This window comes from Hyphobacterium sp., from assembly GCF_965228115.1.
Taxonomy (GTDB): domain Bacteria; phylum Pseudomonadota; class Alphaproteobacteria; order Caulobacterales; family Maricaulaceae; genus Hyphobacterium.
Window position 1 is genome coordinate 684045 of the sequence record NZ_OZ245794.1, and the last position, 56068, is coordinate 740112.

Below are 56068 nucleotides of genomic sequence, written 5' to 3' on the forward strand. Positions count from 1 at the left end.
CGCGGGTCACGTCTCTTTCTAGCCAGGCGGCTGCCACCGAAAGCGAAGCGGCTGCCCGCTATGGTCTTCACGTCGAGCCGGCCATGTCCGAACGGATCGCGATTGACCGCGATGTAGCCATTGCAGAGCTGACCGGCGGTCGGCTCATGATTGATCGGGTTTCAACCCGTGAAGGGCTGGAAGCGGTATCTCGAGCCAAGAAGCGCGGTCTCGAAGTCTGCGCGACCGTCAGCATCGCAAATCTCGCTCTGAATGCCGTTGATGCCGACGGGCTGGATCCGGCCTTCCGACTGTCTCCGCCGCTGCGCAGCGAGGAAGACCGGCGTGCGTTGTTATCGGCTATTGAGAGCGGGCTGATTGATGCTGTGGTATCCGATCACACCCCAATGAGTGCGGACGCCAAGGCCCAACCGTTTGCGGAAGCTGCACCCGGCTCGATTTCTATCGAAACCTTGTTGGCAAACATGTTGCGCCTGGTGCACGAAGATGAGTTGGACCTGATCTCGGCGCTTCGCCCTTTGACAAGTGGCCCGGCGGATCTGCTGAACTTGCCTCAAGGGCGGATTGATATCGGCGCACCGGCTGATCTGATGCTCGTTGATGGTGACAAACCGTGGGTGTTCGACACCGAAAGCAGCCGGTCTTTGCGGCAGAATGCCGCCTGGAAAGGCCGGCGCTTTCAGGGGCAGGTCTTGATGACCCTCATTGATGGGGGCATTGTCTACAACCAGAAGGGGTAGCTTATGTCCGGTTGGGAATTAATCGCGATCTCAATGGCCGCCATTGGCGGCTATCTCCTCGGCTCGGTGCCGTTTGGGCTCGTCCTGACGCGCCTCGCCGGGCTCGGCGACATAAGAGACATCGGATCAAAGAATATCGGCGCTACAAATGTGCTGCGCACTGGCCGCAAAGATCTCGCCGCCGCCACGCTCATTCTGGATGCGGGAAAAGCCGGCATAGCGGCGCTTATCTTCACCGCCCTGTTTGGCACCACCGAAGGCCTCGTCGCCGGCGGTGCAGCATTCCTGGGGCACTGTTTCCCGGTATGGCTCGGCTTCAAAGGCGGCAAGGGCGTCGCCACCTTCTATGGAACGTTGTTCGCAGTGGCCTGGCCCGTTGGCATTCTCGCCGCTTTGACCTGGATTGGGATGGCGCTCATGCTGCGCATTTCTTCATTAAGCGCGCTAGTCGCTGCAGCCGCTGCGCCGATCATCGCTTACGCGTTTGATCGCCCCGATGTTGCTGTTCTGTGCGTCTTTTTGGCCGCACTGATTTATTGGCGGCATCGCGCCAACATCTCCCGGATACTCGCCGGCGGCGAACCGCTCATTGGCGCGAAGTCGGCGTGATCCGGCGGGAATTATCTGCCGCTGAACGCATTGACTGGCTGCGGCTGGCCCGCACGCCCCAGGTTGGTCCGGTTACATTTTCCAAGCTGATAGCCCGCTTCGGCAACGCGGCGAACGCCCTCGAGGCTTTGCCTGATCTGGCCGCGCGTGGCGGTCGCCAAAAACCGCTTAAAATCCTGGCTCCAGAGGCCGCTGAGGCGGAACTGGAAGCAACAGAAACTCAAGGCGCGCGACTATTGATGGCCTGCGAACCCGATTATCCGGATCTGCTTGCGGCTCTCGATCCCCCACCGCCGGTGATCACCGTGATGGGGCGTCTGGATCCTGATGCCGCGCCCTGCTGTGCGATTGTCGGATCCAGAAACGCGTCTGCAATTGGAATCCGCTTCGCGCGCGATCTGGCAAATGAATTGGGCCGCACCGGAATCACGATTGTCTCGGGCCTGGCGCGAGGAATAGATGGGGCCGCACACAGCGGGTCGCTGACCACCGGAACGATTGCGGTTCTCGCTGGCGGGATCGATCATATCTATCCACCTGAACATGCTGAATTGCATCGGGATATCGCCCGCGACGGTCTGCTCGTCACGGAATCGCGCCTCGGTGGCACACCGACAGCCCGCGACTTTCCGCGTCGGAACCGTCTGATTTCGGGGCTGTCGCTTGGCACCGTCGTAATTGAAGCGGCCATGCGCTCCGGCTCACTGATTACAGCCCGATTGGCGGCCGAACAGGGCCGTGAAGTTATGGCCACGCCCGGTTCACCGCTGGACCCGCGCGCCAAAGGGACGAACAAGCTCATTCGGGATGGAGCTGCACTTATCGAAAACGCTGATGACGTGCTCGAGATCTTGCAGCAGGCCAAACGCCCGGTAGCAGCGGAATCTGATACGGAAGACTACCGGGTCGATAATGACGTCGAAACGAATTCGACCGTAAGAGAGCGGATCGCAGATTTGCTTTCCCCCTCACCTGTCAGCATCGACGAGGTCGTCCGGCAGTCTGATCTGCCCGCAGGTTTGGTCCATAGTGTATTGGTTGAGCTCGAACTGGCTGGCCGCGCGAATATCTTACCCGGAGGCTCCGTCCAGGCAGATTATTCTGACGGCCGTCGATAGTCAGATCGGTTTTCCAACTCTACGAGCGGGATCGCAGCCGAAATCAACGCACTTGATTGCGCAAGACCGGCGCGATCTGACAGCGCGGCAAGCTCATTCAACATTTCCATCACGAACTCGGCCGTGTGATCGGGTGGCAATCCATCCTGTTGTGGTGTCAGCGATACTGTCATCATTCCCCCGCCCTCTCCGACCGATCCTTTATTACTATTTATAATTGTATACGCAAGAGGCGAGTTGACAGGCCAGAGAGGCTCGCTCAGTTTCCGCCGCCAATTTCCGGCCTATCTGAGAAGGCCAAAACACCCCGGAAGTTATTGAATGAACGTAATTGTCGTCGAATCACCGGCCAAGGCAAAAACCATCGGCAAGTATCTCGGTAAGGATTATGAGGTCCTTGCCAGCTATGGCCATGTCCGCGATTTGCCGCCCAAGGATGGCTCGGTAAATCCCGATGATGACTTCGCCATGAAGTGGGAAGTCGACGGCAAGTCGCTGAAACGCGTAAAAGATATTGCCGATGCGGTTCGCGGCGCTGACCGGTTGGTGCTGGCCACCGACCCGGATCGTGAAGGCGAAGCGATCTCCTGGCACCTGCTGGAAGCGCTGACCAAGCGCCGCGTTCTAAAGGACGTTGAAGTCCAGCGTGTCGCGTTCAACGCCATCACAAAAAGCGCGGTGCAGGAAGCGATGCGCCACCCGCGCGCGATCGACATGGAATTGGTCGAAGCCTATCTGGCACGCCGTGCGCTCGATTATCTGGTGGGCTTCACGCTCTCTCCGGTGCTCTGGCGGAAACTGCCGGGCGCGCGCTCAGCGGGCCGCGTGCAATCGGTGGCTTTGCGGATCATTTGTGACCGCGAATTGGAAATCGAAAAGTTCAAAGACGAAGAATACTGGACGGTCGATGCGGACATTGTCTCCGGCTCGTCGTCGCCTTTCCGCGCCAAGCTGACGAAATTCGACGGTAAGAAGCTCCAGAAGCTGTCCATCAAGGACCGCGCTATGGCGACTGCTGCGGCGTCTGCGGTCGAGTCCGCCAGCCTGACGATCGCTTCCGTGGAAGCGAAACCAGCACGGCGAAACCCGCCTGCCCCGTTCACCACCTCAACGCTGCAACAGGAAGCCGCCCGCAAGCTGGGCTTTAACGCCCAGCGCACCATGCGGACCGCGCAGAAGCTTTATGAGGGCGTCAATATCGGCGGCGAGACGGTCGGTCTCATCACCTATATGCGGACCGATGGCGTCGAGATGGCGCCTGAAGCCATTAACCAGGTTCGAGATGTGATCAGCGACCGGTATGGTTCGCTCTATTCCCCATCGGCACCGCGCAAATACTCGTCCAAACAACGCAATGCGCAGGAAGCCCACGAGGCGATCCGCCCGACCAGCTTTACCCGCGCACCGGAAGATCTGCACCTCGATGATGATCAGGCCCGGCTCTATGAACTGATCTGGAAGCGTGCTGTTGCCAGCCAGATGGAGAGCGCACGTTTTGAGCGCACCAGCATCGATATTGAAAGCGCGGATAAGTCGCTTGCTTTGCGGGCAACCGGCTCCGTCTTGCTCTTCGACGGCTTCCTGACGCTCTATCAGGAAGGCCGTGACGACGAGGATGAGGAAGGCGAAAACCGCCTGCCGAAAGTCGAGAGCGGTGCAAACGCCGAGTCTAAAAAGACTTATTCGGACCAGCACTTCACCCAACCGCCACCACGCTTTACCGAAGCCTCGCTGGTGAAACGCCTGGAGGAACTCGGCATTGGCCGGCCGTCCACCTATGCGTCCACACTGACCGTGCTTCGCGACCGCGAATATGTGCGCATGGAGAAGAACCGGTTCATCCCGGAGGATAAGGGCCGGGTTGTCACCGCCTTTCTTGAGAACTTCTTCGAACGCTATGTCGAATACGACTTCACAGCGGGCCTGGAAGACCAGCTCGATAAAGTCTCGCGCGGTGATCTCGACTGGAAAGCGCTGCTGCGGGATTTCTGGGCGAACTTCTCCGGCGATGTTGAAAAGATCGGCGAACTCCGCATTGGCGAGGTGCTCGAAGCGCTGAACGAAGCGCTCGCGCCGCACATCTTCCCGGAAAAGGAAGACGGATCCGACCCACGTCTTTGCCCATCCTGTAATGAAGGCCGGCTGTCCATCCGATTGGGTAAGTTCGGGGCGTTCCTGGGATGCAGCAATTATCCCGATTGCAAATACACCCGCCCGCTCAGCGCGACCGATGATGAGCCCGTGGCTGAAGGTGATGGCGCGCTGGGTGTCGATCCGGAAAGCGGCGAGACCGTCTATCTGAAAGATGGGCGCTTTGGAGCCTATGTCGAAGTTGCGATCCCCGGCGAAGAAAAGCCGAAGCGTTCCTCCATTCCAAAAGGGTGGAGCAAGGACGAACTGGATCTCGCAAAAGCGCTCAAACTGCTGTCGCTGCCGCGTCTGGTTGGTTCACACCCGGAAGACAATGAACCGATTGAGGCCGGGCTGGGCCGGTATGGTCCTTTCGTGAAACATGGCCGCCTTTATGCGAACCTGCCGAATATCGAGGAAGTCTTCGAAATCGGGCTGAACCGCGCAGTGACCGTGCTGGCCGAGAAGAAAGCCACAAGAGGCGCGCCGCAAGCGCTTAAAGAGCTTGGCGATCATGAAGGCGAACCCGTTCGCGTGATGAGCGGTCGTTATGGCCCCTACATCAAATACAAGAAGATCAATGCCACCCTGCCCAAGGATGCCGATCCGGAAACGATTGATCTGGAAACGGCAATGAAACTGGTGGCTGAAAAAGAGGCCAAGGGCAGCAAAAAGCCAGCCCGGCGGAAAACTGCGGCAAAGAAAAAGGCCCCGGCCAAGAAGAAAGCGCCTGCGAAGAAGAAGGCGTGACCGGCAAGTCCAAACCCGCCTTTCAAGCCCTGACCCGCGACGCGGTGATTGAAGCCATTCGCTTGGGACAAGGCGAGTTTGGCAAGCGCGAGATCGCCCGTGCGCTCAAGCTTAAAGGCGATGATCGTAAGGTCCTGAAGGACCTTCTGCGCGAGCTTCAAGCCGACGGCACCATCCGCAAGGAAGGCCGTAATGCTTTCACGCTAAAGGGCGCTTTGCCGAGCGTGATGGTTGTCGTGATCCATGATCGCGATACCGATGGCGAGCTGCTCGCGCGCCCTGAGCGCGGCCATGATGATCCGCCGATCATACGCATGGCCCCTGGCGAAGGCGACGGGCGCGGCCGCGGTCCGGCGCTGGGTGTCGGGGATCGCGCGCTCGTGCGCCTCGAACCGGAAGATGACGGCTGCTATGAGGCGCGTCTCATCCGCAAGCTTGGCCAGAGCGCGCACCGCATCCTTTGCATGATGGATAAATCCGGCAGCCATCCGCGCCTGAAGCCGGTTGATCGCCGTTCTCGCAAGGAATTGCTGCCTGCCAAAGGCGAAGCGGAGAAAGCCAAGGATGGCGAGCTGGTGCTTTGCCGCCTCGGCAAGGAGCAACGCTACGGTCTGAAGACCGCCATCATCGAGGAAGTTGTCGGCGATGCAAACTCGCCCAAGGCCGGCAGTCTGATCGCTTTGCACTCGCACGGTATCCCGACCGGTTTTGGCGAAAAAGAACTCGAATTCGTTGAGAGGCTGAAGCCGGCCTCCATCGGGAACCGCACGGATCTCCGCGACATCCCGCTAATCACCATCGATCCGGAAGATGCCCGTGATCACGATGATGCAGTCTGGGCCGCGCCTGACACAGACACGAACAACCCAGGTGGTTGGGAAGTTATTGTCGCAATCGCCGATGTCGCCGCCTATGTGACGCCGGGATCAGATCTCGACAAAGGCGCACTCAAGCGTGGCAATTCAGTTTACCTGCCTGACCGCGTTGTGCCGATGCTGCCGGAACGGCTTTCCAATGACCTTTGCTCCCTGCGCGAGAAAGAAGAACGACCCTGCATGGCGGTTCGGATGGTGTTTGCCGCTGACGGCCAGAAAAAGCGTCATGAATTCATACGCGGCTGGATGCGCTCAGCGGCCAAGCTGTCCTACATGGATGCGCAGCGCGCCATTGATGGCGCGCCAAACGAAAAAGCCGAACCTCTCCTCGATCTGGTATTGAAGCCCTTGTGGGGCGCTTACGCTGCGCTCTCGAAAGCCCGGCAAAACCGCGGGCCGCTGGAGATTGATGCGCCAGAACGCCGCGTTCGCGTTGGCGAGGACGGCAAAATCTCCTCGATTGAAACGCGCGAGCGCTTTGATGCGCACAAGCTGATCGAAGAGTTTATGATCCAGGCCAATGTGGCGGCTGCAGAAACGCTGGAGCAAAAGGGCCGAAAGCTGATTTATCGTGTCCATGAGCCGCCGAGCTTAGAGAAGATGGACGCGCTGGCCGATTTCCTCGCCTCATTGGATATGAGCTGGTCACGCGGGGAACCCCCTCGCCCGGATCGCTTCAACCGGTTGCTTAGCAGCGCTAAAGGCAGCGAACATTATGAGACGGTGAACGAGGTCGTCCTGCGATCACAATCGCAAGCCGTTTATTCGAATGAAAATCTGGGCCATTACGGGCTTAATCTGCGCCGCTATGCGCATTTCACCTCGCCGATCCGCCGCTATGCGGATTTGACGGTTCACCGGGCTCTGATCAGCGCCTGCAAGCTGGGCAAGGACGGTCAGACCGAGGCCGAAGCCAGCCAGCTGGAGGCCATCGCCGAGGACATTACCGCGCTGGAACGCCGGGCCATGGCCGCAGAACGTGATGCGACAGACCGGTACATTGCGCTCTACCTGGCTGAACAGGTCGGCAGCGAATTTGAAGGCCGGATTTCCGGCGTGACGCGTTTTGGGGCCTTTGTGAAACTGAATGGGACGGGCGCGGATGGCCTGGTTCCGATCAGCCGGATTGGTCATGAGCGTTTCGAGCACGACGAGACGCTTCACGCGCTGATCGGACTGCAAAGCGGCGGTATTTATCGCCTAGGCATGCCGGTCACCGTCCGGCTCGATGAAGCCACGCCTGTTACAGGTGGTCTATTGTTCGATCTGCTGACGCCACCAGCGAAAGGTCCCAAGCGGCGCGCAGGCCCAAAACGCAAAGGTCCTCAACGGAATACGAACCGTCCGCATTACGCCAGGCATCGCGGCAAATCCAAAAAGAGCCGCCGGCGATGAGCAAGAAACCCGCCCCTGCGCTGCGCCCCAAGCTGGCGGGCACGTTGATTGTGACCCGCGAAAGCCAGCGCGGCCGCGAAATCCTGATGGGTAAGCGATCCTCGCGCCATGCCTTCATGCCAGAGCTTTACGTGTTTCCCGGCGGCCGCGTCGATAAAGCCGACCATTACGCCCCCCTGGCTGGGACCATGCCGGATGAAGATTTGGCTTCCATGTGCCGCGTGACCAATGAACGCCGCGCGCATGCAGCCGCAGCTGCAGCGATAAGGGAGACAGCGGAGGAGGCCGGGCTGTTGGTTGGCCGACGAGGCCTGATTCGCTCCCGACATGCCAACTGGCGTCCTTTCAAACAGGCCGGGCTGCAACCTGATGCCAGCGGTTTAAAACTGATCGCCCGAGCAATCACCCCGCCGGGGCGGGTCAGGCGATTTGACGCGTGGTTCTTCCATGCTGACGCCGATCAATGCGTGGCGGCGGAATTCGATCAAGACAGCGATGAATTACTGGATATCCGCTGGGTGACGCGCGAAGAGGCAGAAACCCTCAAACTGCCTCCTATCACGCGTTTCGTGCTGGGTGAGCTTGAACGACGGCTGGGCGACCCCAGCGCACCGCCCCGTCATGTGCGTGAACTGGCAAGACGGATGCAGGTTGATCCGCTATAGCGGCGCGCATGTCGCTTGCCTTTTTCACATCTGAACTGCATGGCCGCGCCCGATCGCTGATCGCGGCAATCATCTGTGCCGCGCTGGTCGGATGCGGCTTTACCCTGCTGATGCCCGTCATGGCGCTCAACCTCGAAGCCATGACCGGCTCGGGTATGATCGTTGGCTTGAACGGCGCCGCCGCCGCGCTCTCGACGATTATCGCTACACCTTTTGTTCCTCGGCTCATGTCGGTCCTGCCAGGCCGACAGCTGATAGTTGCCTGCCTATTGATTACGGCAGCAACCGTTCCCTTTTTTCCGTTATTTCCGAATGTCGCTTTCTGGTTCGCCATGCGGTTTGCAATGGGAATGACCATGACCGTAGTCTTTGTGGCGTCGGAGACCTGGATCAACCAGATCGCACCAAAAGAACGCCGCGCCACGATCCTCGGCCTTTATGCCACGGCACTCGCGGGCGGGTTTGGCGCAGGCGGGCTAATGCTGGCGGCTTTCGGGTCGACCGGCTGGGGCCCCTGGATCGCCGCTTTTTGTTTGTTTGCTGGCGGATCCATTCCCATCATGTTGTTGCGCGGTCCCGGCATTCAAAAACCGGACGCTGAATCGGCTGGATTTTCGGCAATGATCAAGGCGGCAGGATATGCGCCCGCCGCGATTGGCGCAGGCCTACTGTTCGGCGCGACCGAAACAATCTTCTTCTCGCTCTTTCCAGTATATGGCGAGCGAATTGGCCTGATCGATACATCGATCGGATTCATGATGGCAGCCGGGGCGTTGGGCGGCATCTTCCTGCAAGCCCCGCTTGGTCGCTTGGCCGATCAAGTGGGACGCCTCCGGGTCGCAGTGGTGGCGACATGTATGTGCGTGATTGGTCCGGCATTGATCTTCCACGTCGGCGCAACACCGGCGGCACTTTATGCGGTCATGTTTATCTATGTAGGGACAGCTACGGGTCTTTATACGCTCGGCCTTGCCTTGATCGGCGAGCGCTTTGATGGCGGCTCCATGGCCGCGGCCAATGCCGCTTTTGTGATGGCCTATGGGGTTGGCTCCTTATTTGGTCCGGCGATAGGCGGTCCGACTATGGATGTGATCAATCCGCATGGCCTTTTGATCGTCACCAGCGGCATGGCCATGGCCTATCTGGCCTTTCTGACCTTGCGTCATTTCACACGCAAAGCCCGTTGACACGCGGCGCGCCATAAGTATGTTCCGCGCCTCCGCTGACGGGATAGAGCCCGCCAGCCCGTTTCGCATTAGGGAATAAGGTCATGGCCAAGCCGACAACCATCAAAATCCGTCTGAACTCCACGGCGGGGACCGGCTATTTCTATGTGACCAAGAAAAACGCCCGCACGATGACCGAGAAAATGGTCGTGCGGAAATACGACCCGGTTGCGAAAAAGCACGTCGAATTCAAAGAAGGCAAAATCAAGTAATTACTTGATTTATCAGGCAGCCTTCGTCTGAACTTTTTCCAGCTTAACACAGTTCCGCCCAGCCGCTTTCGCGCGGTAAAGCGCTTCATCTGCGCGTCTTAGCGCGCTGTCAACGGTATCGCCGGCATGGATCTCGGCAAGGCCGATTGAAACCGTCACAGCCAGCACACTATCGGTGCCGGGAAGCCGGAAAGACAATTTATTGACCGTAGCTCTCAAGCGTTCAGCGCCAATCGCCGCCTCATTCAAGGTCACGCTCGGCATCAATACAACGAATTCCTCGCCGCCAAATCGCGCAACCAGATCAACGGCCCGAGCTCGGTGGCGCAGGCATTCCGCGAATTGCTGCAGCACGGCGTCGCCGGCATCATGCCCGTAAGAGTCGTTGACGCGTTTGAAATAATCGAGGTCTGCGATCATCACGCAGGCGGTTTCTTCACCGTGTGCAACACGTTGAACCGCTTGTTCCAGCCGGGATGACAGATAGCGGCGGTTCGAAAGCCCGGTCAGCGGATCGGTCACCGCCATCTCCAGGCTATCGTCCAAGCGCTCCCGCAACATATCGGCATAGCGCTTGCGACGAAGTTGCGTGCGGATGCGAGCATTCAACTCACCGCGATCAACAGGACGATTGACAATATCGTTCACACCCAGATCCAGCGCCCGAACTGAGCGGGCCATTTCATCCGGATCTACAATCGCCAGAATCGGCACATGCCGCGTTTCGGAATTTGATCGAATGCGCGCGCATACCCGAAGGGCGTCGAACACTTTCGTCGTTAAATCCACAATTATGAGGTCGAACCCATCAGCAGCACGGCTTACGGCTTTCGCTGGGTCGATTTCCTTTTCCGCAACGGCCTCATCGGGCAATCGTTCCGCCAGATGTTCCGCAATCCGTTCTTCACCGGTAATGATCAACTGGCGTGATCCCGATATATCCGTTTCATTGGCCTCAACCGGCGAAAGTCCACGCGCTTCCACCTTGTCCTCGCGAACCCTCAACTCATCCAGCAAGACTTTCAAGCGAAGTAAGGAACGGATCCGCGCAAAGAGCGGGAGATTATCAACCGGCTTGGTCAGGAAATCATCTGCACCGGCTTCCAGACCGCGTACGCGATCTTCGGGCTGGTCGAGCGCAGTCACCATCACGATCGGGATATGACGGGTCCGCCGGTCCGCCTTTAGCTTCCGGCACACTTCAAATCCGTCCATGCCCGGCATCATAATGTCGAGCAAAATGACGTCAGGCTGGTGATCATTAGTTTTGGAAATGGCGTCGAGACCATTGAACGCCGTCACGACCTCGAAATACTCGGCTTTCAGCTTGGCTTCGAGCAGTCGGACATTGGGTTCCTGGTCGTCCACGACAAGGACCCTTGCGCTCATGCGGCCTCCTCGCCGAGGAAGCCCCGCACGGTCTCGATAAAGACCGAAACGCTGATCGGTTTCGCCATATAGGCTTCGCAACCGCCTTCGCGGATACGCTCTTCATCGCCTTTCATGGCAAACGCCGTCACCGCAATGACCGGGATCGATGACAATTCGTCGTCATCCTTGAGCCATTTCGTGACTTCCAGACCGGACACTTCTGGAAGCTGGATATCCATTAAAATGAGGTCGGGCGAGTGCTCGCGGGCCAAATCCAGCGCGTTCAGACCATTATTCGTGCCGACGGTCTCGTAGCCATGAGCTTCGAGCAAATCGGTAAAGAGCTTCATATTGAGCTCATTGTCCTCGACGATGAGAACCTTTTTGGGCATGACCTGAAGCATAACGCCGCTGCATCCCGAATTGTGGATGCGTCATTGCGCATCCCGTTTAACACCCCGCATGCATTAAGCCAGATGTTCCTTAATCAAGAATGAGTCGGCGCTAAATCTTTCCTCCCGCGCTGGAACAAGATAAGAACTTGAAGCTAATCACAAGCGGAGCGTTGGCGGAAGCATGTTTCGAATCGGCGTGGATCTCGGTGGCACCAAAACAGAGATCGCACTGGTAGATTCTGACGGTGTGACGCGGTTTTCCAAGCGAAAACCCACGCCGCGTCCTTACGCGGAAAAAATCGCTGTCATAGCTGAACTGGTGGACGAGGTACGCGAAGTCGCCAAAAGTGATTCGGTTCCTGTTGGTATTGGCCACCCCGGTTCGATCAGTCCAGTCACCGGCCTTGTGAGAAATTCCAACTCGGCCGAATTAAATGGCCATCCGCTCGACAAAGATATTGAAACCGCCATCGGCCAAATGGTGCGGTGCGCCAACGATGCCAACTGCTTTGCGCTATCCGAAGCGGTCGATGGCGCAGGAAAGGACGCGAATACCGTGTTTGGCGTCATCCTCGGAACCGGGGTGGGCGGCGGGATTGTCATTAAGGGCCAGCTGATCTCCGGCCATGGCCTGCTTGGTGGAGAATGGGGACACACCGGACTGCCCTGGGCTCGCGCGGATGAAGTTCCTGGGCCAGACTGCAAATGCGGGCTCAAAGGATGCATCGAAACCTGGCTTTCCGGACCTGCGCTGACGGACGATCACCTGCGCGCCTCAAAAGCCTTTCTTTCCCCGGCGCAGATTGTCGCCGCTGCCGTAGAGGGCAATGCTCAAGCCGCGGCCACAATTGAGCGTTTTCATGACCGCCTGGCGCGCGGACTTTCCACCCTGATCAATATTCTTGATCCGGAGATCATCGTTCTGGGTGGCGGGCTATCCAACATTCCGGGTCTTTGCGATGCGGTCGAAGAGCGTCTCCCGCAATTTGTGTTCAGTGATCAAGTCACGACAAAAATCCGCAAACACAAGCATGGCGACAGTTCCGGTGTGCGCGGGGCCGCCTGGCTCTGGCCGCTGGAATGAGCGCCGCGTCTGGATATTGCCGGGCCTGCCTGTCGCAGGTGGACGAAAGCAACACCTGCGTCGCGTGCGGATCACACCGTCTGTTGCGCCATCCCGAAATCAATGAACTGGCTATTGCCCATATCGATTGCGATGCGTTCTATGCCGCCATCGAAAAGCGCGACGATCCCTCGCTTGAGGACAAGCCAGTTATCATTGGCGGTGGTAAACGCGGCGTTGTTTCAACGGCTTGCTATGTCGCGCGGTTATATGGCGTTAAGTCTGCCATGCCAATGTTCAAGGCGCTTAAAGCCTGCCCTGACGCCGTGGTGATTAAACCCCGGATGGGCCTTTATGCGGAAGAAGGCAAACGTATCCGCGAGATGATGAAAGCGGTCACACCATCTGTCGAACCGCTCTCAATCGACGAAGCGTTTCTGGATCTGACCGGCACGGAACGCCTGCATCATGCCCCGCCTGCCCTGACCTTGTTGCGCTTGCAGCGCAAGATTCGCGCAGAGGTCGGTATCACCGTCTCGGTCGGCCTCGCCCATAACAAGTTTCTAGCCAAACTGGCCTCCGATCAGGACAAACCGGACGGCTTTTTCATTCTCGGCAAAGCCGACGCACCCGGCTTTCTTTTGCAACAACCCACCCGTGCTGTTTTCGGCGTTGGGCCGGTGTTTGCGGCCAAGCTTGAAAAAGACGGTATCAAAACGCTCGCCGATGTCGTGAAGCTGGGTGAGAAAACCATGGCTGAACGCTATGGCGATGGCGGATACCGCCTGGCCAAGCTGGCGCGCGGAGAGGATTATCGTGTGGTCTCTCCAGGGCGGGAACGAAAGAGCGTTTCTTCGGAAACGACATTTTTCGACGACATTTCTGACTACGCAGAGCTCGAAAAGCGGCTTTGGCGTCAATGCGTTCGCGTGGCTGATATGGCTAAAAGCAAGGACGTGTCCGGTTATGTCGTCACACTGAAGCTGCGTACCCAGGCTTTCAAAATCATAACGCGCAGGCGCACGCTGTCCGACCCGACCCAGTTGGCGGATACGCTCTTCCGTGTGGGCCGCGAGCTTCTTAAAGCCGAGGTTGATGGCCGCAAATTCCGCCTGATAGGGATCGGAATTTCCAACCTTGTACATGGCAGCACCGACATTATGGACCTGCTCGACCCGGACGCCCCGAAACGCGCTGCGGCCGAACGCGCGATGGACAAGGCCCGCGCCAAGTTTGGCGACACGGCAATCATGAAGGGCCGCTCTCTACGCTCTAGATGAGCGCATCGAACCAGTCATACACCTCGTCCCAGAACGCGGCACATCGACGGCTCATCAAGCCCTGATGGCCAATGGACTTTTGTCCCAGATCCGCAGGATCGATCCAGATGTTCTCTTTCGGAGCCGCCGTATAGAGCTTCAGAATGTCTTCGGTCGTTCGAGGGTTGGCGATGGGATCGTCTTTGGCGCCCCACGCCCGGATGGGTGCGGTCACATCCGAAAACCAATGAGGCGTGAGCTCATCCAATAGGTCGCCATAATAGCCGGGCTGAAAGCACCAGTGCCGCCACAGGGTATAAGCATCGCGTGGCAGTGCCGTTCCGCCCCACAAACCGCCAGCCGGGATATAGCCTTTGGTGGCCAGGCACGCGGGACCGTAGACCAACCAGAAAAACAGCGCTATCGGCCTATAGTGCCAGGCGGAGCCGCCCCAAAAACCCGAGCCGACATTGAGAAAGGCATGGCCTTGCGCCTGAGGCCCGATCGGAGAAAACCCGATCAGATGCCCCCCAACGCTGTGGCCCAGCGTAAAGAAGGGCTTGCCGGGGGCCAATGACCGCGCATGCGCCCCCGCTGCGGTCATATCCAGCCGCCCCCAATCGAGCATATCGGCTTTGAAACCCTTTAAACCGCCCTCGGGCGTAGAGCCCGCGATGCCTCGATAATCGTAGAGAAGAACAGCAAATCCGCGTTTAGCTCCGGCCTCACCCAGACGCTTGTAAAACTCCTTGGGAAAGCCGGTACCAGACGACAGCAATACGCTGGCCTTTGGCGCGTCAGGCACCAAGACCGTCGCGGATAACTCATATCCATCCTCTGCCATAAGGCGCAGATTGGTCTCGAAATACTCTGCCATGGCTCGCAATCCATCCGGCGGTTTCACCCACTCTGCTGGATAACCACCGCGTCAAGTCAAGCCGCTTGTTTCGCTACCGCAGCGGTGTAGAACCGGGCCAGCTACAGGAGACCGCCATGTCGACGCCCGAACAACGCCTTGCAGAACTTGGGCTGACCCTGCCAGAAGCCGCTGCACCGGTCGCCAACTACGTGCCCTTCGTCCGCAGCGGCGATCAGGTGTTTGTGTCAGGCCAGATATCCCTTGGGCCGGAGGGTCTCGTGAAGGGCCGTCTGGGCGAAAGCATGAATGTTGAACAAGGACAGGCGGCAGCCCGCTTGTGCGCGCTCAACCTTATTGCCCAGCTGAGCGCCGCGCTGGACGGCGATCTTTCGCGTCTGGTGCGCGTTGTGAAGCTTGGCGGTTTCGTGTGCGCCACACCGGAATTTGAAGCCATTCCAAAAGTGATTAATGGCGCTTCAGACGTGATGGTGGACGTGTTTAGCGAAGCCGGCCGCCACGCCCGGTCCGCCGTTTCCTGCCCGGTTCTGCCGCTGGGCGCAGCCGTCGAGATCGACGCTATATTTCGAGTGCGCTAGCGCATTAATCTGGCCTGCAAGCGTCCGATTGCGACGAGGATGAGCCCCATCACAACAAAGCCAATCACCTGGCCGACCAATTCTTGTGCGACCCCAAGATATCCCAGCGTATTCACGTCCAGGAAGGGGTAGGGATAAAAGCCCGTCACCGCCCCCTTGATCAGCGTGTAGATGGTGTAGAGCACCGGATAGACCTGCCAGGAAATGACTTGGACAAATCGGGTATCCCGGGTTCCTGAATTAAAGAGCCATTCCAGGAAAACAATGGCGGGAACAATAGTATGCAGGAAGTGATTCAGTACCGCTGAAATGCCGACCGGATCATGATCTGCTGCTAACAATAAATGATAGACGATGCCGACCACGACGATAAACGCCGTGACCGCAGTTCTGATATGATCCTGGCCGAAAAACTTGCCCATTGCAGTGTTGGGGAAAAAAGCATTCGCGCCCAGCCCCATCGCCACGAGCAGGTTTGTCCAGATCGTGAAAAAGCTGAAATACCTTACCGTTGCCGTAACGAAATCCAGCTCCGTTTCAACAGCAAATACAGCGTACTGCACCAGGACTGCGGCCAGCGCGATACCTGCAATTACGCCCCGCAAAATCACCGTCATGCAGTCATCCCGCCGCACACCTTTAACGTGGTGCCATTGACGTAGGAGCCGTCATCACTGGCCAGGAACGCAACAGCCGCAGCCACCTCCTCGCTGTGGCCATAGCGGCCCAGCGGCACCATCATTTTCTGCAATTCCGCATTCTGACCATCGGCAGGATTCATGTCCGTATCAATCGGGCCCGGTTGCACGATGTTCGCCCGGATTCCCTTGCGGCCAAACTCGCGACCGGCCGCGCGGGTAATAAGCTCAACTCCGGCTTTCGACGAAGAATAGACGCCAACGCCAGGCATTTGCGCCGCATCGCCTGCGACCGAGCCGATGGTAATGATCGATCCGCCCTGCCCCATCACCTGATAGGCAGCGCGCAGCCCCTCGAAAACCGCCGTCAAATTCACCGCCAGCATGTGATCCCAGGTTTCATCCGGACATTTGGCCAAAGACGTCAGAGGGTAAACGCCGGCATTATTGACCAGCACGTCCAGCTGACCATAGCGGGCGGCAACATCACTGATCACGGCAGACGTCGCGCCGCGTTGTGCGGCATCGCAATGAATGGCCTCGGATTTCCGTCCCATGGCGCGGATTTCCTCGGCGACAGCCTCGGCTTTTTCCTGAGATCCGCCATAGGTCAGGACGACATCCGCCCCTTCACTGGCCAGTCGTTTCGCAATGGCCGCGCCGATGCCGCGCGATCCACCTGTAACCAGCGCGACCTTACCTTCAAACCGTGATGTCATGATGTGTCCCCTATTGTTGAATCAAGACATATTCCAGTCGCCTGCTTTTCCCAACCCCGATAAGCGCCTATTTCCTTACGTAATGACCGGGATCACAATCCGCACGGCGTCCAGCCTGTCCGATGTTGCGAAATCTGACTGGGATCGCGTCGCGAATCCGGACGGTGTGGCGTATGATCCCTTCCTCTCCTGGAATTTTCTGGAGGCCCTGGAATTCAGCGGCAGCGCCACGACCGAAACCGGCTGGCAACCGGTGCATTTGCTCGCGGAGACCGAAACAGGTGAGCTGGTCGGCGCCCTGCCCGCCTACGCCAAGGGCCATTCTTATGGCGAATACGTGTTTGATCACGCCTGGGCGGATGCTTATGAGCGCGCAGGTGGTCGATACTATCCCAAGCTGTTGAGCGCCATACCTTTCACGCCAGCCACCGGGCGCCGCCTGTTGTCGCCCGACCGAGACGTCCGCAAGGGCCTGGCCGAAGCGGCGATGCGGGTGGCTGAACAGAACCAGCTCCCCGTCTGGTCGATGAATTTCCCGTCTGGAACAGATCGCCAGATCGCCGGTGAGCTGGATTTGATGTTGCGCGTCGACCGGCAATATATCTGGGAAAATGACGGATATGACAGCTATGAGGGCTTCCTGGACGCCCTCGCCTCCCGCAAGCGAAAAGCTCTCAAGAAGGAACGCGCCGCCGCTCAAGCAGATATCCAGATCGAGCGACTGACCGGCGCAGATCTCCGGCCCGAGCATTGGGATGTGTTTTTTGCCTGTTATCAGGATACGGGCAACCGCAAATGGGGGGCACCTTACCTCAACCGCAAATTCTTCGATCTCATTCATCAGCGAATGGCAGATAAAATTCTGCTGGTCATGGCGAAGCAGGACGGGCGCTATATCGCCGCCGCGCTGAACTTCATCGGGTCAGAAGCCGTGTTTGGCCGTTATTGGGGTCGGCTGGCCGACACGCCGTTTCTTCATTTCGAGCTCTGCTATCATCAGGCGATTGATTTTGCGATAGAAACCGGCCTTTCGCGCGTAGAAGCCGGCGCTCAGGGTGAACACAAGCTGGCGCGCGGATACAAGCCCAAGCCGGTCTATTCCACGCATTATTTTCCCGATGAAAATTTCCGCCGGGCGGTCGGCGACTATCTCGATCATGAACGCCGGGTCGTGCTGGCGGACATTGACGCCCAGCAATCGGAATTACCTTTCAACCGCGCTGGATGACGGTTAGACCTCTTGCCAGAATTTAAGGAGCGCCCTCATGAGCCTGACCGGCCAGTATGACGACACGAATATCTTCGCGAAGATCATTGCCGGTGACGCCCCGGCGATCAAATTGTTCGATGATGAGCACGCCGTCGCGATCATGGATATCTTTCCGCAATCGCCTGGCCATTGCCTGGTCATTCCAAAGGAGCCAGCGCGCAACCTGCTGGATTTATCTGATGGCGCGGCCGCTCAGGCCATCTCACGCGTGAAAGCATTGGCTAAGGCGGTGGAAACCGGGCTGGATCCCGACGGCATTGTCGTGACCCAATTTAATGGCGCGCCCGCCGGGCAGACCGTGTTTCACATCCATTTTCACATTATCCCGCGCTGGGACGCCATTCCGCTTGGCCGCCATGGTGGCGGACAAGCGGATATGGAGGAATTGAACGCCCAAGCGGAAAAAATCCGAGCCGCTCTGGGTTAGATGTGGGGGCTCCACATCATATTCCAGGCTCCGAATGTGCCCAGGGCCGTAAACCCTGCTGCGGCGAACATCACGGCGGACATGCCCAACTTCGCGGCACTTGAACGGTATTGCGATGCCCAGAAGTAAAGCTCCAGTATCGCCAAAGGTACCAGATAACTGCCAAAGGCGATAAACATATCGAAGGGGCCATCAAGCGAGCGGCCCATTCCTGCTCCGCCAGTAAGTATCGCCCACCCCATATATCCAATACGCGTGAACCAGACGCCGCTAAGCAGGATAAAAGTGCGCATGGCCCATCTGCGGTGCCGGTCGATGTCACGCTTACGCGCAAACCAGAACGCGACCGCGATGGTCACCAGCGCCATCAGCCCATTAATCGTCGTGCCCCACCCGCCAAGATCAGTCAGTCGGGTTTCGCGGCCCCAGATCATCCAGATGCCGCCAATCGCCATGAACGCACCGATCAGTAAATACGTTCGACCTGTCCAACGATGCAGGGCTGGAAACCGGTTCCGGATCGGTGGCATTAGCTGCATCGTGCCGCCAACGCAGATGATGAACGTCAGAAGGGTGTGGGAGATGAAGGCCAGATTTCCAATGACGTCCGCCTGTGTAAACCCCTGAATGAGACCTGTTTCATCCCAACGCGCCCAATCGCCGCTGAGTGTCTCGGGCGCGTAGGCCGCAATCACATAGTACGCAAACAACCATTGGCCGATCACGGCAACAAGGAACCAGGACAGGCCTGAAAATTTGAGAAAGCGATGTGGAGAAAGCCCGCCGGCGCGGGAAAGTGTGGCATCGACCATGATGTATCCTTTTCTTCATGCCCGCCTTTCACGGCAGGTCTGGCTCTGAAAATCACACACATGTCCGATGCGAGGCTCGCCGATTTGGAAATCGGCGCGCTTTTGCGGCCCTTGCATGACAGGGGGGATCGGGCGCATCATGACGGTCTGAACAGGAGTGGCGCGTGCTAGCCCTTGGAGCGGGATTGAAACTGTTGAGCGTTGGTGGCGCACTGGCCTGGCTGGGCTGGATCGCGCTGCGCCGGGCGTTTTCGCCGCTTTATCTTTACTGGGCGGCGTTCTGCGTAGGTATGGCCGCTATCATGATCATTGAGGTCGCAGGTCGCCCTGCCCTCGGTGTGACTTACCCGGTCATCGCAATTGCCTCCTGTGCATCGTGTTCCTTCTTCTGGCTCGCCACGAGAGCCTTGTTCCGGCACAACGCGAAGATCGGTTGGCCGGAAAGCGTCGTGGTCGCAGGTATTTTCCTTCCGACCCTATTTGATCAGATCGCCTTGTCGGTGGGATTCGGAGCAGTGATAGGCGAAGCCGCGCTTTCAAACTGGATGACCCGTCTGGATACAATGCAGACCCTGTTTAGTTCCGCGGCTTTGGTACTGGCCTTCGGAGAAGGCTTGAACGGGTGGTCAGGTATCTCTGATGGCGAAAAACGAATACGCTACACCTTCCTGTCCAGTTTCGGCGCAGCAGTAGGGATATGCGTCATCCTGTTTGATCGCGGCGATCTCCTAATTTTCTCCCCGGGCCTGACCATGCTCATCCAGGGCATTTGTGCGATCATAATCATGACCTGCACCAGCATCGCGATCTTTTACCGGCAAACCAATCCACTCCCGGACGGATCTGCACGAAAAGCGCCGCCCGCAAATGAGGACGAGCGCGCCTTGGCTCGTCGAGCCCAGCAGCTTGTTTCCAAAGGTGCCTATCTCGACCCGGATCTGAAAGTGGCCACGCTGGCGGCTCGGCTGAACGAGAAAGACTACAAAGTCACCCGCGCCATCGTCGCGGGCCTTGGTCAACCCAATTTCAATCGCTTCATTAACCAGTTCAGAATCGAACACGCCAAGCACTTGTTATCAGATCCAGACAAGAGCGATCGCGGCATTCTGAATGTGGCGCTCGACAGCGGTTTTGCCTCGCTGGGGCCATTCAATCGGGCCTTCAAGCAGGCCACCGGACAGACACCACGGGAATATCGCGAGCAGCAAAAAACCGCCGCCCGGACGGACGGCGGTTTGTCGCCAAACGAAGTGTTTGCTGAATAGCGCTGGCTAGCGCACCGGCTCTTTCGTCTTTTTCTTGCCGCTGCCTTTCGGCTTCTTCGGCTTGATGCGGTCACCTGGGGTGATTTCGAAGTCGAGGCGTTCCTTATCCGCCGCATCGACATCGACCTTCACCAGACCGCCCTTCTTCAGTTGGCCAAACAGGATCTCATCCGCCAGCGGTTTTTTGATGTGCTCCTGAATCACCCGAGCCAGCGGCCGGGCGCCAAATTTGTCATCATAGCCGCGCGTGGACAGCCATTCGGTTGCCTCATCGGTCAGCTCGAAGGTCACGCCGCGATCGGCCAGCTGGGCTTCCAGCTGAAGCACGAATTTCTGGACGACCTTGTTAACGATGGGCTGCGACAAACCCGCGAACGGAATGATGGCATCGAGACGATTACGGAATTCCGGCGTGAACAAACGCTCGATCGCTGCCTGGTCCTCGCCTTCGCGCTTGTCGCGTCCAAATCCAATGGCCTCTTTCGCGGCATCGGAAGCCCCAGCATTCGTCGTCATGATCACAACGACATTGCGGAAATCAACCGTCTTGCCATTGGCATCCGTCAGGCTGCCATGATCCATTACCTGCAGGAGGATGTTGAACAGGTCCGGATGCGCCTTCTCGATCTCATCCAGCAACAGCACGGCATGGCGATGCTGATCCACGGCATCGGTCAATAGCCCGCCCTGATCATGCCCGACATATCCCGGAGGAGCGCCGATCAGACGTGAAACCGTGTGGCGTTCCATGTATTCGGACATATCGAAACGCAATAGCTCTACACCCAAAATCGAGGCCAGCTGTTTGGCCACCTCCGTCTTGCCGACGCCAGTCGGACCAGAGAAGAGATAATTGCCGATCGGCTTTTCAGGCTCACGCAAGCCGGCACGGGCGAGCTTTATCGCCGAGGAAAGCTTGTCGATCGCTTCGTCCTGTCCAAACACCACATGGCGCAAATCAGAGCCCAGCGTTTTGAGTGCAATCTCGTCATCCTTGGAGACGGATTTCTCAGGAATACGGGCCATTTTGGCGACCACTGTTTCCACCTGCTTGGCGCTGATGGTTTTCTTGCGCTTCGACACCGGCAGGAGCCGCATGCGCGCACCGGCCTCATCGATCACATCAATCGCCTTGTCCGGCAATTTGCGGTCCGTGATATAGCGATCCGACAGATCCACAGCCGTTTTCACCGCATCATTGGTGAAGCGGACATCGTGGAATTTTTCAAAATAAGGCTTCAGGCCCTGCAGGATTTTGACCGTATCGTCCTTGGTCGGTTCCACCACATCAATCTTCTGGAAGCGCCGCGCCAGCGCGCGGTCCTTCTCGAAGTGCTGGCGAAACTCCTTATAGGTCGTCGAGCCCATGCAGCGCAGGCCGCCAGACTGCAAGGCTGGCTTCAACAGGTTGGACGCATCCATCGCGCCGCCAGACGTGGCACCCGCCCCGATGACGGTATGAATTTCGTCAATGAAGAGGATCGCGCCTTCGCGCGCTTCCAGTTCCTGGACGACCTGTTTCACGCGTTCTTCGAAATCACCGCGATAGCGGGTACCCGCCAGCAGCGAGCCCATATCGAGCGAGTAAATCGTGGCGTCTAGCAGGACTTCTGGCACATCGTGTTCAACAATCTTACGCGCCAGGCCTTCTGCTATCGCGGTTTTACCGACGCCGGGGTCGCCCACGAGAAGCGGATTATTCTTGCGGCGGCGGCAAAGCACCTGCACGCAACGCTCCACCTCAGGGCCGCGTCCAATCAGCGGATCGACATCGCCGGCTGCAGCCTTGGCATTCAGATCGACGCAATACGTCGACAACGCATCAGCCTCTTTTTCATCCTCATCGTCTTCTTCCGCGGCGCCTCGGACCGGCCGCGCTTCGCTTTCGCCGGGACGTTTCGCGATTCCATGGGAAATGTAATTGACCGCGTCATAGCGGGTCATATCCCGCTCAGCGAGGAAGTGCGCGGCATGACTTTCCCGTTCAGCGAAGATCGCCACGAGAACATTTGCGCCGGTGACTTCTTCGCGGCCGGCATTCTGCACATGGATAACGGCGCGCTGAATGACCCGCTGGAAGCCAGTCGTCGGTTTAGCGTCTTCATTGTCGTCGACCGCCAACTCGCCAAGCTCGGCATCGACAAAAGCGGTCAGTGTCGCCTTCAACTCCCCCAGATCGACATCACACGCCTTCATTACCCCGGCCGCGTCCTCGTCATCGACGAGGGCGAGCAGGAGATGCTCCAGCGTGGCGAATTCATGTCCACGCTCATTTGCAAACCCGAGGGCGCGGTGCAGCGTGTCTTCAAGGGAGGTTGAAAATGAAGGCAATGTCTATTCCTTTTCCATCGTACATTGCAGCGGATGCTGCGCGCGCCGTGCCAGATCCATCACTTGTGCCACCTTCGTTTCGGCGATTTCGAAAGTGAACACGCCGCATACGCCGACGCCATTCTGGTGGACGTGAAGCATGATCTGCGTCGCTTCTTCCGGCGACTTGTTGAAGATCCGCATCAGGACCTCGACGACGAATTCCATCGGCGTGAAATCATCGTTCAACATCACAACCCGGTACAAAGACGGTTTCTTCGTCTTGGGCCGGGTGCGGGTGGCTACCCCTGTTTCGCGATCAGGGTTGCCGGGTTTATCGCGGCGCTCGGTCATCGATTCGGCTCGTCGCATTACTCGCTATTAGATATGCAAGCTTTGCGCCCTGGGAAGACCCTATCGACGATCGTGAACAGCTTGGTGCACATCTGGAACCAAATTGTGACACTGAGAGGGTTAATTTAGGCTATTTTCGACGCCGCCAGAAAAAACGCACCGCCATGATCACAGAAATCAAGGAGTACTTTTCAAAAGGCTGTGGCCGGTGCGATCGCTTCGCCACTCCGGACTGCTCGACCCGTAAATGGATCGCAGGTCTGACAAAGCTGCGTCAGCTCTGCCTTGATGCCGGACTGACCGAAACCGTCAAATGGGGCCATCCCTGTTACATGTTTTCGGGCCGCAATATTGCGATAATTGGTGCTTTCCGGACTGACTTTCGCCTCAGCTTTTTTCATGCAGCTTTGATGAAAGACCCCGAAGGCGTGCTTGAAAAACAGGGTCCGAATACTGAATATCCTGACATGCTCCGCTTTGGCCACGACGAAAGTGTCGCCGCCCTTGAGCCCGTTATCTCAGCCTATCTGACCGAGGCGAAAAGCTATGCCGAAGCGAAAATCAAGCCGCCTAAATCTAGCCGAACCGTCGATCTGCCTGATGAATTGATTGACGCCCTGGACGCGGACCCGGAACTTGCAGAGGCCTTTCATCGGCTCACGCCGGGCCGTCAGAAAAGCTATGCGATCAATTTGAGTGGAGCAAAGAAGCCCGCAACCCGGATCACCCGCATTGCCAAATTCCGGAACAAAATATTGGCCGGAAAAGGCGCGATGGAGCGTTAGTTTTCCGCAAAGAAAAGGCCCGGTGGAGGTCCACCGGGCCAGTTGGGGAGAAATTGTAGGACGGATCGGGGGAGGATGATCCGTCCCTGAGTCGGCCTTAGCGGGCCGACTGAACCATTTCGACCGACGCCGCGAAGCGGTCATTGATCGGCTTGGTCACGTCTTTGACAGCACCGGCATACAGGTCGGTGGTCTTGTTCATTTCCGCCAGGAACAGGTCCATGGAGGACTTCACGAAGTCGGTCTGGACTTCGATCATGTCCTGAACGGACTTGGCACCGGTCAGCGCTTTGGTCGCCGCAACAGCCGATTCCATGGAGGTCTTGGCATAAGCGACAGCATTAGCGTTTAGGGTTTCGGCGTTTTTGCCAGCAGCGGTAGCCGAAGCGATCACGGCATCAACATTCTCTTTGGTGAAGGCGTTGACGTCGTTCACGGATTTCAGCGACTTCTCGAAACCTTCTTTGAAAGCTTCGTTGCCGGCTGAGGTCATTTTTTCGATCGTCTCATTGACGACGGTGGTTTGAGCTTTGGTCATGGTCTTGGTGTCCTTTTTCGGGGAGGATTTGGCTTTAACCGGCTTGCGGGCCACTGATTTCTTTACAGCGGCTTTCTTGGCCGGGGTTTTTGTTTTCGGGGCAGACTCGGCTTTCGCGGGGGCCGTGGCAGCGGCTTTCACCGAAGCCGGTTTTTTCGCCGTTTTGGCCTTGTCTGCAGCGGGTTTCGCGGTTGCTTTTGTCATCTTCTAACTCTGTGTTGCGACTCGTTTGTTCGCAGTTGCAGCATTCATATGCCGGAAATTCGCATATGCGTCAAGAAAATTGTTGCACTGCACAATAACTATTTACGGGACAGATTTTAACCGCCCTGCAAGGGGTTTCCGCTTCAATGTCGCGCTATGTTGGCTCTTCGCGCCTGCGTTCTCGCGGCAATGGCCGTATTTGCGTGCCTGCTGGCTTTCCCGGCAGCGGCCGACACGCGCCGCTATGCGGCCTTCGTGGCAGATGCCGAAACAGGTGAAATTCTGCACAGCCGCCTGGCTGACGCGCGCCGCTATCCGGCGTCTCTCACCAAGATGATGACGCTCTACCTTTTGTTCGAGGCCATTGAGAACGGCGAGCTGACACTTGAAAGCAATCTTACCGCTTCGCGCATCGCTGCCAGTCAGCAACCTTCCAACATCAATCTGTCGACCGGGGATACGCTGAGCGTTGAAACCGCGATCCGGGCGCTGATTATCAAGAGTGCCAATGATGTCGCTGTGGTGGTCGCCGAAGAACTGGCGGGGACAGAGCGCGCCTTTGCTGTGGAAATGACGGCCCGCGCCCGCGAACTGGGCTTATCCAACACCACATTCAGAAATGCGTCGGGATTGCCGAATTCGCGTCAGGTGACGACAGCGCGGGATATGGCGCGGCTGACCCTGGCTCTGCGCCGCGATTTTCCGCAATACATGCCGTATTTCGAAGAGACGCGCTTTTCCCATGCAGGGCGCACCTATCGCTCGCACAACCGTCTGATCGGACGGGTCGAAGGCGTTGACGGAATGAAGACCGGTTATATCCGCGCTTCCGGCTTCAATATTGCCACGACCGCGACGCGTGACGATACGCGCCTTGTTGCGGTCGTCATGGGCGGGCCAACCGCCTCCTATCGCGACAATCACACCGAACAACTGATCGAGGCGGCTTTTCGCTCGCTGAATAATCGCGAAGCCCTGATTGTCGCCGCCCGCGATCTTCAACCCCGGCTGAACCCAATTCGCGAACAGGATTTGATCGCCACCCGGATTGCAGCGCTGGATCTGACCATGCCGGTCGCACAAGGCGACGGAGACACGCTGCCGCCCTTGCGCATCGAAATTACGGATGATTTGGGATCGGTCGATACCCCATCGCGGCCCGCAGCCGTCGAAGCGCCGCCTGAAGACACCGAACCGGTTCTCGCCGGAGTTTCTTCCGGCGACTGGTCCGTACAGGTCGGGGCGTATGCCGATGCCGCGGCGGCCCAGGCCCGGCTTGAAACGATCCAGGACCTGGCCGTTGCGCTTAGCGGTGCCACAATGGAAACGCCGCAATTTGAACGGGATGGCCGAGCATTGTTCCGGGCCCGCTTCACCGGGTTAGCCGCAGACGTTGCGAGGCAGGTGTGCTCCCAGCTCGCCGCTCATGACGAACCCTGTTTTGCCGTCGCCCCTGGCAGCTAATCCTTCAGCAGAATATCGCGTGCTTCGGTCAATCGCCGCGACAGGCCATCTGTTCCGCCTGAATCCGGGTGAACCTTTTTCATAAGCTTTCGATAAGCCTCGCGGATTTCAGTTTCATCAGGATTTCCTTCCAGACCCAGGAGGTCCAGCGCCTCCTCGCGGCTTCTGGTAGTCGGGGTTGCAGGCGGTGATGCCTGACCATCATTCCGCCTTGGCTTGGGTCTGAAACCTGCCCCGATTGCCATCATCCCGATACCGAAGGTCGCAATTGGTGCGCCGACAAATGCCAGCCCCCGCAGGCTGATAAGCCCGCCGACAATCGTTATGGCCAACCCAAGCGTAATACGCGACCAGCGCGCCGCCTCGGCGGTTTCCATCCGCGCAAAGGCCCGCGACAGCAGGACCAGAACAATCAGGGCCACAAAGCCCAGGATCAAAAAAGGCATCAGAACGGGATCTTCGAGTCAGCCAGTTCCGGTAATCTAAGAACGCTCAGCAATTCCCGCAATTCCTGACGCGCGGCAACATGGCTCATCGAGAAGGCCACGGTCGAACCGTCTTCGGTCAAATCCAGCAGGGTCAGTCCCAGCGGAAAGAGTTCCCGGTAAATGACGCGCTCGGCAAAACCCGGTGCCAGCCGGAAACCGATCCGCTCGGACAGACGCTTAAGCCCTTCACCCACCCGGCGCTTGTTGCGCGCATCGAGCTGGGACATGCGGTTGCGCATGACCACCCAGTCGATGGAGACCTTGTCGCGCCCGGCGCGTTTCTTCCGGCACTCCCAGACCATCTCCGAATACACACTCGGCCGGCCCACTTCAAAGGTGCGCGCGTCAATCTCGGCGAGGAGATCAAAATCGATAAAGCTGTCATTGACGGGCGTCAGAATGGTATCCGCCACGGCGTGGGCAAGTCGCGAATAATGCGTATCCGCGCCCGGAGCATCGATAACGATGAAATCATTTTCCGCCTTCAGCTCGCTGAACACCGCTTGAAAGCGCACATCTTCCTCGGCTTCGGCCTCATCCAGATGGCGCAGCTGGCTGGGCTCGACCCGGCCCTCTTGCGGCATAGGCAATTCGATTCCGTGATGGCTCATCCAGTCGCGGCGGTTCTGCAGATAGCGCCCGGTAGAGCGCTGTCTCAGATCAAGATCGATTATCCCGACCCGCTGTCCCATTCGGAGAAGCGCAATAGCCAGATGAAGGGCTACCGTCGACTTGCCTGCCCCACCCTTTTCATTGCCCACCACAATGACGTGCGCGCCGGAATTGCGGCGGATCAGGCGGAAACCGCCCAGGCGTTCAGGTCGCGACGGAAAATTCATTTACAACACCAGAGTTCAGAAACGCGGTTCATGCTCAAACTGGAGCAAATCTGGTGCCATGCAGAGAATAAAAATCTCCCTCAACGGGCATTTGAATCAACAGCCGGATTCAAGGGTCCATCGGCCGTCCGGTGAAGTCAGTGACATCGCACCAGCCGCCAGCCGCAACCACTTGCGCACAGGCTGCTTCGGCTTCGGCTCCTGTCAGGAAGGGGCCGGCTTTCAAGCGCAGAAACACACCTCTGGACCCGAGATCAGCTTCTTCAAGGCGGGCCTGCCGGTCCAGCATCAGATCGGGAAAAAGCGCTTGCAGGGATTGCCAGCCAGAACGGGCATTCTGCTCATTGCGGTAGGAAGCCAGGTGAATGGCATGCATCAGGCTTTGCCCGCCTTCCGGGTCTGCTGCCAGCGGTTCCGGCTCCGGCGCGGGTTCTGGCGGGGCTGCCAGCCGCAGGGCCAGACGTCGCATATCTTCTTCTACCTGATCGAGCGTCGCAGGATCGTAGCGGGATCGCCAGTCCAGATCGGCCGCCAGCTGGGCAGCCAACCCTGCTGAGGCGGTGCGCGCGATCGGTGCAGCTTCTGCTACCGGGGCACCCGGCTCCGAGCGCGTGCTCATGCAGGCGCTAAGCACAAATGGCAGGGTGAACAGAATGGCGAACCGGATCATGCATCCTGTGTAACGCGAGTCGCATGGCTTGCGTCCAGAGTGATCCCGCACTATCCGGCCTTTATGGGTGCGCTTTCCTCTCTTCCCCTTCCCGCCACGGCGGATCTGACAGACTTGCGGCGGCAGGTGCGCGACTGGCGGCAAGCCGGTGAGACGATCGGATGCGTGCCGACCATGGGCGCGCTGCACGAAGGGCATCTCTCGCTTGTCAAGACTGCCAAAGAGAATGCAGATCGCGTGATCGCCAGTATTTTCGTCAATCCCACCCAGTTTGCGCCGGGTGAGGATTTCGACGCTTACCCGCGCACACTGGACACCGATGCCGCCAAGTTGGCGACGGCCGGATGCGATCTGCTTTATGCGCCTGTCGCCTCGGACATGTATCCGGACGGCTTCTCGACACAACTCACGCTGGAAGGCCCGGCCCTCGGGCTGGAAACCGATTTCCGCCCACATTTCTTTGGAGGCGTGGCCATCGTCGTCGCCAAGCTCTTCAACCGGATCCAGCCCGACCTCGCCGTTTTTGGCGAGAAGGACTATCAGCAGCTGCGCGTCATTCAGTCCATGGTGCGCGATCTGGACTTGCCAATTGAGATTATTCCCGGTCCGACCTTGCGGGAACGCGACGGCCTCGCTCTTTCGTCGCGCAACGCGTATTTGTCGACCAGCGAGCGCGGTCAGGCCGCGCAGTTGTTCCTGGCCCTCAGCGGTTTTGCGGATGATCTCGCCAAGGGGGTCGATTGGGAAACCGCGCAGGGCAAAGCACTGGCCAAAGCTGCTAACACGTTTGACCGCGTGGATTATATCGAAGCGCGCTGCGCGAGCACGCTGGCCCCTCTTCCCGCTGGCCCGGTTAAACAGCCGGCGCGTGTTCTGGCCGCAGTATGGCTGGGGAAGACTCGGCTGATCGATAATCTGCCGGTTGGGTAACTACCACGCGCCGATTTCGATCAGCTTCCGACGAAGGTCGGCAGGGAGCTCGGCACCACCTGCGGCCGGGTCTGACAAATCCATAGGCGCATCGTCCGGCTTGAGATAGCGCCAGCCCTGGAAAGGACGCCTGACAGCTGGCGCGGTGCGGATCAGCTCATTATCCATAATGATGGCACAGCGCTTGATGCCGTCATCACCGATGACTTCCTGCAGATCGATTATCCGCTGGCGCACCTGGATGACCCGTTTGATCACCCAGTAGAGGCTGCCACCCTCCAGAATTTTCGTTGCCTGTTTCGGGAACATGCGCGTGACATGCGTCGACTGCCAGGTTTCGCCGCGCGCCTTAGCCGCGGCCTTGACGCGGGTGCGGTAGTTTTCGAGATCCTCGATGGAGTCAGCGCCCACGCACAACTTGATCAGATGCATCGTCATTGTACGATTAGCTAGGACGACTCTCCTATTTGGCCAAGTCAGGGCGCTGTGTATTCCACATCTGAAAAGCGGAATTCGAGGCTTTGCGATTGCCGCTGGAACAGAGCGCTGACCTCAATATCGGTCGCCATGCTGATCATGATGGGCGCCGGAAAACCCTCGAGCTGGTCGAAGGTCATACGCATTTCAAAGGTATGAACCCGCGCCGCCGCATTCGGCTTAAAGCTTTCCGGTGCAAAAATACGTAACTCATTGATATAGCCATTCGCAGACAGAGCGACCTCTCCCGTCATATTGTCTGCCATGGGGTCGGGCTCTTCTGCATCAGGATCGAGATTTGGCCGGAAGGCGTAGCGTCCATCGCCGAGCTCTTCGATCCCGCCGGATACCATGCTGGCAGCATCCTCATCGAAGAACAGGCCATCCGCCCCGATAGAGACGCCGTCATCCGCCTCTTCTGCATCATCGACGGTATTCATATCCGTCCAGATTTCAGCCAGCGGATCGCTTAGCTCGTCCGCACTAGCTGGTGACAGCAAGGTCCAGTCAGCGCCGTCAGGCTGTGTGCCGTCAAAGCGCGCCGTCATCTCCTCGCCATCAATGGTGATGTGGAACGTAAAGCGCCAGACCGCCCCTTCCGGAGAGTCTTGCGCCAGTTCCAACGCCTGCGCGAGCGGTTGTGGGAAGCTGGAATAATCAGCAAAAGCAGGGGCGGAAAGCCCCAGGACGGCGGCAGCGAGTATCCATTTCATGCAAAATCCCTTTGCCTGTCAGAACGCCCCGCCAGGAAAAGGGATAACGCATTTCAAAAAGACCGCCAGCTGCCTTATGCAGCTTTGTCGCGGAAGCCAGAAGGCTGATTGCCGTCAATCTCGAACGTGGTTTCCGATTTCGGCATCGGCTTGGTATTCCGCCAGATCTTCTTGGCCATTTTGGAAAAGGCCAGCTTCAGATAAGCACTTGGGCCAGAGGCTTCGACCGAGGTCGGATTCATGCCAAAGCGGCGGCGCAGAACGCCATTGGCGTGCAAGACACCATTCTTCAGCAAGGATTCCGGCGTCACGATCTCCATCGTCACCGAGACATTCATTCCCGACAGGTTCTGCACCCGGTGCGGGCCATGCAGCGGCCAGGACGTGAACATGCCCGGCTCCAGATCGACCGCCTCACATTCATTGTCCCAGCTAGGCTCGAAGGGCAGATCTTCCGTCTGTTCCATATGCAGGATGGCTTCCATCCGCTCATCCGTCACATAGGGCGCTTCTGCTGGATAGATCCGGATGCGCTTCTTGCCGCGCACATGCCAGAGAATGGTTTCCGAGACATCCGAATGGATGAACACCTGCGCCGTTGGCGAGGAAATCAGAATGCCGCTTTCCGCATTCAGCGTCTTGTAGCCGGGATTATTGGCCTTCATGTCGGCCAGCATCTGATCATAAAGCGGGCGGTAATCCGGATCTACATTCATCGCTTCGCGCAGATTGATCCACAGCTTGCCGGCTTTCACGGCCTCCAGCAGCTCAAGACCGGACAGATCGCCCGGATCGCCAGCGCGCCAGCTGTCCGCGCCTTCATCCAGATCGCCCATGGTGCAGAAATCGATCAGATCCCGCGGATGTCGCTCTATCAGCGCGGCCAGCGCTTCATCCAAAAATTCCGGGCGTTGGTGCAGATCGTGCTGACCCACCACAACTTTCTTCCGGAAGCCGGATTGGGCCTCTTTGGTCCATTCCGTGACAACTTTGCCCGTATTTTGTGTTTCGCCTGTGCCGTTCATGGCCACCTCCACGTTTCGCGTGAGAGGAGAGCAAGGATCGGGCCAGTTTTGAGAACTGCGTCATTCCGGGGCGCACGAAGTGCGAGCCCGGAACCCATTCTGTGATGTCGGCGTTCCGGCATGGGTCCCGGACAAGGCTGAAGCCTTTCCGGGATGACGAGGTGAGTTAAGCCGCCGCCTCTTCTTCGTCAGCCAACGTCACAAGCGCATCGCCTTCGCCCACTTGGTCACCAGCCGCGATAGATACGGACGCAATCACGCCATCGCGCGGCGCTGCCAGCGCGTGCTCCATTTTCATGGCTTCCAACACCAGCAATTTCTGACCTTTCACCACCGCATCGCCTTCCGCCACATTCAAGGACAAGACCTTGCCCGGCATTGGCGCCTTGACCAGACCGCCTGCTTCCGCGGCATCCGCAGCGGCATCGGGTCGGGGAAAATCAAAACGGCTGGCCCGACCGTGATTGAAAACAACCACGCCGTCGGTGTCGCCAATGATTTTCGCGCGGTAACCAGATGGCAAATCGACGGCCTCGCCGTCCACTTGAGCTGACGGGCCTGAGAGGTTGACCGAGACGGCCTGGTTTTCAACCTCGAAGCGGACATCCACGCGCGCCGGGCGATTGGTACGAAACCCGTCGGGCATGCCCCAGGGGTCGCGTCCGGCGGCAGACTTGGCCTTGGCAATGACGCTTGCCGCAGCCAGTGCGGCGTCTTCTTTCTGCACCCCAGCGGGAATGAGCGAATCCAGTTTTTCGCCAATAAGCCCGGTCGAGACATTCCCGGATTGAAAATCCAGATCGTTCAGACACGCCGCTAAAAACCCGCCATTGGTCTTAACCGGATAGACGCGGGTCGCATCCAGCGCTGCGAGGGATAATGAAATCGCGTGATCGCGATTTTCACCCGAAGAAATCACTTTGGCGATCATGGGATCATAATGGAGCGAAACTTCACCACCGGGTTCTACGCCGCTATCGACACGGACACCCTTCACCGCATAGGGCAGGTCGAGAACGGCGAGCTTCCCAATACTCGGCAGAAAGCCATTCGCCGGATCCTCGGCATAGAGCCGCGCTTCGATGGCGTGACCGTTCAGGGAAATCTGGTCTTGTTCCGGGACTGAGCCGCCCGCCGCGACCTTCAGCTGAAGCTCGACCAGATCAAGGCCCGTCACCATCTCTGTGACCGGATGCTCGACCTGAAGACGCGTATTCATCTCCATGAAATAAAAACCGTCTTCGCGCAGCGCGCCGGATCCATCGACGATAAATTCAATCGTACCAGCGCCCTCATAATTCACCGCCTTGGCGGCCTGTACCGCAGCAGAGCACATGGCCGCGCGCACATTCGGCGTCATGCCAGGTGCGGGAGCTTCCTCGATGACTTTCTGATGGCGGCGCTGGAGTGAACAATCGCGTTCGAAGAGGTGAATGACCCGTCCGCGGCTGTCGCCAAAGACCTGCACTTCGATATGGCGCGGGTTCTCAATGAATTTCTCGATCAAAACTTCATCATTGGCAAAAGAGGATTTTGCTTCGCGTTTACAGCTATCCAGCGCATCGAGAAAATCTCCTTCCGCCTCGACCTTGCGCATGCCTTTGCCGCCGCCTCCGGCAACCGCCTTGATCAAGACCGGATAGCCAATCGCATCCGCGGCATTCTTCAAATGCGCCGGGTCCTGGTTTTCGCCGTGATAACCGGGCGTGACAGGCACACCGGCCTCTTCCATCAGCTTCTTGGCGCGGTCTTTCAGACCCATCGCCTCGATGGATTCCGCCGACGGACCGACGAACTTGATCCCCGCCGCGGCGCAGGCCCGGGCAAAGTCAGCGTTTTCAGAAAGAAAGCCATAACCCGGGTGAATCGCTTCAGCGCCGGCCTGCTTGGCGGCTTCGAGGATTTTATCGGCGCGCAGATAGCTTTCCGCGCTCGGGGCCGGGCCCAGCAAGACCGCTTCATCGGCCTCTTTCACGTGCGGGGCATCGGCATCGGCCTCGGAATAGACCGCAACGGTTTTGATACCCATGCGCTTGGCGGTGCGCATGACGCGCCTGGCGATCTCTCCACGATTGGCGATCAACAGCGTTTTGAACATGAAGCCTGTCCTCGTCGAAGAAATCCCGGGCTTCCCGGACTTAATCCGGGAAGCCATCAATTTCATTTAGAAGATAGACCCTCGGGTCAAGCCCGAGGGACCCAGAAATAACTTATTCAGCTGGGTGTTTAGTCAGCCTTCGCTGAGCGTGGACAGCCGCCACGAGCACAAAGCTGATGATCATCAGGAGATACCACGAACCCAGCTTTTGAATCGACACCATATGCCAGCCCTCTTCCTGACCGGGATAGGCCCACGCGCGCGCAAATGTGCCGATATTCTCGGCAAACCAGATAAAGAGCGCGACCAGCAAAAGACCAACCACCAGCGGCATGAAGCGGTGTTTGATGTCCGGCCGGAACCAGATCACGCACGGACCATAGATAAGCAGCGTGGCGGCATAGAGCCCCCAGCGGATGTCGATGGTGTAATGATGGGTGAAGAAATTGATATAGATCGCCAGTGCCAGAAGGCCTTGAATCCATAAGGGTGGGAAGCGGTCGAATTTAAACTCGAAAATGCGCCAGACCCGCGCGAGATAGCTGCCGACCGCCGCATACATGAAGCCGGAAAATAAGGGCACACCCGCAATTCGTAAGTACGCTTCCTCGGGGTAAATCCACGAACCCGCGTAGGTTTTGAAGATCTCCATCACCGTGCCGACAATGTGAAAGACGAGGATGACCCGCGCCTCCTCCCAGGTTTCCAGCCGTGTGACGAGCAAAGCTGCCTGAATCGCGATAGCCGACAGCGTGATAAAATCATAGCGCGGCAGCAGCGCGTTTTCCGGGTAGAACAGAAACGTCCCCATCAAAAGGACAATCATCGCCCCGCCGAACAGGCAGGCCCAAGCCTGTTTGATCCCGAAAGAAATAAACTCAAACAGGAATTGCGTAACCGGCCCACGAACATAGGCAGCGCGCCACGCCTCACGGCGGGCATGCAACCAGGCGCGGGGGTCTTGGAAAAGCTCCAGAGCGGCTTACCCCGCCCAGTCGGGTTTGCGTTTCTCCAGGAAAGCGCCGAGCCCTTCCCGGCCCTCTTCGCTGGCGCGGCGATGCGCGATCCGCTTGGCGAGATCATCCATCAGCCCGTGATTGATTTTGTGACCCACCACATCATCGACGAGCTCCTTGGCATCAGCGATCGCACCCGGGGCAGCAGAAAAGCCGAGACGGGCGACGTACTCCGCCATGTCGTCCAACTCGTTTGCATCCTCGACGACATACTGAACCAGCCCGATCATGTGCGCGAACTTCGCATCAAACCCCTCGGCGGTCGCAAACAGGGCCCGCGCCCATTTCGGTCCGATGGCCCGGATTACGAAGGGCGAGATCGTGGCCGGAGTCAGACCGAGCCGGACTTCGGAGAAACGGAACTTTGTCTGTGACTGCGCAATTGCGACATCACACGCCGCGACGAGGCCGGACCCGCCCCCCATGGCTGCACCTTGCACCAACGCGATCGTCAGCTGCGGCAAGTTGAACAAGCGGTAGAGCATGCCTGCCAGGGCTTCAGCATCCTCGATATTCTGCTCGCGGGTATAGCCGGCGGCATCCTTCATCCAGTTGAGGTCGCCGCCCGCGCAGAACGTGTCGCCCGCTCCGCGCAGCATCACGACGCGGACCTCATCAGTATTTTTCGCGAGGAGATCGAAAATCTCGCTCAACTTGTTGATGGTTTCGCGATCGAACGCGTTTTTCTTTTCCGGGCGGTTGATCGTCACCACGGCGAGTTCGCCGGGCGTAACATCAAGCAGGACGGGGGCGGTATCGGACATCAAGCAAGCCTCACAATCGGTTTCCTGTTTCGGATACCGCGCACGCGGCCAGACCGCAAAGAAAAAGGGCCGCTGGTCTCCCAACGGCCCTTTCCGCACTTGCATGTGCCGCGGATCAGTCGCCGCGGAAAATCATGCTCTTGATGATGCCCAGCACCATGATGCCAATGAAATACATGACCGCGAGTGCGCCCAGATATTTTAGATAGGTCATGTCGGTGAATTGCCCGGCAAAGGCACCGAAATCAAACCCGTCCATTCCGCCACCCCTTACCATGGGCATAACGACATCCACGATGACGTGAATGACAACACCCACAAAGGTGAAAATCAGAATGGCCCCGCCCGAGCGCAACAATAGCGCAAGCACAAGCGCAATAATGCCGAACTGGATCAGCAAAGGCATCCAGTTCACCATTTCGCCATTCCCGGCATACATCAAAAGGCCCGGCTCAAAGAATTGGTAGCCCTGATAGAGCCAGCCGTGCACCATATCCACATATTCCATGTGTGTTTTCCCCTCAAAACGCTCCCAAACGCGCCCACTCTACCCCAGACAACGCGCTTTGTTAAAACATTGTTAGGAAAAGACGGGCTGTGGCAAGGGGGCTCGCGTCAGAGGCGATATTTGTGATGAGTCTGTAACATATGGTTTTTACGCCCCAATCTTGCACCGTTTGAGGCATCCCCGGCAAACATCACATAAAAGCAGCAGGCTGTGTCTGCAAAGCCACCCGGATTTATAACGAAAACCTTCAATTGGACGGCACAACTTCGATCATGATTTCATGGCGTTTGAAGGGCGTGGGCACCCAGGGCGCGCTGTAAGATGCATATTCCGCCTCGCCAACGGCCTCGTAACCTTGCGCCGCCAGCCAACTTTCCAGCTCGTTTAGATGCGTATCCAAACGATCAGATGTCCGCGCGCCATTGAACTCGATCACGACCATACGCCGCCCTGGCACTTCGCGCAGCTGCACAGCGGGATTATTCGGCTCTGGCAGGGTTTCCATCGTATATTCAGACGGCATAACGAAACCGACCGTCCAGATGCCATCTGTGGCTTCTGTTGAGGTGACCGGTGCCGTCATGGCGATCTCCTGTCCGCGCGTGGTGGTGACCGGCGCGGTCATGTCGATTTCCTGACGCGGCGCATTATTGCCGAAGATGAAATCAGCCAATGGGCGGAACCCGGCACTGCTGGCCCGGCCCCGGCTGCCGCGCACCTGCACTTCGGCCACAATCATCGATGCATAATCACGCACTTCGATGTTTCCGTCGCGCGCCACAGAGGTGAAGGCGGGCTCCTCAGCCGCCATGGCGGCGGACGACACAATCAAAGCGGCAAACAAAGCGATGAAACGCATGGGGCAATCTCCTGCAGGACATGCGGGAAGATACGTGACCCAAACGAAACTGGATTGCTTACATCCTGAACACGCCGAATTTCGTGTCTTCGAACGGCGCATTCATCGCAGCGGAGAGTGACAGCGCCAGAACACGGCGGGTATCGGACGGGGCGATGATGCCGTCATCCCACAGGCGCGCCGTGGAGTAATAGGGCGAGCCTTCTTTCTCATAGAGATCACGGATCGGCTGTTTGAAGCTTTCTTCCTCTTTCGCCGGCCAATCTTCGCCGCGCGCTTCCATGCCGTCACGTTTAACCGTCGCCAGCACGCTGGCCGCCTGTTCGCCGCCCATCACGGAAATGCGTGAGTTCGGCCACATAAAGAGGAAGCGCGGGCTGTAAGCCCGTCCGCACATACCGTAATTGCCAGCGCCATAAGAGCCGCCAATGATGATGGTGACTTTCGGCCCGGCAAAGCACGACACGGCGGTCACCAGCTTGGCGCCATCCTTGGCGATGCCGCCCGCCTCATACTTCGAGCCCACCATGAAGCCGGTGATATTTTGCAGGAAGATGAGCGGGATTTTCCGCTGCGCACATAATTCGATGAAATGCGCCCCCTTCTGGGCGCTTTCAGAAAACAGAATGCCGTTATTGGCGATGATCCCGACCGGCATGCCATGCAGGCGCGCAAAGCCACACACCAGTGTTTCGCCGAACAGCTTTTTGAATTCATCAAACTCAGAGCCATCGACGATGCGGGCGATCACCTCGCGCACATCATAGGGCGTACGCAGGTCCACCGGCACCACGCCGTTGAGTTCGTCCGAATCATAATCCGGCTCAATCGGGTCAGAGAGATCCAGATTATGCGACTTGGTGGTGTTCAGCGTGCCGACAATGCGGCGCGCGATAAACAAAGCATGCTCATCATTACTGGCATAATGATCCGCCACACCGGACTGGCGTGCATGGACATCCGCTCCACCCAGATCTTCGGCTGAGATCACCTCGCCCGTGGCCGCCTTCACCAGAGGCGGGCCGCCCAGGAAAATCGTGCCCTGCTTGCGAACGATGATTGTTTCATCCGACATGGCCGGAACATACGCGCCACCCGCGGTACAAGAGCCCATCACCGACGCGATCTGGGGAATGCCCATCGAGGACATTTGCGCCTGATTATAGAAAATCCGGCCAAAATGCTCGCGATCCGGAAAAACTTCAGCCTGGTGGGGCAGATTCGCCCCGCCACTATCCACAAGATAGACACACGGCAGACGGTTCTGCATGGCGATTTCCTGCGCCCGCAGGTGCTTCTTCACCGTCATCGGATAATAGGCGCCGCCCTTGATGGTCGGGTCATTGCAGACCACCATCACCTCACGGCCTGAGACCCGGCCAATGCCAGCAATCATACCCGCGCCGTGGACATTGCCTTCATACATGCCATTGGCGGCCAGCGCGCCAATCTCAAGGAAAGGCGAACCGGGATCCAGCAATCGCTCAACGCGGTCACGAGGCAGCAGCTTACCGCGGGATAAATGGCGTTCGCGGGAGCGCTCGGATCCACCCAGCGCGGCTTCCTCGGTCTTGGTCCGCAGCTCATCAATGAGGCTGAGCATGGCCTCGCGATTGGCGGTGTAGCTTTCCGATTGAGTATCGGCGGCAGAGGTCAGTCGGCTCATGGATGTGCCCCATCGGTTTCGCCGCCAATTAAGCCGGGCGGGACGCAAGGCGCAATGGTGAGCCTGCATCCATTTGAGCACTCAGCCGCATCTCCTTCGCGTCGATTGGGGAAAAACAATGAAACACTTTCTCACTGCCACATTTGCCGCCATGGCGATTTCAAGCACCACACTGGCTCAGGACGAGACCCCGCAAATCATGGTGCTGGGCACATTCCACTTCACCGGCGGAGGCGCAGATTATATCAATCCGGAAGTTGATGATTATCTGGCCGCCACCCGGCAGGCCGAGATTGAAGCCCTCGTTGACGCGTTGGCGCAGTTCAACCCAACCAAAATTGTCGTGGAACTGCTGCCGGAAGCCGAAGAAGGCTTTAACGCGGATTATCAGCGCTATCTGGCGGGTGATCATCAGCTGACCGTCAATGAACGACAACAAATCGGCATGCGCCTGGCCGCCCGGCTGGGCCATGACCGGCTCTTTGCGGCGGATTACCGCTCCGGCATGGATTTTGACGCCATGATGGCCGCGGGCGGCGAATACGATCAAGGCCACCTTATGGCCCGTCTGGGCGCGCTTCAGACCACGATGGCGGCTTGGGAAAGAGAAGTAAATCGCCCGGACGTTTCGGTGTCCACGCGCTTGCGGACGGTCAATACGCCGGAGATGCTCTCGCTCCATAACGTGTATTTAACGCTCGCCCAGCTGGGCTCGGCGGATAATCCGGTTGGCGCGCAAAACATGGCCAATTGGTGGGGCCGGAATCTCCACATATTTGCCCAGATCGGCCAGCTTTCAGAGCCGGGCGATCGTATTCTGGTGATCTATGGCTCAGGCCATAAATTCCTGTTCGATCAATTCTTCCAGGACGCGGTTGAGTTCGACTGGGTCGATGTGCTCGACTACATTCCTGCCGAATAAACACGCGAAAAGCGCTTGCGCCCTAGCGCGCAACGAGGAAGGCTCCTCGCCCAAACGGGGAGCCTTTATCTTATGAGCTATTCCAGCTTCAACCTGACCCAGGACGGTCCGATAGCGCGCATCACGCTGAATCGGCCGGACAAGCGCAACACAATGACGCCTGCCTTCTGGGCGGAACTGCCGGACGCAGTCGGTGAATTGTCTGATGCAGGCCAGACCCGCGTGCTCATTCTCGATGCGGAAGGTCCGGTCTTTACTGCGGGTATGGACATCTCGGTCTTTACCGATCCAAACGCGCTTGGGACCGGCACATCTGCCATGCGCGAAACCTTCATGACCGCTGCGCTGGCCTTGCAAGACAGTTTCACCGCGTTTGAAACCGCGCGTTTTCCGGTTATCGCGGCGATCCAGGGGCCGTGCGTCGGCGGCGGCGTGGATATGATCTGCGCCTGTGATCTACGATTTGGCACGAATGACGCCTGGCTGCGCATTGAAGAAACCAATATCGGCATGTTCGCCGATGTCGGCACCCTGCAGCGCCTGCCGAAGCTCGTGCCCGACGGCATCGCGCGTGAACTGGCCTATACAGGCGAAAACCTGACAGCAGAACGCGCGGAAAAGATAGGCTTGTACAATGCGGTGCTTGATGATGCGGACGCTTTGCGCGCGCATGTCGATCAGATTGCCCAATCCATTGCTTCAAAAGCACCGCTGACCATCTCCGGCACCAAGCGGTCCTTCCTTTATGCAAGAGATCATTCTGTTGAAGACAGTCTGAAACACGCCATGACCCTGCAAGCCGCGCTGTGGACGCCCGAAGATATTCAGGAAGCCATCACGGCCCGCGGCGAAAAGCGGGAAGGGAATTTCCAGCCCCTCGCCCCGGTCCGCCGGATGGGGCGCAGCAAATGATCAAGGGCGGCTGTCATTGCGGCTCTGTGCGTTGGGAAATCGTCGCCTGGCCAGAGTCAGTTACCGTCTGCAATTGCTCGCTCTGCCGCAAGCTCGGCACGCAATGGGGTGAGGTTGATCCGGCAAACACCTCAATCACAGCAGACCTTCCCCAGACCGGTTACGTTTCCGGCGATGAAACCCTGACCGTTCATCGCTGCACAAAGTGCGGTGTGACCACCCATTGGAGCAGCCGCGATCCGGATGCGCCCAAGCGCATGAAGATCAATTTCACGACCGCCGATGACCCGCTACCCGGAATCGTGCGCGTGCGCCATTTTGACGGCGCTGACAGCTGGGAGTTTCTGGATTAAACCGGCCCCATGCCACTCAGCCTTTCGATTCCCGGCTTCTTTAATGATATCGGCAAGGCCGCTCTCAAAGCGGTCGAGCACGAAGTGGAGTGGTTTTGCCTGCCCGCCGGGCAGATGCTGTTTTCTGAAGGCGAGCGCTCAGACGCGCTTTATTTATTGCGGTCAGGTGCGTTAGCCGCCTTTCGTGATGGGCCAATGGGCCGCCCTAACCTTTTGGGCTACATCCGCGCCGGCGAACCGGTCGGCGAAATGTCCATGCTGGAAGAACGGGCACATTCGGCCAGTGTTTACGCCATGCGAGACAGCGAAATTGTTCGCTTGCCAACCGCTGAATTTGAACGCCTGACCAACAAGCATCCCTCGCTGATGCGCGAATTGTCCAAGATGATGCTGCGACGGCTGCGCACCGGTCCGCAGCGCCACGGATCGGAACCCAAAGTTTTTGCACTCGTCTCTTGTTCGCCGACGATTGATCTTGATTATCGCGCCAAAAAGCTTCGCTCTGCTTTGGGCAAGATTGGCGTGTCAGCAGCCATTCTTGGTGAGGAATCCGCTGATTTTTCCGGGCCCAAACTCGATGCCTATGAACAGGACCATCAGGTGGTCATTCTGGCGGCGCGTCTTGGCGACAGCCAGTGGGCGCGCCGGGCAATGGGCCGGGCAGACCGGGTCTGGCTACTGGCACGTGGCGATGCCCGGCCTTCAATCCCCCTATTGCCGGATGACCCCTCACCGGCCGCGAGATTGAAGCTCCTCGATGTCGTGCTGGTGCATGATGGTGGGGACCGGCGCGCCTCCCGCCCGCAGGAATGGGCCGATGCCGCTGAGGCGGCTCGAGTCTTTCATTGGCGTCAGGAACGCCCCGATGACCTGGCCCGCCTGGCGCGGACTCTGGCCGGCAAATCGATCGGCCTGGTCTTGTCTGGCGGTGGGGCGCGAGCCTATGCCCATATTGGTGCGGTTGAAGCATTCCGGAAGGCGGGCCTGGAATTCGATTTTGTGGGCGGGGCTTCAATGGGGGCGATCATCGCGGCCGGTGTAGCCCTGGAATGGACTCAGGACGAACTCGTCGAGCGGGTTCGCGAAGCCTTCGTTGCCTCCAACCCGCTGGGAGATTGGCGCTTACCGGTTGTCTCGCTGGCGCGAGGAAAACGCGTCGATGATAGGCTGGAAAAGCATTTTGGCGACGTCGAAATCGCGGACATGGCCCGGCCGTATTTCTGTATTTCTTCCAATCTCTCGACGGGACGTCCCCACATCCATCGCAGCGGACGTTTACGGGATGCACTCCGCGCAACCATCGCCATTCCCGGCATCCTGCCGCCCGTTCTGGATGGCGATAATGTGCTGGTCGATGGGGCGGTGTTCACCAACTTCCCGTCCGAGCAAATGCGCGCCTTCCATCGGGGCATCAGCGCTGGCGTGGACGTAACCCGCGCCAAAGCCGTAAATGCGGATGAATTCCGCGATGCGCCCAGCTTTATCGGCTGGGTGCGTCAGCATGGGCTCAATGAACTTCCGCCCATTGCGTCGCTGTTGATGCGCTCGGCAACCGCAGGCGTCATGGTCGGCAAGCACCAAGCCTATCGCGAGGCCGTCGACATGCTCGTTTTGCCCGACACCACAACGGATCTGCGCGAATGGAAACGGTTTGAAGAAACCATTGAGGCAGGCCGCCGTGCCGCAGAATACGCTCTGACAAGTCTCGACGAAAACGATCGGCTGGCCTTCGGGCTCTAGCCTTTTGTCAGCTGGGTTCCCAACCAAATTGCCCGTTCTGCTGACTGGAGCCGAAAACACTCAAGCGCGGTCAAACGGCTGAGCGTTTCGACACGATAGGCAGACGCCATGTGGGCGCAATCACTATCGCGTAGCGATTCCCAAAAACTCTGCGAGGCGCGCAGCTCATCACGCGGGTCGCCGCCATCTTCATCTGACTGAGCCTCTTCCGCGCCCTCGACCACCTCAAGCAATGCTTCATAGCGCGCCTCAACGAGCTCTTCCCACAAAGTCAGTTCGCGTTGGGCGCAGGCAAGAACCCCCTCGTGTGTTTCCGTATCAAGCGTTGGAACACACGAATTCACGATTAAATCGAAGCAGCTTTCTTCATCCTGGGTATCAATACACTGAGTAAAATCCGCTCGTTCCTGCAAAGTGGGTTCGGCGATGATTTGCAACGCTCCCAGAGCATAGACCAGCGACAAAAGGCCAGAGCAAGTCAATTTGACTAGCGGTATTCCGGATTGGGATGGCCGTAATTATTGCCGCAATCCCAATCTTTTTTCGAATTTCCTTCGGCTGGGAAGCCGCCTGATTGTTTGAGTATCCGCGCCAAATGCATGAGATTCCAGGTCATGAAGGTCGTATTGCGCTGGGTGAACTCGTTTTCCGGACCGCCTGACCCTTCATCGGCATAGGATTTTCCTGGCCCCGCTTCGCCAATCCATCCAGCATCCGCTTGTGGGGGGATAGCGTAGCCAATATGCTGCAGCGAATAGAGCACCGACATGCCCACATGTTTGATGCCATCCTCATTGCCGGTGACGATTGTGCCGGCTGTTTTGCCGTAGAAGATAAACTGGCCCTTTTCGTTTTGCTCGCCAGACATGGCATAGAGGCGCTCGATCAATTTGCGGCATATAGAGCTTTCGGCTCCCAGCCAGATCGGCGTTCCAACAACCAGGATGTCGGCATGGCGCACCTTGTTCCAGATATCCGGCCACGCATCCTTATCCCAGCCATGCTCTCGCATATCCGGGTAGACACCGGTAGCAACCTCATAATCGATCAACCGAACCGTATCGACCGAAACACCCTGCTTTTTCATGATTGCGCGTGCGACATCCATCAGCGCATCAGTGTGCGACGCCGCTGGGAGGCGCTTGAGCGTGCAATTGATAAACAACGCCCTGAGATCAGAAAATTCGGTCATTCCGGTGGGTCCAACTGTTGCCAGAGTTCTATTTTCACCCCGTCGCAATCCATGATCCAGGCAAACTTCCCATAGCCTTCATCGCTTTCGCCGAGAATTTCGAGCCCCTTGGCCTTAAGCCCGGAGACGAATTCATCAAGATTATCAACGCGGAGATTGATCATGAATTCCTTATCGCTTGGCTGGAAATACTCGTTCGAAGTGAATTTCCCGACCAGGCTGTAGGGCTGGTCGCCAGTCTCTTCCGACCATTTCAGCTTAGGCCCGTATTCGCCCTCAAGGCCCAGATATTTTCTATACCAGGCCCGCGTCGCAGCCGGGTCTTTCACCACGTGAAAAATGCCGCCCAATCCGGTAATTTTCGCCATATCGCTCTCCCTGTCCGGGCGAGCGTACCAGACGAGGCAATCTGGCAAAGCCGCTTAGGCGCTTTCCTCGAACAATTCCCGTCCGATCAGCCAGCGGCGGATCTCGCTGGTGCCGGCGCCAATCTCGTATAGCTTGGCATCACGGAGCAGCCGGCCCGTGGGATATTCATTGATATAGCCATTGCCGCCGAGCAACTGGATCGCATCGAGCGCCGTCTGGGTGGCAGCTTCCGCCGAGAACAAGATAGCGCCCGCAGCGTCCTTGCGCGCTTTTTCACCCCGGTCGCAGATCTTTGCGACTTCATAGGTGTAAGCGCGGGCTGCATTCATCCGGACATACATGTCCGCCAGCTTACCCTGGACCAGTTGGAAAGAGCCGATTTCGCGGTCGAACTGCTTGCGCTCATGCACATAAGGAAGAACCGTATCCATGCAGGCCTGCATGATGCCGATCGGCCCCGCTGCCAGCACGGCGCGCTCATAATCCAGACCGCTCATTAAGACGGTGACACCACCATTGAGCGGCCCCATCACGTTTTCTTCCGGCACTTCGCAGTCTTCAAAGACCAGCTCACCGGTTTCGGAACCGCGCATGCCCAGCTTGTCGAGTTTTTGCGCGACCGAGAATCCCTTCATGCCTTTTTCGATCAAAAAAGCGGTGATGCCGCGCGAATGCGCGTCGGGGTCTGTCTTGGCATAGACCACCATCACGTCCGCAGACGGACCATTGGTGATCCACATTTTTGAGCCATTCAGAACGTAATGATCACCCTTCTTTTCGGCTTTCAAACGCATGGAAACAACGTCTGATCCGGCACCGGGTTCGGACATGGCCAGCGCGCCAACATGCTCACCGGACACCAGCTGGGGCAGGTATTTGGCTTTTTGTGTGTCGTTGGCCCAGCGGCGAATCTGGTTCACACACAGATTGGAGTGCGCGCCATAAGACAGGCCAACAGAGCCTGAAGCCCGGGAGATTTCTTCCATGGCAATGCAGTGTTCGACATAGCCAAGGCCGCTGCCGCCCCACTCCTCTTCGACGGTAATGCCGAGCAGGCCCAGCTCCCCCATCTTCTGCCACATATCGACCGGGAAGGTGTCCGTCTCGTCAATCTCGGCAGCGCGCGGCGCCAATTCATCCGAAGCAAAGCTGCGGACGGTATCGCGGATCATTTCGGCCGTGTCGCCAAGGTCGAAATTCATGGAAGGGTATTGGTTCGGGATCATGCGCCGGATTTGGCGCAATCACCGTGTCAGGTCAAGTTAAGGCGCAGGGGGAAGTCCCGCCTATTTCTTCCGCGCGCCGATCAGCCAGATCGCGGCTCCGACCGCGAAGATAAAGCCTACGACCAACGCAGACAGGCCAATGAACAGGTTCGGCTCTTCAGCATCACCACCCGGTTGCGTTGATAAGTCCCAGATACCGCCCGCTAACAAGATCAAGCCAAAAATCAAGAGAATGATTTCGCCGAGATGACCGCCATTCTTGCCGGGCGCAGGCGTAGCGTCGCCATTCGTCCAGCCATTGGATTTCTCGGTCTTGCCATTACTGGCTAGCGCGGTGTCGATTTCTTCCGGCTGCGGCAGTGTTTCGTCAGTTTCGCTGCCGCTGGTTTCGTCATCATCATCAGTCAGGCCCTGTCCCGACACTTCGCCAGATGCCCCCAGACCCGGATCAATAACGGGCGGCGGCGTCTCGTCTGGATCGGCATCGGCAGACGCACTGTCCTCGCCATCATCCGCATCGGCCGGAAGCTCATCGTCCATATCGGCAGACTGCGTGAACGCATACCCTAGCGGGCCTCTAAAAGCCGCTGATCCGGCAGTTGCCAGAGCCCCATCTTCGACCGGTGCTGGGTCTGTCTTTTGAACCGCCTCTTCTGCAGCCGCAGCCCCCCGTGCCGCATACGCGGTCTCACGGATCGGGCCGGACAGTTGAGCTTGCATGCGGGCAATCACGCGTTCGGCAAGCTCTGAACGCTGCGGACCGGCCGGTGTGGCAGCCAGCACAGGCTCAGCCTTTTCTTCTTCCCCAATTGTTTCTGGCACAGTTGCCGGCATGTCTTGTGTCGTTTCCGGCGCGCTGTCAGCGTTAATTACAGGCGCGACGGCCTCTTCCTCATCGGGATGATCAAACTCGATCACCAGCTCGACCGGCGTGCTGCGTGTATCCTTGGGTAAGTCCTTCAAAAAGAGGTCGCGTTCCGCAGCATGACGCTCAGAACCCCCGCCATTCCAGGCGGCTATGGCGTCCGCCGCATCGCGCCAGCGGCCCTTTCCGATCAATCGCACGATGGCGCTGCGACGGAATGCCGGAAGACCAATGCCCAGCGCGAAAGAGACCAGGGCGTCCCGCTGGGGTGCGCCGAGCTCGCCTTTCACGGATTCATCAATCGCCTTTTCAGCCTGCAGCACGTCGTAGATCAGCAAAAGGCTGGCGTCCGCCTCGGATACGGAGACGCCTTGCTTGGCCGCAGCACGGTGGCCATAGCCCACCTTCCAGGCACCGTCTGCCTCTTGCCGCGCTGTCGGCAAAAAGGGCTGGTGCGCCTTTATCAGGTCGCGCGCGGCAGGTGTGGACTTCAAACGCGGCTTCATGACTGTTCCATTTCAAGACGGTCCGCTGACTGTTCAACGGTCCCTCTGCAAGAGCAGCGCCGGAGTGTTTAATTGTTTTCAGGCGTAAAGATGTCCGTTCCGCCAATGGCGGTAAAGGGAGCGAAAAATCCGCCACCCGCACCGCCCCCAATGATCATCAATTCGCCGTTGATAGCGACGGCGGCGGCATCGGTCCGCGGCGATTGCAGATCCGGTTCGTCCGCCCACTGGGTCGCGCCTGTGTCGAGGCGAATGTGACTGGACAGCGTGGTCGACATACCCTCGCCACGCCCACCCAGCACATGGATCGCCCCGTCCAGCACGGCGGCAGAATGACCGGCCCGCGGTTGAGGCATGGCCGGTCCGATACTCCAGCTACCCGTTTCGGGGTCAAAGATATCCACGCGCGCGGTTGGAACCCCCTGCGTAACGCCTCCCATGAAATAAATCCGGCCGTTTCTTGCCACTGAAGCCGCCCCGCGACGGGCGATTTCCTCTGGCGCGTCCATCTCGCTCCAACTCCGCCGGGCGGGATCGAAGACAAATATACCGTCGCTGCCTTCTTCTCCTCCAATCGCGTAGAGGAGCCCGTTGAGCGCCACCAGCTGAAAGGCCGCTTTGGGCCCCGGCATGGCGGTTTCGCGCTGCCAGATATTCTCGGCAGGGTTCAGCGACCACATTTCCGCGCTCGGCCGAAGCGGCTCGAATGCCGGGCGCTGAAAATCGCCGGAATTGTTAAGATCCAGGCCCGAATAACGCGACTGCTCCGGCCCGGCATATCCGCCTGCTGCATAGAGCCGGCCGTCCAGCGTTGCAAAACCAAAGCGCTCGAGCCCGCGCGGCAGGCCAGTCGCCTCATTCCACTGCAGGCGTGAAGGGTCGTAAACCTCGACTGTGCTGTTGGGTTCGGTCAGGCCGGACCCCCCGGCTGCATAGACGCGGCCGTCCAGCGTCACGGCTGACAATCCGGCCCGCGGGTCCAGCAACTCTGCTGAGCGCCGCCAATACCCGTCGGCGACCGCAGCGGACGCGAAGATCGCGCCGCACACAAGGGAAAGCACAAACTGATCAAAACGCATTGGCCATAACTCCTTCCCCCGCGTGGATGGAAATCAGAGCAGAATGATGGCAGCCAATCCAAGAAAGGCAAAGAAGCCGATCACATCGGTTACAGTTGTGACAAATACCGAGGATGAGACAGCTGGGTCTGCGCCAAACTTTCTAAGGATCAGCGGGACCGCGATTCCGGACAGTCCCGCGAAGACCAAATTGATCACCATGGCCAGCGCAATGACGCCGGCCAGCGACACATTCTGGAACCAGATCATGGCGACCAGCCCCATCACGACCGCAAAAATCACCCCGTTGACCAGGCCCGTCAGCGTCTCGCGGATGATCACCCGACGCGCGTTGGCAGCCGTCAAATCGCGCGACGCGATTGCACGAACCGCAACCGTCAGCGATTGCGTACCAGCATTCCCGCCCATGGAAGCAACAATCGGCATTAGAACCGCAAGCGCGACAATGGCCGCCAATGCATCTTCAAAGATTGCGATCACGCCGGACGCCAGAATGGCGGTCGCCAGATTGACCAAAAGCCAGGGCGCACGCGATCGCACCGAATCCCAGACGCTGTCAGACAGGCCCGCATCATTCACCCCGGCCAGGGCGAGCAAGTCTTCCTTGTTTTCTTCCTGAATGACACCGACCATGTCGTCGATGGTCAACATACCGGTCAGGCGCCCGCCTTCATCGACCACGGGCGCGGAGAACAGATGATATTTCTCAAACAGGTAAGCCGCTTCTTCCTGATCAACGTCTGGCGCGATCTTAATCCGCAATTCGCCCATCAAGTTCGAAAGAAGCGTTTCCCGCTTTGAACGCATGAGCTGGCTGACCGGGACCGCGCCCATGGGCTTGAGCGCGGCGTCCACAATGTAAACATCGAAGAAAATATCTGGCAGGTCCTCGCCGGCTTTACGCATGTGATCGATGGCATCGCCGACGGTCCAGTGTTCCGGCGCCGCCACGAAATCACGCTGCATGAGACGACCGACCGTCTCTTCATCGTGCTCGAATTGGGCTTCCAGAAGGGTGCGGTCTTCAACCGAGACTTCTGAAAGCACCTGCTCGCGTGCTTCATCATCCAGCTCTTCGAGCACCAGCGCGGCGTCATCCGAATCGAGCTCCTTGATCGCCTCGGCGATCTGCTTGGGCTCCAGCAATTCGGTCACATCATCGCGGATGTCCCATTGCATTTCCGACAGCAATTCGCCGGTGAAAGCATCCGGTGCGAGCTTGGCCGCCTGACGGACTTGTTCGGTGGTCAGCTGTTCCAACACATCGGCCGCATCCGCCGGATGCAAATCATCAAGGATTTCCTTGACGAGAAATGCATCCCCATCGGCGATAGCTGCCGCCAAGCGCGCAACAATCGTGATGTCGGTATCCACCGAGTTCAGCTCTTCTTCCGGTTCCAGTTCCGGGGCGAAATCAGCCATGGGTAAACCCTTTGCGTAACGAGGCGAGCATACGCCTTACCGCGGCAAATTCATCTGGAATTTCGGGTTATTCCGAGACGGCTACAGCACTGGCGGACTGACGCGCCCGCTCCCGCGCGGTATCGATATCCTCGGCATGAACGACGGCCACACCCATGCGCCGCTTTTCATAGCTGACCGGCTTTCCAAACAAGCGCAGCTGACTGCCGGGTACGGCCAGAGCGTCATCAATACCAGAGAAGGTGACCCCTTCCGCATCAAGACCACCATAGATCACGGCGCTGGCGCCGGGGCGCGTTAGCGACGTATCGACCGGCAGACCGAGAATCGCGCGGGCATGAAGTTCAAACTCACTCTGGTCCTGCGTGCCCAGCGTCACCAGCCCGGTATCGTGCGGACGGGGGCTGACTTCGGAAAACCAGACCTCATCGCCTTTTACAAACAGCTCCACACCGAACAGGCCGCGACCGCCCAATGCGTCGGTCACTTTGCGGGCCATCTCCTGCGCCGTAGCCAGCGCCGCCTCGCTCATCGGCTGAGGCTGCCAGCTTTCCACATAATCGCCATCTTCCTGACGATGACCGATAGGTGCGCAGAAATCCGTGCCGCCCGCATGGCGCACGGCCAGCAGGGTGATTTCATAGTCAAAATCAACCGCGCCTTCGACGATGACGCGGACCTGATTGGTGCGTCCGGCTTCCAGCGCATGGTCCCAGGCAGCATGGATGTCCGCAGCGCTCTTCACAAAACTCTGCCCCTTGCCCGACGACGACATCACCGGCTTTACAAACACCGGATAGCCAATGCGCTCCGCCTCGGCCGCCAGCGTTTCGCCATCACTGGCAAAGGCGTACGGGCTGGTTTGAAGACCGAGTTCTTCGACCGCCAAGCGGCGAATGCCTTCGCGGTTCATGGTCAGCTGCGTTGCGCAGGCGGTTGGGATTACGGTCGCCAACCCATCCGCTTCGATGGCCGCTAACTCATCCGTCGCAATCGCTTCAATCTCCGGTACGATGAAGTGCGGGCGTTCCGCTTCGATCACTTTGCGCACCGCCGCCGCATCGGTCATGTCGAGAACATAGGATCGATGCGCGACCTGCATGCCCGGCGCATTTTTGTAGCGGTCGCAGGCAATCACCTCGACGCCGAGCCTTTGCAACTCGATCACCACTTCCTTGCCCAGCTCTCCCGCACCCAGAAAAAGTACTTTTGTCGCAGAAGGCGATAGCGGCGTGCCGATTGTCATCATCGTTGATTTCTAGACTCCTTGGATTGTGCGTTTTTACCAGAGTTGACTTCGAGTCCTGTTGGATAAAAACGACCTTGAGTGGAAAAGGATACCCCGATAGATTCAGCGAGCATTGGGGGAGGAATATATGTTTCGATCACTAGCGGTATTGTTTTTGACTGCCATGCTTTCAGCCTGCGCAAGTGTTCAGTACGCGATGGGCCCACAACTGATTTCGACGGAACGGGTAACAGAAAGAAGCTATGAGTTAAACGAACCAGTCACGACCGTTGTCGGCAATTCCATGATTCGTGTTCGTGATTACCGCCGCGATGTTTACTCGGGTGATAGGGTTGAGGTGCAACAGCCTTTTTCTATCAACGGCCCGGTTTTCAATCATGATTTCCAAATCGGCGAAAGTTTTGAGTATGGCGGGCTTACTGTCTTAAACGACGAAGAAATGGAGTTCTTTTGGTTTGGTAGCTATGGGATCGTTTACAACCAAATTGGGCAAGTTCAGGATAAAATACTGAACGCCAATGCTGGCGGCCCACCTGTTTTCATGATCTATACTTTTCAAACGAATAGTGGGGCCGGATCCGTCGAAAGAGCCAATTCGGAGCAAATTTCGAATACTCCGGATGGCCAGAATTATCAGATTATCTTTTCGGGCATCGATGGATCATCAATTCGCCTAAACTATCGGGAATTCACCGACAATGATCTCGCGAGGCAGGCCTTTTATCAGGAACTCACTTATCCGGTGGGAGCAGAAACGATTAGGTTCCGCGATCTCGAGCTGGCCGTCCATGAAGTAAGCGCGGACCAGATAACTTTTTCTGTCATTGGACATAGCGAAAACTAAAATCGCCAGCTTAATTCGGCCTCTGCCAAATCTATTTAGCTGAATGCCTGATAACGAAAGCCACGCTCCGGGCATCACTACTCCACCCGTGCGCGAGGCCGAGCACAGCCGCATGAAATCCATTATCCCGGATCATGTCTGGCGGTTGGTAAAGCCGTATGGACCGCAGGCGAAGGCGGGGGAGCTGCCGGAGAAAGAAATATCTCGCTTATGAGTCCGGGCCGCGCGCACCAGTAGAATTTGATAATTCAAACACCGGGTTATCGTTTCAGAACCGCCTTGAAGATTCAGTCATTTTTGTTCGTGCGGTTTCGCAAGAATTAGGAAATATCGGCGGCTGCGCGATTGAGACCAACTCGAATTCCCTATACCACTTATGGGGTCTGACTTATGTGGAATTGATATGGAAGAAGGCTCTCTGCTGTTTCATTTTCTGGAATCGGTTGCCCTCATCGTTGATCTGGTTGGGGTTGCCATCGCATTGATCGGCGCACTTAAATTTTGCACCCACATTGCCATTATCGAGTTCCAACGTTTGCGCGGATTGGACTGCGCGCATCAGATGCGCCGAAATCGAATTGAACTCGGCGGATACATTCTTGCAGCGATTGAGTTCATGATTGTCTCCGACATCTTGCACTCGGTTGCGACGCGAGCCTTGGAAGACCTCTACATTCTTGTGGGCCTTGTCGTCGTTCGCACAGCGATCAGTTTTTTCCTTGGGATGGAAATTAAGGAATTAGAGGAAAAAGACAGGCGATCAGAAGGGTCGTGAATTCAGAACTCAGCCAATGCATCGACGGCGTGCAGCACAAAGGGTGTACGATATGAATAAAGTAGCCATTGCGACCTATAGCGAAATTCCAGATCGGAAACCCCAATATGCTTTAGTCGCTGAAGTTGACCTGGTCGTAGTACGTTTCGACGATGAAGTGGCGGTGTTCTACGGGCGGTGCTTGCACCGCGGAGCTTTGATGTCTGACGGGTATGTCAGCGGGCGCAATCTCATTTGCGGACTGCATAACTGGGACTATCGATTGGATACCGGGGTTTCGGAATACGCCAACGAAGAAAAACTGCCGAAGTTCAAGTCATGGGTTGAGGACGATCGAGTACTCGTTGATGAGGATGAGATCACCTCTTGGGGCCAAGACAACCCGCAGCCATTCAATCGCGACGCTTACCTTGGACTCTACGCTGATACATCTCACGGCACCGCCGAAGAACCGCTTAATGGCCTGATCCAGGAATATGCTCGGGATGGGCTATCAAAGACGGGGCATCACGGTAAGGTTGAATCTATGGGGGTGCCCCGGGACGAACTACCTACCTGGGACGATTTGCAAATCCTGACAGCTCAGCTTCAAAAGGTACCACTTCTTGACGACGATCCCGTGGGCACGGAAGTGGTTATCGGCCCGAACTCACAAAAGCCGCTAAAGTTGAAGATTCCGCTATTCGTTTCGGATATGTCCTTCGGTGCATTATCAGAGCCCGCCAAGGTCGCGCTCGCGCTCGGCGCAGAGCTGGCAGGAACCGGCATATGCTCTGGGGAAGGCGGTATGCTTCCAGAAGAACAGGAAGCCAACTCGCGCTATTTTTACGAGCTTGCGTCGGCCCGCTTCGGGTTTTCGTGGGACAAATTGACAAATGTTCAGGCGTTTCATTTCAAGGGTGGCCAAGGTGCCAAGACCGGAACTGGCGGCCACCTTCCTGGAACCAAAAACAAAGGCAAGATAGCCGAGGTGCGTGGCATTCCCGAGGGTCAAGATGCGATTTCACCGCCGCGCTTTCCTGACTGGACAGACGCGGCACAAATCAAGTCCTTCGCGGACGAGGTTCGCGACCGCACGGGTGGCATTCCTATAGGCTACAAATTATCCGCACAGCACATCGAAAAGGATATAGACGCAGCCCTTAATGTGGGTGTCGATTATATCATCCTCGATGGCCGAGGTGGCGGAACCGGTGCGGCCCCGATCCTGTTTCGGGATAATATCAGCGTTCCAACAATTCCTGCGTTGGCGCGAGCGCGTCGTCATCTTGATTCCTGCGGTCGTCAAGATGTCACGCTCGTGATTACAGGTGGTCTGCGAAAGCCGGCTGATTTTATCAAGGCTATGGCACTTGGAGCCGATGCGATTGCTGTGTCGAATTCCGCCATGCAGGCAATCGGGTGCCTTGCCATGCGCGCATGCCATACCAACAACTGTCCGGTTGGAATCGCAACACAGAAGCCGCATCTCGTCAGTCGGTTGATTGTTCAGAAGTCGGCGCGCCAATTGGCGAATTTCTTCGAGGCCTCGATTGAATTGATGCAGGTTATGGCACGCGCTTGTGGCCACGATCATTTGTCGAAATTCAACCAAGACGATCTGACAACTTGGAGAAAGGAAATGTCAGCTTTGACGGGCGTCGCATATGGAGGGGTCGCATAAGCGTATCAGCGCGAGGCAAAACAAACCATTCAAGCTGATGGAATTTGAATGCCCGTTTTCGCCTTCTGGATTCTGTTGGTATCTACCAAACACCGCAGCCTTGAGCGCGTTTCATGTGAGCACGGCCCATGGCGACAGCGCTCGTGCTTGGCATTGGGGCCGAGCGCAACGGAAACAACGAAAGAGCTATATTCAAAGCCCAAATTCGATCCACCGGATCGAATTTCCCGCCTATGGCGGGCGGCATCTTGGCCCCTGCCGGGGCATTTCAAACCGATTTTCGGCCCACTGGGCCGAAAATTTTGCATAGCAAACTGGTTTGAAATGGTGCGGCCGAGAAGACTCGAACTTCCACGGGTTTTACCCCACAGCGACCTCAACGCTGCGCGTCTACCAGTTCCGCCACGGCCGCATCACTGGAAGGCGCGCGGGATAGCAGGCTGAATTGATCTTGTGAAGCTAGATTGTGTGCAAATATCAGGCGGCCATCGCCTCGAAGTCGTTTACGTCCGCCGGACCGAGGATCGAGACCGTCACGCGATCCCCCTGAATGATGATCTCGCCGCGTGCGATCGGGTGTCCATTGGCGAGAATCCAGATCGGTTCGTCTTCGCTGCATTCCAGCGGAATAACAGCGCCCCGGCCCATCCGCAGAAACTGCGAGATCGGCATGGAGGATTGTCCCAGAACCACTGACAGTTCGACTTTTACAGACCCGAGCTGACTCACCCGCAAACTCCCTTTCACGCTTGAAACCATCAAGCGGTGACCCGATGTTGGGTGAGCCGCCTTTCCGGCGGGTTAAGGAAAGTGGAAAGATGACCGAAATCCGCACCGAATGGGCCGTATCTGAAGGCTTTGTGCCCTATCCGGAGGCTGTGGCCTTCATGGAACAGCGCGCCGCCGCCATTGCCGCGGGCGAAGCCGACGAGCTGGTCTGGATGTTGGAGCATGCCCCGCTCTATACCGCTGGCACGAGCGCCAAGATCGAAGACCTGAAAGACCCCGAACGCTTTCCTGTGTTTGAGGCCGGGCGTGGCGGCGAATATACCTATCACGGCCCCGGACAGCGCGTGGGCTATGTCATGCTGGACCTTACAAAGCGGGGGCGCGATGCCCGCAAATTCGTGCGCGGGCTGGAAGACTGGATCATCGGCGCCCTGGATCAGTTCGGCGTGGAGAGCGACCGGCGGTGTGAACGCGTTGGTGTCTGGGTCAATCGCCCAGACAAGGGCGAAGGTTATGAAGACAAAATCGCCGCAATTGGCGTACGCCTGCGCCGCTGGGTGTCTTTCCATGGCATCGCCTTGAACGTGTCGCCGGATCTGTCTCATTTCGAAGGTATCACGCCCTGCGGCATTGACGATCCGCGCTATGGCGTCACCAGCCTGGCCGATCTGGGCATAGAAGAAAGCCTGGCCGACACGGACCAGGCTTTCCTCAAATCCTTCCAGACCGTGTTTGGTCCGGTGGAGCAAGTTGCTCCACCCAGGCTGACCGAACCCGCCTAGGGTTTCGGCTCGGTATTATCTGCGGACGGTGTATCCCCGGAAGCCGGCGTATCAGCTGCCGGTGGTTCTGATGGAGTCTCTGGAGCGGCTGGAGCTGCCGGCGCCGCTGGATCGGGCGAAAAGACATGCGCCACATTCCCCGCCGCGGGTCCGAACCGGTTGTCATTGGGATCGCTGGCCGCAACACCCACCCAGATCGTGTAAACAATCCAGATCAACAGGCCGAGGCCGAACACAAGGAACAACCCGCCCGAGGCGCCAATGGCGGCCATGATTGCAGCCTCATCGCCTCCACCGCTGGTGACAGCGGCTAGCACCGCGCCGCCGGCTATCATGAAGCCGACAATCGTCAGCGCAATCTGCACCAGCCAGACCGCCCCATGCAGCCAGGCCGACCGGCCAGCATCATGAAGGCGCTTACCGAAAACGCACACGCCGATGTAAAGCAGGGCCAGCCAGATGATCATGCCGATAAACGGCAGCCATGTCAGAAACAAATTCCCACCAACAATAATGAGAACCCCGATCCAGAATTCCTGCTGGCCGATCCGGCCATTCGGGCTGAAAAGAACATGCGTCAGATTCATAAGAAACGTCCCTGTTGGATGATGAATTAGCCTAGCGGATTGGGTGACGCCGCATCGGTGGGCGGCGGGCCATAGGCATTGTCTGCCGGATCGCCTTTAACCACCTGATTGACGACAAACGCCGCTCCAAAATACGTCGCCGCGCCGACAATAATGCCAACCAGGAAGCTCTTGAGCCGGTAGCCCATGCCCGTCACATCCTCGCCGCGCATCGCCGCCGCGAACATGTCGCCCACCAGCAAGGGCGTCAAAATCATCGAGATGATGAAACCGCCCACCAGAATCCCGCCAAGTACGGCCAGCGTCCAGATGGCCGGCTTGCCGCCATCGTGAAACCGCTTCGCGTGCAGGCAGAACATCGGATAAAGCAAGGCCAGCCCGATAATGCCGAAAAACGGCAACATAATCGAAATCAGCTGGATGATGATCGCCACGGCGAACACCGCCACTGTGCCTTGCATCAATGAAGTCGGGCCAATCCGGCCTTCAAACGTCAAAAGTAGGTTTTGTAGTTTCGCGATATCCATGAAAACGGCCTCCCCTGCCAGTTTCGTCTAAACTGCGAGGGGAAGCCGCATTCTGTCAATCGCCTTTCGAGCGAAGATTACGCAACGGTCTCGTCATCCTCGCGCTTCATGGAGGCAAACCAGAAGCCGAACAGGAAGGTCACTGCCCAGAATCCGCCAAACCCAACCCAAGCTGCCGGCGACAGTCTTTCTTGCGCCATGGCAGTGTTTTCTTCCAGCCAGGC

At 57.9% G+C, this 56068-nt stretch carries 59 protein-coding genes and 1 tRNA gene (2 of these 60 only partly in view); 25 read left to right on the plus strand and 35 right to left on the minus strand.

Going from position 1 to position 56068, the window contains the following annotated elements; all coding sequences use genetic code 11:
- The 3 genes in view from ACO079_RS03770 to dprA are tightly spaced (at most 3 nt apart) and all read left to right on the plus strand, a layout consistent with a single transcriptional unit that may run on beyond the window.
- A protein-coding gene (locus ACO079_RS03770) for a dihydroorotase (RefSeq protein ID WP_421791911.1) crosses the window boundary here: on the plus strand, window positions 1-740 show its 3' portion. The gene continues 538 nt to the left of window position 1, outside the view; the window shows 740 of its 1278 coding nt (coding positions 539-1278); the start codon falls outside the window, past its left edge; the stop codon is at window positions 738-740.
- A 3-nt stretch (window positions 741-743) separates the two neighbouring features.
- A complete protein-coding gene (plsY, locus tag ACO079_RS03775; protein WP_421791913.1) occupies window positions 744-1349 on the plus strand; it encodes a glycerol-3-phosphate 1-O-acyltransferase PlsY in 606 nt (201 codons plus the stop codon).
- Window positions 1346-2467 (plus strand): DNA-processing protein DprA, encoded by a 1122-nt coding sequence (dprA, locus tag ACO079_RS03780; RefSeq protein ID WP_421791914.1) that lies wholly within the window; start codon window positions 1346-1348, stop codon window positions 2465-2467. Before plsY ends, dprA begins: the two co-directional genes overlap by 4 nt.
- On the opposite strand, the gene ACO079_RS03785 is transcribed toward dprA, so the two are convergent.
- Entirely contained in the window at window positions 2446-2643 is a 198-nt protein-coding gene (locus tag ACO079_RS03785; protein ID WP_421791916.1) for a hypothetical protein, read from the minus strand. The two genes, dprA and ACO079_RS03785, sit on opposite strands and share 22 nt — an antisense overlap.
- A 145-nt stretch (window positions 2644-2788) precedes the next feature.
- Here ACO079_RS03785 and topA point away from each other — a divergent pair, with 145 nt between their 5' ends.
- The 5 genes from topA (at window position 2789) to rpmG (ending at window position 9720) form a co-directional block, all read left to right on the plus strand.
- Window positions 2789-5347 carry a type I DNA topoisomerase gene (topA, locus tag ACO079_RS03790; protein ID WP_421791917.1) on the plus strand — a complete coding sequence of 853 codons (2559 nt, stop codon included), beginning with the start codon at window positions 2789-2791 and terminating at the stop codon, window positions 5345-5347.
- Complete coding sequence (rnr, locus tag ACO079_RS03795; protein WP_421791919.1) at window positions 5344-7617, plus strand: ribonuclease R; 2274 nt, start codon at window positions 5344-5346, stop codon at window positions 7615-7617. The genes topA and rnr overlap by 4 nt, the downstream gene beginning before the upstream one ends.
- On the plus strand, window positions 7614-8282 hold the full coding sequence (locus ACO079_RS03800) for an NUDIX hydrolase (RefSeq protein WP_421791920.1): 669 nt from the start codon (window positions 7614-7616) through the stop codon (window positions 8280-8282). Before rnr ends, ACO079_RS03800 begins: the two co-directional genes overlap by 4 nt.
- 8 nt (window positions 8283-8290) lie before the next feature.
- Window positions 8291-9469 (plus strand): MFS transporter, encoded by a 1179-nt coding sequence (locus ACO079_RS03805; RefSeq protein WP_421791921.1) that lies wholly within the window; start codon window positions 8291-8293, stop codon window positions 9467-9469.
- 83 nt (window positions 9470-9552) lie between these two features.
- On the plus strand, window positions 9553-9720 hold the full coding sequence (rpmG, locus tag ACO079_RS03810; protein WP_330197794.1) for a 50S ribosomal protein L33: 168 nt from the start codon (window positions 9553-9555) through the stop codon (window positions 9718-9720).
- A 12-nt stretch (window positions 9721-9732) separates the two neighbouring features.
- On the opposite strand, the gene ACO079_RS03815 is transcribed toward rpmG, so the two are convergent.
- Window positions 9733-11109 carry a PleD family two-component system response regulator gene (locus ACO079_RS03815; protein WP_421791922.1) on the minus strand — a complete coding sequence of 459 codons (1377 nt, stop codon included), beginning with the start codon at window positions 11107-11109 and terminating at the stop codon, window positions 9733-9735.
- Complete coding sequence (locus tag ACO079_RS03820) at window positions 11106-11483, minus strand: response regulator (protein WP_421791924.1); 378 nt, start codon at window positions 11481-11483, stop codon at window positions 11106-11108. The genes ACO079_RS03815 and ACO079_RS03820 overlap by 4 nt, the downstream gene beginning before the upstream one ends.
- A 184-nt stretch (window positions 11484-11667) precedes the next feature.
- Here ACO079_RS03820 and ACO079_RS03825 point away from each other — a divergent pair, with 184 nt between their 5' ends.
- Both ACO079_RS03825 and ACO079_RS03830 read left to right on the plus strand, forming a co-directional pair.
- A complete protein-coding gene (locus ACO079_RS03825) occupies window positions 11668-12570 on the plus strand; it encodes an ROK family protein (RefSeq protein WP_421791925.1) in 903 nt (300 codons plus the stop codon).
- Entirely contained in the window at window positions 12567-13829 is a 1263-nt protein-coding gene (locus ACO079_RS03830; protein WP_421791927.1) for a DNA polymerase IV, read from the plus strand. The genes ACO079_RS03825 and ACO079_RS03830 overlap by 4 nt, the downstream gene beginning before the upstream one ends.
- On the opposite strand, the gene ACO079_RS03835 is transcribed toward ACO079_RS03830, so the two are convergent.
- On the minus strand, window positions 13822-14712 hold the full coding sequence (locus ACO079_RS03835) for a serine aminopeptidase domain-containing protein (RefSeq protein WP_421791929.1): 891 nt from the start codon (window positions 14710-14712) through the stop codon (window positions 13822-13824). The genes ACO079_RS03830 and ACO079_RS03835 overlap by 8 nt on opposite strands.
- An 89-nt stretch (window positions 14713-14801) precedes the next feature.
- On the opposite strand from ACO079_RS03835, the gene ACO079_RS03840 reads away from it, so the two are divergent.
- Window positions 14802-15263, plus strand: coding sequence for a RidA family protein (locus tag ACO079_RS03840; protein WP_421791931.1), 462 nt, complete (start codon window positions 14802-14804; stop codon window positions 15261-15263).
- Here ACO079_RS03840 and ACO079_RS03845 read toward each other — a convergent pair.
- Together ACO079_RS03845 and ACO079_RS03850 are read right to left on the minus strand one after the other, a co-directional pair.
- Complete coding sequence (locus ACO079_RS03845; RefSeq protein ID WP_421791932.1) at window positions 15260-15880, minus strand: Pr6Pr family membrane protein; 621 nt, start codon at window positions 15878-15880, stop codon at window positions 15260-15262. The genes ACO079_RS03840 and ACO079_RS03845 overlap by 4 nt on opposite strands.
- Window positions 15877-16620, minus strand: coding sequence for an SDR family NAD(P)-dependent oxidoreductase (locus ACO079_RS03850; protein ID WP_421791934.1), 744 nt, complete (start codon window positions 16618-16620; stop codon window positions 15877-15879). The genes ACO079_RS03845 and ACO079_RS03850 overlap by 4 nt, the downstream gene beginning before the upstream one ends.
- A gap of 82 nt (window positions 16621-16702) precedes the next feature.
- On the opposite strand from ACO079_RS03850, the gene ACO079_RS03855 reads away from it, so the two are divergent.
- Both ACO079_RS03855 and ACO079_RS03860 read left to right on the plus strand, forming a co-directional pair.
- Window positions 16703-17848 carry a GNAT family N-acetyltransferase gene (locus ACO079_RS03855; RefSeq protein WP_421791936.1) on the plus strand — a complete coding sequence of 382 codons (1146 nt, stop codon included), beginning with the start codon at window positions 16703-16705 and terminating at the stop codon, window positions 17846-17848.
- A 37-nt stretch (window positions 17849-17885) separates the two neighbouring features.
- Entirely contained in the window at window positions 17886-18317 is a 432-nt protein-coding gene (locus ACO079_RS03860; RefSeq protein ID WP_421791938.1) for an HIT family protein, read from the plus strand.
- Here ACO079_RS03860 and ACO079_RS03865 read toward each other — a convergent pair.
- Window positions 18314-19129 carry a DUF2306 domain-containing protein gene (locus ACO079_RS03865; RefSeq protein WP_421791940.1) on the minus strand — a complete coding sequence of 272 codons (816 nt, stop codon included), beginning with the start codon at window positions 19127-19129 and terminating at the stop codon, window positions 18314-18316. The two genes, ACO079_RS03860 and ACO079_RS03865, sit on opposite strands and share 4 nt — an antisense overlap.
- Window positions 19130-19293: 164 nt before the next feature.
- Here ACO079_RS03865 and ACO079_RS03870 point away from each other — a divergent pair, with 164 nt between their 5' ends.
- The gene (locus ACO079_RS03870; protein ID WP_421791942.1) at window positions 19294-20394 is read left to right on the plus strand and encodes a helix-turn-helix domain-containing protein; all 1101 of its coding nucleotides are present in this window, start codon (window positions 19294-19296) and stop codon (window positions 20392-20394) included.
- Window positions 20395-20400: 6 nt separating this feature from the next.
- On the opposite strand, the gene clpA is transcribed toward ACO079_RS03870, so the two are convergent.
- Together clpA and clpS are read right to left on the minus strand one after the other, a co-directional pair.
- A complete protein-coding gene (gene clpA / locus ACO079_RS03875; protein ID WP_421791944.1) occupies window positions 20401-22725 on the minus strand; it encodes an ATP-dependent Clp protease ATP-binding subunit ClpA in 2325 nt (774 codons plus the stop codon).
- A gap of 3 nt (window positions 22726-22728) precedes the next feature.
- On the minus strand, window positions 22729-23058 hold the full coding sequence (gene clpS / locus ACO079_RS03880) for an ATP-dependent Clp protease adapter ClpS (protein WP_421791946.1): 330 nt from the start codon (window positions 23056-23058) through the stop codon (window positions 22729-22731).
- Window positions 23059-23222: 164 nt separating this feature from the next.
- Between clpS and ACO079_RS03885 the strand changes: the two genes are divergently transcribed.
- Entirely contained in the window at window positions 23223-23843 is a 621-nt protein-coding gene (locus tag ACO079_RS03885) for a YdeI/OmpD-associated family protein (protein ID WP_421791948.1), read from the plus strand.
- A 97-nt stretch (window positions 23844-23940) separates the two neighbouring features.
- On the opposite strand, the gene ACO079_RS03890 is transcribed toward ACO079_RS03885, so the two are convergent.
- Window positions 23941-24585 carry a phasin family protein gene (locus ACO079_RS03890; RefSeq protein WP_421791950.1) on the minus strand — a complete coding sequence of 215 codons (645 nt, stop codon included), beginning with the start codon at window positions 24583-24585 and terminating at the stop codon, window positions 23941-23943.
- A 156-nt stretch (window positions 24586-24741) separates the two neighbouring features.
- On the opposite strand from ACO079_RS03890, the gene ACO079_RS03895 reads away from it, so the two are divergent.
- Complete coding sequence (locus ACO079_RS03895; protein WP_421791952.1) at window positions 24742-26049, plus strand: D-alanyl-D-alanine carboxypeptidase family protein; 1308 nt, start codon at window positions 24742-24744, stop codon at window positions 26047-26049.
- Here ACO079_RS03895 and ACO079_RS03900 read toward each other — a convergent pair.
- The 3 genes from ACO079_RS03900 to ACO079_RS03910 form a co-directional block, all read right to left on the minus strand.
- Window positions 26046-26495 (minus strand): J domain-containing protein, encoded by a 450-nt coding sequence (locus tag ACO079_RS03900; RefSeq protein ID WP_421791954.1) that lies wholly within the window; start codon window positions 26493-26495, stop codon window positions 26046-26048. The genes ACO079_RS03895 and ACO079_RS03900 overlap by 4 nt on opposite strands.
- Window positions 26495-27376: a division plane positioning ATPase MipZ gene (locus ACO079_RS03905; protein ID WP_421791956.1), complete on the minus strand. Its 882-nt coding sequence runs from the start codon at window positions 27374-27376 to the stop codon at window positions 26495-26497. The genes ACO079_RS03900 and ACO079_RS03905 overlap by 1 nt, the downstream gene beginning before the upstream one ends.
- Before the next feature lie 109 nt (window positions 27377-27485).
- Window positions 27486-28046, minus strand: coding sequence for an SPOR domain-containing protein (locus tag ACO079_RS03910; RefSeq protein WP_421791958.1), 561 nt, complete (start codon window positions 28044-28046; stop codon window positions 27486-27488).
- 39 nt (window positions 28047-28085) lie between these two features.
- Here ACO079_RS03910 and panC point away from each other — a divergent pair, with 39 nt between their 5' ends.
- Entirely contained in the window at window positions 28086-28976 is an 891-nt protein-coding gene (gene panC, locus ACO079_RS03915) for a pantoate--beta-alanine ligase (RefSeq protein ID WP_421791960.1), read from the plus strand.
- Here panC and ACO079_RS03920 read toward each other — a convergent pair whose 3' ends face one another.
- The 9 genes from ACO079_RS03920 to ACO079_RS03960 form a co-directional block, all read right to left on the minus strand.
- Window positions 28977-29414 (minus strand): DUF1489 family protein, encoded by a 438-nt coding sequence (locus ACO079_RS03920; protein ID WP_421791962.1) that lies wholly within the window; start codon window positions 29412-29414, stop codon window positions 28977-28979.
- A gap of 38 nt (window positions 29415-29452) precedes the next feature.
- Window positions 29453-30166, minus strand: a complete 714-nt coding sequence (locus ACO079_RS03925; protein ID WP_421791963.1) for a hypothetical protein — start codon at window positions 30164-30166, stop codon at window positions 29453-29455.
- 74 nt (window positions 30167-30240) lie between these two features.
- Complete coding sequence (locus tag ACO079_RS03930; RefSeq protein WP_421791965.1) at window positions 30241-31191, minus strand: hypothetical protein; 951 nt, start codon at window positions 31189-31191, stop codon at window positions 30241-30243.
- A gap of 166 nt (window positions 31192-31357) precedes the next feature.
- A complete protein-coding gene (locus ACO079_RS03935) occupies window positions 31358-33289 on the minus strand; it encodes a biotin carboxylase N-terminal domain-containing protein (protein WP_421791967.1) in 1932 nt (643 codons plus the stop codon).
- A 112-nt stretch (window positions 33290-33401) separates the two neighbouring features.
- Entirely contained in the window at window positions 33402-34235 is an 834-nt protein-coding gene (locus tag ACO079_RS03940; protein ID WP_421791969.1) for a DUF817 domain-containing protein, read from the minus strand.
- A 36-nt stretch (window positions 34236-34271) separates the two neighbouring features.
- Complete coding sequence (locus ACO079_RS03945; protein ID WP_421791971.1) at window positions 34272-35069, minus strand: enoyl-CoA hydratase-related protein; 798 nt, start codon at window positions 35067-35069, stop codon at window positions 34272-34274.
- Window positions 35070-35184: 115 nt separating this feature from the next.
- Entirely contained in the window at window positions 35185-35577 is a 393-nt protein-coding gene (locus tag ACO079_RS03950) for a hypothetical protein (RefSeq protein WP_421791972.1), read from the minus strand.
- A gap of 247 nt (window positions 35578-35824) precedes the next feature.
- Window positions 35825-36436, minus strand: coding sequence for an SOUL family heme-binding protein (locus ACO079_RS03955; RefSeq protein ID WP_421791974.1), 612 nt, complete (start codon window positions 36434-36436; stop codon window positions 35825-35827).
- Window positions 36437-36494: 58 nt separating this feature from the next.
- Window positions 36495-38102 (minus strand): carboxyl transferase domain-containing protein, encoded by a 1608-nt coding sequence (locus ACO079_RS03960; RefSeq protein ID WP_421791975.1) that lies wholly within the window; start codon window positions 38100-38102, stop codon window positions 36495-36497.
- Window positions 38103-38220: 118 nt separating this feature from the next.
- Here ACO079_RS03960 and ACO079_RS03965 point away from each other — a divergent pair, with 118 nt between their 5' ends.
- The 4 genes from ACO079_RS03965 (at window position 38221) to ACO079_RS03980 (ending at window position 42029) form a co-directional block, all read left to right on the plus strand.
- A complete protein-coding gene (locus tag ACO079_RS03965) occupies window positions 38221-39024 on the plus strand; it encodes a DUF5694 domain-containing protein (protein ID WP_421791976.1) in 804 nt (267 codons plus the stop codon).
- Window positions 39025-39096: 72 nt separating this feature from the next.
- Window positions 39097-39936: an enoyl-CoA hydratase-related protein gene (locus ACO079_RS03970; protein WP_421791978.1), complete on the plus strand. Its 840-nt coding sequence runs from the start codon at window positions 39097-39099 to the stop codon at window positions 39934-39936.
- Entirely contained in the window at window positions 39933-40289 is a 357-nt protein-coding gene (locus ACO079_RS03975; protein WP_421791979.1) for a GFA family protein, read from the plus strand. Before ACO079_RS03970 ends, ACO079_RS03975 begins: the two co-directional genes overlap by 4 nt.
- Window positions 40290-40298: 9 nt before the next feature.
- Window positions 40299-42029, plus strand: coding sequence for a patatin-like phospholipase family protein (locus ACO079_RS03980; protein ID WP_421791990.1), 1731 nt, complete (start codon window positions 40299-40301; stop codon window positions 42027-42029).
- Here the strand turns inward: ACO079_RS03980 and ACO079_RS03985 are convergent.
- From ACO079_RS03985 to purT, 8 genes are all read right to left on the minus strand, one after another.
- Window positions 42026-42511, minus strand: coding sequence for a lysozyme inhibitor LprI family protein (locus ACO079_RS03985; protein ID WP_421791996.1), 486 nt, complete (start codon window positions 42509-42511; stop codon window positions 42026-42028). The genes ACO079_RS03980 and ACO079_RS03985 overlap by 4 nt on opposite strands.
- 5 nt (window positions 42512-42516) lie before the next feature.
- On the minus strand, window positions 42517-43221 hold the full coding sequence (locus ACO079_RS03990; RefSeq protein ID WP_421791997.1) for a flavodoxin family protein: 705 nt from the start codon (window positions 43219-43221) through the stop codon (window positions 42517-42519).
- Window positions 43218-43589, minus strand: a complete 372-nt coding sequence (locus ACO079_RS03995) for a VOC family protein (protein ID WP_421791999.1) — start codon at window positions 43587-43589, stop codon at window positions 43218-43220. The genes ACO079_RS03990 and ACO079_RS03995 overlap by 4 nt, the downstream gene beginning before the upstream one ends.
- A 54-nt stretch (window positions 43590-43643) precedes the next feature.
- Window positions 43644-44816, minus strand: a complete 1173-nt coding sequence (locus ACO079_RS04000) for an isovaleryl-CoA dehydrogenase (protein ID WP_421792914.1) — start codon at window positions 44814-44816, stop codon at window positions 43644-43646.
- Between the two features lie 60 nt (window positions 44817-44876).
- Window positions 44877-46187: a lysozyme gene (locus ACO079_RS04005; RefSeq protein ID WP_421792001.1), complete on the minus strand. Its 1311-nt coding sequence runs from the start codon at window positions 46185-46187 to the stop codon at window positions 44877-44879.
- Window positions 46188-46255: 68 nt separating this feature from the next.
- Complete coding sequence (locus ACO079_RS04010; protein WP_421792003.1) at window positions 46256-47266, minus strand: Kelch repeat-containing protein; 1011 nt, start codon at window positions 47264-47266, stop codon at window positions 46256-46258.
- Between the two features lie 33 nt (window positions 47267-47299).
- Window positions 47300-48688, minus strand: coding sequence for a magnesium transporter (mgtE, locus tag ACO079_RS04015; protein ID WP_421792004.1), 1389 nt, complete (start codon window positions 48686-48688; stop codon window positions 47300-47302).
- Window positions 48689-48755: 67 nt separating this feature from the next.
- Window positions 48756-49937 (minus strand): formate-dependent phosphoribosylglycinamide formyltransferase, encoded by a 1182-nt coding sequence (purT, locus tag ACO079_RS04020; RefSeq protein ID WP_421792006.1) that lies wholly within the window; start codon window positions 49935-49937, stop codon window positions 48756-48758.
- A 127-nt stretch (window positions 49938-50064) separates the two neighbouring features.
- Here purT and ACO079_RS04025 point away from each other — a divergent pair, with 127 nt between their 5' ends.
- The 3 genes from ACO079_RS04025 (at window position 50065) to ACO079_RS04035 (ending at window position 53219) form a co-directional block, all read left to right on the plus strand.
- The gene (locus ACO079_RS04025) at window positions 50065-50781 is read left to right on the plus strand and encodes a hypothetical protein (protein WP_421792008.1); all 717 of its coding nucleotides are present in this window, start codon (window positions 50065-50067) and stop codon (window positions 50779-50781) included.
- A 403-nt stretch (window positions 50782-51184) separates the two neighbouring features.
- Complete coding sequence (locus ACO079_RS04030; protein WP_421792010.1) at window positions 51185-51556, plus strand: DUF1622 domain-containing protein; 372 nt, start codon at window positions 51185-51187, stop codon at window positions 51554-51556.
- A gap of 52 nt (window positions 51557-51608) precedes the next feature.
- Window positions 51609-53219 carry a glutamate synthase-related protein gene (locus ACO079_RS04035; protein ID WP_421792012.1) on the plus strand — a complete coding sequence of 537 codons (1611 nt, stop codon included), beginning with the start codon at window positions 51609-51611 and terminating at the stop codon, window positions 53217-53219.
- A 325-nt stretch (window positions 53220-53544) separates the two neighbouring features.
- Here the strand turns inward: ACO079_RS04035 and ACO079_RS04040 are convergent.
- Both ACO079_RS04040 and ACO079_RS04045 read right to left on the minus strand, forming a co-directional pair.
- Window positions 53545-53631: transfer RNA gene (locus tag ACO079_RS04040), tRNA-Leu, on the minus strand.
- A 65-nt stretch (window positions 53632-53696) separates the two neighbouring features.
- A complete protein-coding gene (locus ACO079_RS04045) occupies window positions 53697-53948 on the minus strand; it encodes a FliM/FliN family flagellar motor switch protein (protein ID WP_421792014.1) in 252 nt (83 codons plus the stop codon).
- 89 nt (window positions 53949-54037) lie between these two features.
- Here ACO079_RS04045 and lipB point away from each other — a divergent pair, with 89 nt between their 5' ends.
- Window positions 54038-54730 carry a lipoyl(octanoyl) transferase LipB gene (gene lipB / locus ACO079_RS04050; RefSeq protein ID WP_421792016.1) on the plus strand — a complete coding sequence of 231 codons (693 nt, stop codon included), beginning with the start codon at window positions 54038-54040 and terminating at the stop codon, window positions 54728-54730.
- On the opposite strand, the gene ACO079_RS04055 is transcribed toward lipB, so the two are convergent.
- From ACO079_RS04055 to ACO079_RS04065, 3 genes are all read right to left on the minus strand, one after another.
- Window positions 54727-55317 (minus strand): DUF805 domain-containing protein, encoded by a 591-nt coding sequence (locus ACO079_RS04055; protein ID WP_421792018.1) that lies wholly within the window; start codon window positions 55315-55317, stop codon window positions 54727-54729. The genes lipB and ACO079_RS04055 overlap by 4 nt on opposite strands.
- Before the next feature lie 26 nt (window positions 55318-55343).
- Window positions 55344-55844: a DUF805 domain-containing protein gene (locus ACO079_RS04060; protein ID WP_421792019.1), complete on the minus strand. Its 501-nt coding sequence runs from the start codon at window positions 55842-55844 to the stop codon at window positions 55344-55346.
- 77 nt (window positions 55845-55921) lie between these two features.
- Window positions 55922-56068 carry the final stretch of a hypothetical protein gene (locus ACO079_RS04065; RefSeq protein WP_421792020.1) on the minus strand. It continues 399 nt past the right edge of the window, so the window shows 147 of its 546 coding nt (coding positions 400-546); its start codon lies off the right edge, out of view; the stop codon is at window positions 55922-55924.

Excerpts from the sequence above, each read along its gene's own strand:
- plsY (WP_421791913.1), top strand. The coding sequence starts at position 744 with ATGTCCGGTTGGGAATTAATCGCGATCTCAATGGCCGCCATTGGCGGC.
- ACO079_RS03785 (WP_421791916.1), bottom strand. The coding sequence starts at position 2,643 with ATGATGACAGTATCGCTGACACCACAACAGGATGGATTGCCACCCGAT.
- topA (WP_421791917.1), top strand. The coding sequence starts at position 2,789 with ATGAACGTAATTGTCGTCGAATCACCGGCCAAGGCAAAAACCATCGGC.
- ACO079_RS03800 (WP_421791920.1), top strand. The coding sequence starts at position 7,614 with ATGAGCAAGAAACCCGCCCCTGCGCTGCGCCCCAAGCTGGCGGGCACG.
- ACO079_RS03805 (WP_421791921.1), top strand. The coding sequence starts at position 8,291 with ATGTCGCTTGCCTTTTTCACATCTGAACTGCATGGCCGCGCCCGATCG.
- rpmG (WP_330197794.1), top strand. The coding sequence starts at position 9,553 with ATGGCCAAGCCGACAACCATCAAAATCCGTCTGAACTCCACGGCGGGG.
- ACO079_RS03815 (WP_421791922.1), bottom strand. The coding sequence starts at position 11,109 with ATGAGCGCAAGGGTCCTTGTCGTGGACGACCAGGAACCCAATGTCCGA.
- ACO079_RS03820 (WP_421791924.1), bottom strand. The coding sequence starts at position 11,483 with ATGCCCAAAAAGGTTCTCATCGTCGAGGACAATGAGCTCAATATGAAG.
- ACO079_RS03825 (WP_421791925.1), top strand. The coding sequence starts at position 11,668 with ATGTTTCGAATCGGCGTGGATCTCGGTGGCACCAAAACAGAGATCGCA.
- ACO079_RS03830 (WP_421791927.1), top strand. The coding sequence starts at position 12,567 with ATGAGCGCCGCGTCTGGATATTGCCGGGCCTGCCTGTCGCAGGTGGAC.
- ACO079_RS03840 (WP_421791931.1), top strand. The coding sequence starts at position 14,802 with ATGTCGACGCCCGAACAACGCCTTGCAGAACTTGGGCTGACCCTGCCA.
- ACO079_RS03845 (WP_421791932.1), bottom strand. The coding sequence starts at position 15,880 with ATGACGGTGATTTTGCGGGGCGTAATTGCAGGTATCGCGCTGGCCGCA.
- ACO079_RS03850 (WP_421791934.1), bottom strand. The coding sequence starts at position 16,620 with ATGACATCACGGTTTGAAGGTAAGGTCGCGCTGGTTACAGGTGGATCG.
- ACO079_RS03855 (WP_421791936.1), top strand. The coding sequence starts at position 16,703 with ATGACCGGGATCACAATCCGCACGGCGTCCAGCCTGTCCGATGTTGCG.
- ACO079_RS03860 (WP_421791938.1), top strand. The coding sequence starts at position 17,886 with ATGAGCCTGACCGGCCAGTATGACGACACGAATATCTTCGCGAAGATC.
- ACO079_RS03865 (WP_421791940.1), bottom strand. The coding sequence starts at position 19,129 with ATGGTCGATGCCACACTTTCCCGCGCCGGCGGGCTTTCTCCACATCGC.
- clpS (WP_421791946.1), bottom strand. The coding sequence starts at position 23,058 with ATGACCGAGCGCCGCGATAAACCCGGCAACCCTGATCGCGAAACAGGG.
- ACO079_RS03885 (WP_421791948.1), top strand. The coding sequence starts at position 23,223 with ATGATCACAGAAATCAAGGAGTACTTTTCAAAAGGCTGTGGCCGGTGC.
- ACO079_RS03890 (WP_421791950.1), bottom strand. The coding sequence starts at position 24,585 with ATGACAAAAGCAACCGCGAAACCCGCTGCAGACAAGGCCAAAACGGCG.
- ACO079_RS03895 (WP_421791952.1), top strand. The coding sequence starts at position 24,742 with ATGTTGGCTCTTCGCGCCTGCGTTCTCGCGGCAATGGCCGTATTTGCG.
- ACO079_RS03900 (WP_421791954.1), bottom strand. The coding sequence starts at position 26,495 with ATGCCTTTTTTGATCCTGGGCTTTGTGGCCCTGATTGTTCTGGTCCTG.
- ACO079_RS03905 (WP_421791956.1), bottom strand. The coding sequence starts at position 27,376 with ATGAATTTTCCGTCGCGACCTGAACGCCTGGGCGGTTTCCGCCTGATC.
- ACO079_RS03910 (WP_421791958.1), bottom strand. The coding sequence starts at position 28,046 with ATGATCCGGTTCGCCATTCTGTTCACCCTGCCATTTGTGCTTAGCGCC.
- ACO079_RS03920 (WP_421791962.1), bottom strand. The coding sequence starts at position 29,414 with ATGACGATGCATCTGATCAAGTTGTGCGTGGGCGCTGACTCCATCGAG.
- ACO079_RS03925 (WP_421791963.1), bottom strand. The coding sequence starts at position 30,166 with ATGAAATGGATACTCGCTGCCGCCGTCCTGGGGCTTTCCGCCCCTGCT.
- ACO079_RS03930 (WP_421791965.1), bottom strand. The coding sequence starts at position 31,191 with ATGAACGGCACAGGCGAAACACAAAATACGGGCAAAGTTGTCACGGAA.
- ACO079_RS03935 (WP_421791967.1), bottom strand. The coding sequence starts at position 33,289 with ATGTTCAAAACGCTGTTGATCGCCAATCGTGGAGAGATCGCCAGGCGC.
- ACO079_RS03945 (WP_421791971.1), bottom strand. The coding sequence starts at position 35,069 with ATGTCCGATACCGCCCCCGTCCTGCTTGATGTTACGCCCGGCGAACTC.
- ACO079_RS03950 (WP_421791972.1), bottom strand. The coding sequence starts at position 35,577 with ATGGAATATGTGGATATGGTGCACGGCTGGCTCTATCAGGGCTACCAA.
- ACO079_RS03955 (WP_421791974.1), bottom strand. The coding sequence starts at position 36,436 with ATGCGTTTCATCGCTTTGTTTGCCGCTTTGATTGTGTCGTCCGCCGCC.
- ACO079_RS03960 (WP_421791975.1), bottom strand. The coding sequence starts at position 38,102 with ATGAGCCGACTGACCTCTGCCGCCGATACTCAATCGGAAAGCTACACC.
- ACO079_RS03965 (WP_421791976.1), top strand. The coding sequence starts at position 38,221 with ATGAAACACTTTCTCACTGCCACATTTGCCGCCATGGCGATTTCAAGC.
- ACO079_RS03970 (WP_421791978.1), top strand. The coding sequence starts at position 39,097 with ATGAGCTATTCCAGCTTCAACCTGACCCAGGACGGTCCGATAGCGCGC.
- ACO079_RS03975 (WP_421791979.1), top strand. The coding sequence starts at position 39,933 with ATGATCAAGGGCGGCTGTCATTGCGGCTCTGTGCGTTGGGAAATCGTC.
- ACO079_RS03980 (WP_421791990.1), top strand. The coding sequence starts at position 40,299 with ATGCCACTCAGCCTTTCGATTCCCGGCTTCTTTAATGATATCGGCAAG.
- ACO079_RS03990 (WP_421791997.1), bottom strand. The coding sequence starts at position 43,221 with ATGACCGAATTTTCTGATCTCAGGGCGTTGTTTATCAATTGCACGCTC.
- ACO079_RS03995 (WP_421791999.1), bottom strand. The coding sequence starts at position 43,589 with ATGGCGAAAATTACCGGATTGGGCGGCATTTTTCACGTGGTGAAAGAC.
- ACO079_RS04000 (WP_421792914.1), bottom strand. The coding sequence starts at position 44,816 with ATGATCCCGAACCAATACCCTTCCATGAATTTCGACCTTGGCGACACG.
- ACO079_RS04005 (WP_421792001.1), bottom strand. The coding sequence starts at position 46,187 with ATGAAGCCGCGTTTGAAGTCCACACCTGCCGCGCGCGACCTGATAAAG.
- ACO079_RS04010 (WP_421792003.1), bottom strand. The coding sequence starts at position 47,266 with ATGCGTTTTGATCAGTTTGTGCTTTCCCTTGTGTGCGGCGCGATCTTC.
- mgtE (WP_421792004.1), bottom strand. The coding sequence starts at position 48,688 with ATGGCTGATTTCGCCCCGGAACTGGAACCGGAAGAAGAGCTGAACTCG.
- purT (WP_421792006.1), bottom strand. The coding sequence starts at position 49,937 with ATGATGACAATCGGCACGCCGCTATCGCCTTCTGCGACAAAAGTACTT.
- ACO079_RS04025 (WP_421792008.1), top strand. The coding sequence starts at position 50,065 with ATGTTTCGATCACTAGCGGTATTGTTTTTGACTGCCATGCTTTCAGCC.
- ACO079_RS04030 (WP_421792010.1), top strand. The coding sequence starts at position 51,185 with ATGGAAGAAGGCTCTCTGCTGTTTCATTTTCTGGAATCGGTTGCCCTC.
- ACO079_RS04035 (WP_421792012.1), top strand. The coding sequence starts at position 51,609 with ATGAATAAAGTAGCCATTGCGACCTATAGCGAAATTCCAGATCGGAAA.
- lipB (WP_421792016.1), top strand. The coding sequence starts at position 54,038 with ATGACCGAAATCCGCACCGAATGGGCCGTATCTGAAGGCTTTGTGCCC.
- ACO079_RS04055 (WP_421792018.1), bottom strand. The coding sequence starts at position 55,317 with ATGAATCTGACGCATGTTCTTTTCAGCCCGAATGGCCGGATCGGCCAG.
- ACO079_RS04060 (WP_421792019.1), bottom strand. The coding sequence starts at position 55,844 with ATGGATATCGCGAAACTACAAAACCTACTTTTGACGTTTGAAGGCCGG.